Here is a 55,581-nt window from a genome sequence, read left to right as displayed (position 1 = left end):
CAGCGTCACTTCAGTGATAATGCCGAGCGTGCCTTCCGAGCCGACGAGAAGGCGGGTCAGGTCATAGCCGGCCGAGGATTTGCGCGCCCGGCTCGCCGTCTTGACGATGGCGCCGTCGGCCATCACCGCGGTGAGCGCGATGACGTTGTCCTTCATCGTGCCGTAGCGCACGGCATTGGTGCCGGAGGCGCGGGTCGCCGCCATGCCACCGATCGAGGCGTCGGCGCCTGGGTCGATCGGGAAGAACAGGCCCTGGTCGCGCAGATGCTCGTTCAGCTCCTTGCGGGTGACGCCGGCTTCGACCGTGCAGTCGAGATCCTCGGCATGGACGGCAAGGACACGCTTCATCTGCGACATGTCGATGCAGACGCCGCCGAACGGCGCGTTCACATGCCCCTCCAGCGACGTCCCCGTGCCGAAGGCGATGACGGGAACCCCGTGCTTGACGCAGAGTTTCACGATCGAGGCCACCTCTTCGGTGCTCTCAGGATAGACGACCGCGTCCGGCGGCTGGTTGGGAATCCAGGTCAGCGTATGGCCATGCTGCTGCCGAACGGCGAGGCTGGTGACGAGCCGATTGCCGAACAGTGCCGCCAGCTCCCGCGTTATCGCAGCAATGGCTTGCGGCGACGGCGGCAGCTTTGCACTACGAGCAGGGGTGGGCTGAGATGCGGAAGCAGTAGAAGGCATTGTCATGGCTTGAGAACTTCGCCTAGTCTGGAATGGTTCGGCCTATGGAGCAGCGGCTCGTGTTGTTGTCACGCGCCACGCCCGCGCCGGCAAGAGGCGGCAGCGCAGAGCCGCCCACGCATCGACGGGACAAAAGGACGAAAGGAGGCGCCGATGCCGGACAAAATTCGCACGACCGCCCTGTTCTTCGCTCCCTTCGTCTCGTCCCCGATGCGGGTCGAGCCGCAATGGATCGACTATAATGGCCATCTCAACATGGCCTATTACCATGTCCTGTTCGATCGCGCCGTCGACGAGGTCTTCTCACTGGTCGGCCTCAACCAGGACTATGTCGAGACCCGCAAGGCCTCGTTCTTCTCGGCCGAGTGCCATGTGCTCTACAAGCGCGAGCTGACGGCCAGCGACCTGGTGCGCGTCACCGCGCAACTCATCGCCTTCGACGACAAGCGCCTGCACTATTATCTCGAAATGCGCCATGCCAGCGAAGGCTGGCTCGCCGCGACCTCCGAGAATCTGTCCCTGCATGTCGACATGGCGACCCGCAAGGTCACGCCCTTCCCGGCCGACATCCTCGCCAATCTCGCGATCATGAAGGCGGCGCATGCGCAGATGCCGCGCCCGGCCACGGTCGGCCGGATGATCGGCATGCCGGAGAAGAGTGCGATCACGCTCAGTGCACCGGCCGAGGATCAGGAAGCGAAGCGCGAGGCGGAGACACGGCACTAGCCCTTCTAGCGCTGCGGATAGATCGTCTCGCCGCGCTTGAGCATCTCGACGAAGGCCGCGATCTTCTTCCTTCTCCCGGCTTCCGTCTTGAGATTGTGGACGCGAAACGCCAGGGCAAAGCGGTTCTGTCCGCTCAGCTTCGACAGCATCTCCCGGGCCAGGGGTTCCGCGTCGATCGCAGCCTGGAGATCGTCGGGGATCTTCAGATTTCTGCCGGCGCCATAGGCGCGCGCCCATCGGCCATCGGCTTTCGCGGCATCGACCTGCATCAGGCCGTGCCTGGTCATGCGCCCCTCCGTGATCAGGCGGGCGACGTTGTCGACATTGATCTGGCTCCAGATGCTTCTGGCGCCCCTCGGAGTGTAACGCTGCAGAAAGCTGCGCTCGTCGAGGCCCTTCCTGACGCCGTCGATCCAGCCCCAGCAAAGCACGACATCGATCGCCTCCTTGGGCGTGATCGATCGCAGGCCGGACGAGAGCTTGTGGATCTTGATCCAGACTTCGTCCGCCTGGTCATGGTGCTCGCCAAGCCAGTCGTAGAAGCGCGAGGCATCCTCGAATTCCCGGACCTTTTCAGGATTGACCTCAACCGGCGCCATCACCGCTCCAAAATTCTCAGACTGACCGGAAGGCCGAATACCCCTTTAGATGTCAAAGTGGCTCGCTCATGTCAGCACTCCTGCTCCCGCAGGATCAAGCGTCGGATCGCCTTCTACAAGACGTCGAGACCACCGGGCCGAGGCCAGCCAATTACTCGTCGTCGTCCGGTATCTTAAGGACGTGGCCGCAGGCCTTGCAGTGCACGGCATCGGGTTCGTGGCGCTGCAGCGCGCATTGCGGACAGGGAAAGGTCACCTTGTGCGGCCGGAACACGGCCTGCGCCAGCCGCACGAACAGCGAGATGCCGATGATCATCACCACGATAGAGGTCATCTTGCCGGCGATGCCCGGCAGGGTGATGTCGCCGAAACCGGTCGTCGTCACCGTCGCGACGGTGAAATAGAGCGCCTCGACATAGCCCTCCAGCCCGGGCCGGCTCATGAAGAAGAAGGTGTAGACGAAGCCGCTGACGACGAAGAGGAAGGTCGCAAGGTTGACCAGAGCCTTGGCGACGTCCTCCCAATCGCGATAGCGCGTCTGGCGCAACTGCGCCCACACCAGGCCGCGCTGCGACAGCGACCAGAGCCGGAGGATGCGCAGGAAGCCGAAATTCTCCAGCCATTGCGGCGCCAGCAGGGTCGCCAGGATGAAGAGGTCGAGCAGCATGGTGGGCTGACGCAGCAGCCGCAGCATGTTCGAGGAGGCGAGGAAGCGCGCCGCGATCTCGGCGGCGACGATGATGGCGACCGCATAGTCGAGCCAGAGGAATTCCGGCCGGTCGCGCAGCAGCGGCGTCGCGATGAAGAAGCCGATGATCAGGAGGTCGACGATCAGCGTCGCGACCTGGAAGCGCAGCGCCGCCGGGCTCCGCCCGTGATAGAGCTGCCGAAGCCGATCGCGCAACGAAGGACGTCCGTCGCTGCTCTCTTCGCGGTCGGCGGTCTCACTCATCCTGCTGGCGTAGCAGTGCAGCAGCGGCAGCGTCCAGCCCCGGCGATCACGCCGGCCTGATCGCCACGGCCTGCACCGAATAGCCGCCGAAGAGCCGCGTGGAGCCACCGATGACGCCGGTCTCGGCACAGAGCTCGATCACCACCGCGTCGAGATCCTTGCGCGGGGTGACGTGGAACAGCGCCAGCCAGCGGTTCAGTACAGCCCTGAACGGCGCGGGCAGATGCGCCTGGTCGCCGAAGTCGACGATGTGCAGCGAGCCACCTGGCGCGACGACGCGCATCGCCTGCGCGAGCGCCTCGCGCCAGGGCGGAATCATCGAAAGTGCATAGGAGATCACCACCCGCTCGAAGCCGGCACGGCCGAACAGCGCCTGCGGGTCGAAACTGGTCGCGTCGGCCTGTGCCAGCGTGATCCGGTCGGCAAGTCCGGCCTTGACGACTTGCTCGCGCGCCGTGCGCAGCATCTCTTCGGAAACGTCGAGCCCATAGCAGCGCGCCTGCGGGTAGCGCCGGGCGATCTTGATCAGGTTGCGCCCGGTGCCGCAGCCGATCTCCAGCACGGTCCCGCCCGGGGGCGGCTTCAGCCCGGCGATCAGCCCGTCGCGGCCGAGCAGATAGAATTTACGGGTCGCGTCGTAGATGTGCCGCTGGAAGCGGTACATCCGGTCCATCAGTCCGGCGGCGTTCGGCAAGGCAACAGCTTGGAAGGCTTTCTCGTGGTTGCCGGCAGGCGCTGGCCCTCCCCCCGCTTGCGGTGGGGAGGGTTGGGTGGGGGGCAGCGCCGCTTGGTGAAAGTTGGAAGAAGGCCCGAGCCCCGCTTTCCGTCCCCCCATCCCTAACCCTTCCCCACCGCAAGCGGGGGGAAGGGGACGCGCTTCTCCATCGTGCGGCCGCCCGGCGGCGTCCTGCCTGCCCTTGACCGCACTCACGCGGCCGCTCCGCGGACATAAAGATGGAAGGCGCCGTAGATCGAGGAGCGGTCGCGCGCGCCGAGCTCGCGGCTGCGCGTCTCATCGTAATGCCATTGCGACAGGATCGCCTCCGGGACCCGGCCGGGCAGCAAGCGCTCGTCGGCGGCGGTGCGGAAGATCACGCGCGCGCCCGGCGCGGCGCTGCGGGTGACCTGTGTCCACAGCGCCGTCAGTTCGCCATCATTCATCCAGTCCTGCGCATCGAGCAGCACGAAGCCGTTGCAGCTCTCGGCCGGCTGTTGTTCGAGGAAGGCGGTGATCGCGCTCTGATGATAGGCGACTCTAGCTGCGCGCGCCCGCACCGTCTCGAAATTGCCTTGCTCCAGATAGGGCGGCACAGCCGCGTCCGGCTCCGGCCCGTAGCCACGCCCGAAGGCCTGCCAGGCGAAATAGTTGGTCTTCAGGTCGAAGCCGCAAGCGAGCCGTTCCAGCCGATGGCGCAGCACCGCGCGGATGCCGGCATCGTCATCGGCGGCGAGCGCCTTGTACTGCGCCGGCGGAATGCCGAGCCCGTAGAGCGAGGCCGGCTGGCGCACCAGCCAGCGCACCAGCTTCTTGTCGAAGACCGGCGCCAGATGCCGGTCGAACAGCGCCCGCTGCTCGTCCATCGTCGTCGCCTGCAGCATGACCCTGGGGTCACAGCCGAGACGGCGCGCCAAGAAGTGCCCGGTGCCGATGAAGCGGCCGAGCAGGCCGTAACGGTAGAAATTGCGGGCGAAAAGTTCGATCCGGCGGCGGCCGACGAGGTTGCGCCCGTCCCAATAGGCCCGGCTGACCGCATCGAGCCGCGGCGCGATCAATTGGTCATAGGTCTCGACATTGGCCTTCGACTGCGCCTGCCCGAAGAAGCGGCGGAAAATCGCGTGATCGTCGATCTCGCGCAGGGCCGCGAGCTTGAGATGCCCGAGCGCGATATGGGCGCCGTTGAGGTCGATCGCGCTGATCTTGGCAGGATTGGCGGTGAGGTAGGAGAGGATGTTGCAGGAGCCCGAGGCGATGGCGACGAGATGGTCGTCCGGCTGCAGTGCCAGCGCCTCCATGTCGACGACCGGGTCTTCCCAGATCTGCGGATAGACCAGGCCGGAGAAGGCGAGCGTGAACATTCGCTCCAGCAGGCCGGCGCGCGAGAGCGGCTTGCTGCGATGGACGGCAGTGGTCAGGCCGAGGTTCGTGGTGCGCTTCACCGCGCGGATCGTCTGCGTCACGAGGCCCTCGTTTTGCGCCCGTTGCGATGGCGAGCCGACTAGAGGAGTCGCGTGACGGTTGGGTGACGCGGCTGGCCGGCGGAGAAGAGGCTGGTCGCGACAGAACGCAAACGTGAAACAGGCCGCGTTGCGTGAGGCTGAAATCAGGAAGACAAATCCCCATATCTCGCGCGACAATCCCGACAAGACAGCGCGGAAAGGAGCCTCGCATGGGCCTGATGGACATGTTCGCCAAGGGTGGGAACGACACCGGCAAGCCGGAGCGCGAATTCCCCTTCCAGCTCAGCGATGCTGAGTGGCGCGAGAAGCTGACGCCCGAGCAGTACCGGGTCCTGCGTGGCCATGGCACCGAGCGGGCCGGCTCCTGCGCGCTGAACTTCGAGAAGCGCGCCGGCACCTTCTCCTGTGTCGGCTGCGGCCAGAAGCTGTTCCGGTCGCACAAGAAGTTCGAGAGCGGCACCGGCTGGCCAAGCTTCGACCAGCCGCTGGAAGGCGCGGTCGAAGAGAGCGTCGACCACAGCTTCGGCATGCGCCGGGTCGAGGTCCACTGCGCCAATTGCGGCGGCCATCTCGGCCACGTCTTCCCCGACGGCCCGCCGCCCTCCGGCCTGCGCTACTGCATCAACGGCGTGGCGATGGATTTCGAGGCGGAAGCGGGGTGAGGCTCGCCCCGGGAAAGTAAGGCGCGAGGAACCCTTCTCCCGAGTGGGAGAAGGGCAGGGATGAGGGCCTGCCCTATCCGCAGAAGGCACAACGGAGCCGTCGCGGTCCAATAATCAGCGGCGGTCCCTCACCCCTGCCCCTCTCCCATCCGGGAGAGGGGTTCCCCGCGCTCTCCCTTCAAACCTCCGGCAGCGCCCGCCGCGCCAGCGTCGCCGCATCGACCGCCAGCGGCAGGTCGCCGAAATGGCCGGACCAATGACCGCCGAGGCGCGTCGCGACGAAGGCGTCGGCAACCGCGTGCGGCGCATGGCGGATCAGCAGAGCGCCCTGCAGCATCAGCGCCAGCCGCTCGGTCAGCAGGCGCGCCTGGCCCTCATGGCGGATGAGCTCGTGCAGGTCGTTGTCCAGCGCCTGCAATGCCGCATCGTAGCGCCGGTCCTGGCCGGAGACGGCGTGGAACTCGGCGCGCAAAGCCTGCAACGAGCCCGGTTCGCGCTCGAGCGAGCGCAGCACGTCGAGGCAGATGACGTTGCCCGAGCCTTCCCAGACCGAGTTGAGCGGCGCCTCGCGATAATGCCGCGCCATCGGATTTTCCTCGATGAAGCCGTTGCCGCCATGGCATTCCAGCGCCTCGACCACGACCGCGGGCGTGCGCTTCGCCACCCAGTACTTCGCCAGCGGCGCGCCGATCCGGGCCAGCAGCTTCTCGCTCTCCGACTGCTCCTGCCGATCAACGGCGGCGAAGAGCCGGAAGGCGAGCCAGGCGGCGGCCTCCGCCTCGATGGCGAGGTCGGCGAGGACGTTCTGCATGATCGGCTGGTCGATCAGCTGGCGCTGGAAGGCGGTGCGATGCTGGGCGTGATGGCCGGCGAGCATCACAGCCTGCCGCATCAGCCCGGCCGAGGCAGCCGCGATGTCGAGCCTTGTGTTGTGGTTCATCGACAGGCCGGTACGCAGGCCCCTGCCCGGCTCGCCCAGCATATGGCCGATCGCCCCCCTGAACTCGACCTCCGAGGAGGCGTTCGAGCGGTTGCCGCATTTGTCCTTGAGGCGCTGGATCGCGATGCCGTTGCGCTCGCCATCCGGCCGCCAGCCCGGCACGACGAAGCAGGAGATGCCCTCCTCATTGCGCGCCAGCGTCAGGAAGAGGTCGGAATGCGGCACCGAGAAGAACCATTTCTGCCCGTGCAGCGAATAGGTGCCGTCGCGGTTGTCATAGGCGATGGTCTGGGTCTGGCGCAGATCCGAGCCGCCTTGCGTCTCGGTCATCGCCATGCCGACGGTCGCGCCAGCCTTGTCCGCGGCCGGTCCTTGGCTCTTGTCGTAGGTCTTCGAGGAGATCAGCGCGCCCCACTCGGCCCAGCGCGCCCGGTCCTGCTTCAGCACCGGGATCGCCGAATAGGTCATCGAGATCGGGCAGCAGATGCCGCTCTCGCAGCCATACCAGAGATATTGCAGGGCGGCCCGCGCCACCTGCGCCCCCGGCCCCGGCCGGTTCCAGGCGAGCGCATGCGTCTCCTGGCCGATGGCGCGGGCCATCAGCGCGTGCCAGGCCGGATGGAACTCGATCTGGTCGATCCGGTTGCCGAAGCGGTCATGGCTGCGCAATTCCGGCCCATGCCGGTTGGCAAGCCGCGCCATCTCGATCGTCTCAGCCGCCCCGACCGTGCGGCCCGCCTCGTGTAGCCGCTCATCCGCCCAGCCGGCGTCGAAGGCCGCGATGGCGGCCCTCAGCACCGGGTCGGCGGCATAGGCGTCGTAGTCCTGCAGCGGCGGCACCTGATTGGTGACCTGATGGGCATGCCCCGGCGATGATCCTGCTGACGGCATCGGGCGCTCCTGCAATCTAAACTCCTTCAGCCCTCATCCTGAGGAGCCATTTCGTCAGAAATGGCGTCTCGAAGGATGCTCCAGTCGCCTCCCGAACCCCCTGGACCATCCTTCGAGACGCGGGCTTCGCCCGCTCCTCAGGATGAGGGCTCACGGAGTTTGGCTTGGACCATCCGTTCCTCCACAGCATGATCCAGCAATCGCGCGCGCGACACCCTATATTGACCGCAGAACGAATCACGATCGAGCCGTCAACTTTGTCCGACCACACGACCTCCGCCCCCTTGCCTCGCCCCGGCGGCCTCGCATCGCGCGCGGCGGCGCAGCCGGCGGCCGGCTATCTGCAGGGCCTCAATCCGGAGCAGCGCCTGGCGGTCGAGGCGACGGATGGGCCCGTACTGGTTCTGGCCGGTGCCGGCACCGGCAAGACCCGCGTGCTCACCACCCGCATCGCCCATCTGATCGCGACGGGCCGCGCCTTTCCCTCGCAGATCCTGTCGGTGACCTTCACCAACAAGGCGGCGCGCGAGATGAAGGAGCGTGTCGCCCATCTCGTCGGCCCGGTCGCCGAAGGCATGCCCTGGCTCGGCACTTTCCACTCGATCTCGGCCAAGCTGCTGCGCCGCCATGCCGAGCTGCTCGATTTGCGCTCCGACTTCACCATCCTCGACACCGACGACCAGATCCGCCTGATGAAGCAGGTGATCCAGTTGGAAGGGATCGACGAGAAGCGCTGGCCCGGCCGCATGCTGGCCGGCTTCATCGACTCATGGAAGAACCGCGGCCTTGCGCCCAAGGACGTGCCGCCGGGCGAGGCCGGTGTTTTCGCGTCCGGCAAGGGTGGCAAGCTCTATGCCGCCTATCAGGACCGGCTGAAGACGCTGAACGCCGTCGATTTCGGCGACCTGCTGCTGCACTGCCTGACGCTGTTCCGGACACATCCGGACGTGCTGGCGAGCTATCACGAGCGCTTCCGTTACATCCTCGTCGACGAGTACCAGGACACCAACGTCGCCCAGTATCTCTGGCTGCGTCTGCTCGCTCAGGGCCGGCGCAACATCGCCTGCGTCGGCGACGACGATCAGTCGATCTATGGCTGGCGCGGCGCCGAGGTCGACAACATCCTGCGCTTCGAGCACGATTTTCCGGGCGCGACCGTGGTCCGGCTCGAGCGCAATTATCGTTCGACCGGCCATATCCTCGCCACTGCCTCCAAACTGATTGCTCGAAACGAAGGCCGCCTCGGCAAGACCTTGCGCACCGAGGACGAGCCCGGCGAGAAGGTCACCATCACCGGTGCCTGGGACAGCCAGGAGGAGGCCCGCCTGATCTCCGACGAGGTCGAGGCGATGCAGTCCAAGGGCGAGAACCTCGCCGAGGCCGCCATTCTCGTGCGCATCTCCGCGCAGATGCGCGAGATCGAGGAGCGGCTCATTCATGTCGGTGTGCCCTATCGGGTGATCGGCGGCCCGCGCTTCTACGAGCGCGCTGAGATCCGCGACGCCATGGCCTATCTGCGCTGTGTGGTCTCGCCGACCGACGACCTCGCCTTCGAGCGCATCGTCAACGTGCCCAAGCGCGGGCTGGGCGACGCCACGATCCAGATCCTGCACAATCATGCGCGGGCGACCGGCTTCTCCCTGCTGCAGTCGGCGAGAGCCGTGGTCGAGAGCGACGAGCTCAAGCCCAAGGCCCGCACCTCCTTGCGCGAGCTGGTCGAGGCCTTCGGCCGCTGGTCGGCACGGGCTGAGAGCATGCAGCAAGGCGAGCTCGCCGAGCTGGTGCTTGAGGAATCAGGCTACACCGAGATGTGGCAGAAGGACCGCTCCGCCGACGCCGCCGGCCGGCTGGAGAACCTGAAGGAGCTTGTCCGCTCGCTCGACGAGTTCCCCGATCTGCCGGCCTTCCTCGAGCACGTCTCGCTGGTGATGGACGCCGACAGCGGCGATGGCGGCGCCCGCGTCTCGATCATGACGCTGCACGCCGCCAAGGGGCTGGAATTCGACACCGTCTTCCTGCCCGGCTGGGAGGAAGGGCTGTTCCCGAGCCAGCGCGCCCTCGACGAAAACGGCCGCGCCGGCCTCGAGGAGGAGCGCCGCCTCGCCCATGTCGGCCTGACCCGCGCCCGCAAGCGGCTGAAGCTCTTTTTCGCCTCGAACCGGCGCATCCACGGCCTTTGGCAGTCGAGCCTGCCCTCGCGCTTCATCGACGAATTGCCGGAAGACCATGTCGAGGTCGTCCAGGCCGCCTCGACCTACAGCCAGGGCGGCTATGGCGCCTCGCGTTTCGAGCGCATGGAGAGCTTCGGCTCCTCCTACCAGACGCCGGGCTGGCAGCGGGCGCAGGAAAACAAGGCCAAGTTCAATTCGGGCGGCGGCTCGGGCTTCTCCGACGCCGGCCAGCGCGGCTTCGGCCAGGGGACCGGCTTCGCCAGCCGCCAGCGCGGCCCGATGCTGATCGAGGGCGAGCTGACGGCGAAATCGACCGGCACCTCGGCCTTCGACGCGGGCGCCCGGGTCTTCCACATCAAGTTCGGCCCCGGCTCAGTGGCGAGCGTCGACGGCAACAAGCTGACCGTCGATTTCGACAAGGCCGGCAGGAAAATGGTGCTGGATAGCTTCGTGCAAAAAACCTAGCGATATTTTTGACGGTCATGCAGAAAGCCACAAAAAACATTTTGCATCAGATATTTGCGCTGGAAAAAACACTGCAGAAAAAATACCGGAAGCGAAACCGGAAGGAAAAACAAAAAGAATAAGCAGGTCGCAACAGAGGCGAATTCAGAGCTTCTGTAAATTTTTCTGCGCTGAACCCCTTTCGGCTATTGACGCTCTGCGCTGTGTCGCAGTAAGCAGAAGCGTGCAGTCAGCGCTGGGAGGGAGACCGTGAGCGACAAGCCTAAGGTGATTTCGCCGCCCTATGCGACGTTTGGTTCTTTTCTTGGATTTCTCAATAAACTGCGAGACACCGTCGTTCCGGGGCGAATTGATCCGTCTGTTTTTGGCAACGCCTCCGGCAGCATATCTTACAGTGTAATTGCGGCACTCAAATTTCTTAAACTTATAGATGACGCCGGAATTCCATCCGAGAGATTTACTTCTCTTGTTGAATCATCAGATGACGAAAGAAAATCCCTTCTCAGAGAAGTTATTACTCAAGGATACCCCTCTTTATTCAAAGACAGCGTCAATTTGAGGACTATAACTGCGGGTCAATTCGACGAACACATTAGAAATGAATTTGATGTCCAAGGATCGACGGTCGATAAGATAGCTGCCTTTTTTATATCTGGCGCAAAAATGGCAGAAATTACGCTTTCGCAGCATCTGCTAGCAAGAAAAACGGTTTCTGCTTCCTCCAATAATAAGAAAGCTGCCAAACATAAAAGGCGAGATGAGACCCATCCGCCGAATGAACATGCTGCAACTCAAAATACGAACAACAGCAGCCCGGCCGCCCCTCCGATGAAGTACCATCCTTTTGTTCAGGGGTTGCTGGACGAAATTCCAGAGACTGAAAAATTCTCTGAATGGTCGGTGGAAGATCAAGCCGAGTGGCTCCGCGCCGCAGCGGGGATATTCAAACTGCTTTCGAAGTCCAAGGGACGCATTACTATTTCGATCACCGAAAATGATGGCGGCAGCTGATAATCAGCCACCGCCAAAAAGAGCTCCAGCTTAGCGCGGCATACCTGCCAGGGGACACGCGCGAAGCACGACCCCGGAGAGAAAGGAGAGGCGCGATGTGGCACATCGCCCGGACAACATCGGTAAGCCGCTAGCAGCGGCCCAACCTTTCCTGCCCCTTCCAAAAGGGTAAGGAGCGTCTGCGAGGTGCAGGTCCAAACTGCGCTCCGCAGACGTGCATTTTTTCTACGCCCTGTCTCCGACGTCGTCAAGAAAAGTGCTGATTTCCCGACAACGGTCCATTGCTATTTTGAGTATCAAGAAGCAGCGCAGGGCAATTGGCGCCCCTACCTCTCCTCCCGCTCCCGGAACGCCTTCCGCGCCGCCGAGACCTCGGCGTAGTAGATCTCGGCCCAGCTCCACACCCCGCAGAACGCCGCGCTGAGCTCGCAGCCGAGATCGGTCAGCGTGTAGTCGACATGCGGCGGGATCACCGGGTGGACGGTGCGGACGACCAGCCCGTCGCGCTCCATCTCGCGCAGCGTCTTGGTCAGCATCTTCTGGCTGATGCCGCCGACCGCGCGCCCGACCTCGGTGAAGCGCAGCGTGCCGCGCTCCTCCAGCGCCTCCAGCACCAGCATCGTCCATTTGTCGGCCACCTGCGCGATGACCTGGCGCACCAGCGACTCGACCGCGGGCGACACCGGCGGGATCGCCTCGCTGCGCTTGTGCATCACCGCCATGGCCTCGCGGATCGCATGCATCTGACACTCTCCTTTTGGTGCGTATCGAACTTTCGGGAGCCTTCTTTCCGATGAAGAGTATCGACGCCAGCTGATGGTCCGCAACCAGGAAAGGGATTTGCGATGAACATCACCGGCAACACCATCCTGATCACCGGCGGCGGCTCCGGCATTGGCCGCGCGCTCGCTGAGGCCTTCCACAGGGCCGGCAACCAGGTGATCATTTCAGGCCGGCGCGAGCGGCTGCTCGAGGAGGTGACGACGGCCAATCCGGGAATGGAAGCCCTCGTGCTCGACATCCAGGACAGGGACGATGTCGCTGCCTTCGCCCGGCAGGCGATCGAAAGCTTTCCGGAGCTCAACGTCGTCATCCACAATGCTGGCATCATGCGCAGCGAGGCGGTCGCAGCCGGCGATTTCCTCGGCACGGCCGAGGAGACAATCGGCACCAACCTGCTCGGGCCGATCCGGCTGACCGCCGCCTTGCTGCCGCACCTGCTGGCGCAGCCGCGCTCGGCGATCCTGACCGTCTCCTCCGGCCTTGCCTTCGTGCCGCTGGCGACAACGCCGACCTATAGCGCGACCAAGTCGGCGATCCATGCCTGGTCGATGGCGCTACGCGAGCAGCTGAAGAAGACATCGGTCGAGGTCATCGAGATCGCTCCTCCTTATGTCCAGACCGAACTGCTCGGCCCGCAGCAGGCGGTCGATCCCATGGCGATGCCGCTGCCGGAGTTCACCAGCGAGGTGATGGCGCTGCTCGAAAGCGCCCCGGCCACGGGCGAGATCATCGTCGAGCGCTGCAAGCCGCTGCGCTTCGCCGCCGAAAACGGCCAGGTCGCGGCGGTCTTCGCTCAGCTGAACGCGCAACACGGCTGAGCGCCGGCCGTCATTGCGAGCGTATGCGAAGCAAACCAGGAGGGCTCGCTCGACGGCTCCCTGGATTGCTTCGTCGGCTTCGCCTTCTGCGCAATTGCCGGGTCAATTGCGGCGCCTACTCCGCCTTGTGGCAGCAGATGCAAAGCTTGTTGCCCTCCGGATCGCGGAAATAGGCGCCGTAATAGTCGGGATGATAATGCGGCCTCAGGCCCGGCGGCCCTTCGCAGGACCCGCCATTCGCCAGCGCCGCGGCGTGGCTGCGATCGATCGTCGCCCGGTCGTCAGCGAGGAGCGCGATCATCTGGCCGTTGCCCGTCGTCGCCGGCTCGCCGTCGAAGGGCTTGGTCAGGAAGAAGAATGGTCTTCCGCCATCCTGATGCTGCCACCCGGCCAATTTTCCCGGGTCGAGGAAACGCCGGCGATGGCCGAGCGCCTCGAACAGGTTGGAGTAAAAGTGGAAGGAGCGCTCGAAATCATTCGCGCCGATCGTGACATGCGAGAGTATGGCGGATGTCTCCGGCCCAGGTTGCGCGGCAGCTTAGGCCGCACCGCAAGCTTGCCAAGTCCTCCCGACAACGAATGACAATCCTCATGGGCCCTGCTAATTCCCCGCCATGCGCGAAGGCCTTCTGCCATCGACGGTCGCGACCGTCCTCGAACTTGAAACCAGCGGCGACAAGGCGCGAGCCCTGACCGAGCTGCTCGGCGAGGTCTTCGACCCGACCGAGACCGCAGTCTCCGCGTTCGAGGTCGAGACCGGCGTCACCACGCTCTCGCTCAACGCCCCGTGGAAGGTCGAGATCTATTTCGCGACGCACCCGGACGAGGACGCCGTGCGCGACATGCTGCGCCCGATCGTCGGCGACAGCGTCGATTCCACCCCGTTCACGACCGTCAACCAGAAGGACTGGGTCGCAACCAGCCTCGAAGGCCTGCAGCCCGTGCGGGCCGGCCGCGTCCTCGTCCATGGCTCGCATGATCGCGAAGCGGTGCGCATCAACGATGTCGCCATCGAGATCGCGGCGGCGCTCGCCTTCGGCACCGGCCATCACGGCACCACGGCCGGCTGCCTGCTCGCGCTCGATGCCGAATTGAAGAAGCGCCGGCCGAAGCACGCCATCGATGTCGGCACCGGCACGGGCATTCTGGCGCTGGCGCTCGCCAAGCAGGTCAAGCGCAAGGTCGTCGCCGGCGACATCGATGCGATCGCGGTCGAGGTCTCGGCTCACAATGCCCGGATCAACCACGCGCCGCAGGCGCTCGATCTTTATGTCGCGCCGGGCCTGCGCCACGCCAAGGCGAACCGGCCGCGCCATTTCGACCTGATCTTCGCCAATATCCTGGCCGGCCCGCTGCGCAAGCTCGCGCCCGCGATCGCCCGCGCATTGTCGGACGACGGCACGGTGATCCTTTCGGGGTTGCTGGAGATGGACGTCGCCGGCGTGGTCTCGGCCTATCGCCATCAGGGCGTGGCGCTGGCGCGGCGCACCTCGCGCGAGGGCTGGGCGACTTTGGTCATGAAAAGAGGCGGCGCAGCCACCAGGCCACGCCGCCTCTACTAGGCCCTACGCTTTGAGCAACGGCGACGGGTCTCGCCGCCGTTACCGCTCAGAAGCCGAGATGGCCGTACTTCTCTTCGGCCTGCGCCTGCATGGCGCGGGCATCATGCCAGACGGCCGCAGCGAACTTGGCGGCGTCGACGATCGAGTCATAGGTGTGCTTGATGATGGCGATCATGATCTTGGTTCCTTGTTGGTTGCGCGCGGCGCGGTTCGCGGCCTGCGGCGCTTGACGTTCAGCGGTTGCAGTCAACGATTGAACGGCAGCTCGGCGTCGCTTTTCAGCGTCGTCGCCGGGAAGCCGCCGAGCACCAGCTCGCTCTCGCGCACCAGATAGCTATGGGCGCGCAGCTCACGCATCGCCGAACGGCGACGGCTCTCGATCATCGCGGCATAGAGGCGCTGCCAGAAGCCCTGGCCGGCGGTCTTCTTGTCCGTCGTCTCGGCGCGTGTCGCGGCCGGCAGGACGTCGGTGGAATTCAGCACATAAGTCATAGGGTCTCTCCTCAGATCACGAAGGACAGTCCCGGTCGCTTCCTCGTTCTCTTATGCGACTAAGATGGACCCTCTTCGCACTTGCGAGAAGATACGTTCGCATATGCACAACATGCAAGAAACGCATAACGGAAACAGAAATCCGTTAACGACTGCGCATACCGCATAACCAAGAGGCAATCCGCTCAAATGCGAGCCAATGTGCGCCTGCTTCGAAAGCAGAGGCGAAACGGCAGTTTTGCACTGGCCTTTCAGGGGCACCGAGGCGAGCATGGCTGAAATCCAGCCTCAGAGCCCGACATGACCGAATCGCGATCGAAAGCCGCCTGCCGCTTCCAGTCCTTCTCCGAGCCGAGCGACCCGACGCAGGTCGCGCCGCGTGTCGCGGCACTACGCGCCGCGCTGGCGAAGCAAGGCCTCGACGGCTTCATCATCCCGCGCGCCGACGAGCACCAGGGCGAGTACGTCCCCGCCCATATGGCGCGCCTTGCCTGGCTCACCGGCTTCACCGGCTCGGCCGGCAACGCAATCGTGCTCGCCGACAAGGCAGCCCTGATCGTCGACGGCCGCTACACCATCCAGTCGGCGGCGCAGACCGACACGAGCGTCGTGACACCGACCAAGATGGAGGAGACGCCGCTCGACAAATGGGTCGAGGCCAACCTGCCGGCCGGCGGCAAACTCGGCTACGATCCCTGGCTCCATACCGTCGATGGCGTCGCCAAGCTGGAGAAGGGCACCGCCGCGGCCGGCGGCATGCTCGTCCCGGTCACGCCGAACCCGATCGATGCGCTCTGGAGCGACCGCCCGGCGCCGCCGACCGCCCCAGTCAAGGCGCATCCGGCCGCCTATGCTGGTGAGAGCAGCGCCGACAAGCTCGCTCGTATCCAGAAGGAGCTCGCCAAGGCCAAGGTCGATGCGCTCGTCCTATCGGATCCGCACGCGCTGGCCTGGGCCTTCAACATCCGCGGCGGCGATGTCGAGCACACGCCTCTGCCGCTCGGCTACGCGATCGTGCCGCGCGAAGGCCGGCCGACCGTCTTCCTCGCGCCGGAAAAGATCACCAACGAGGCCGGCGACGCCATCGGCGCGCTCGGCGAGATCGCCCCGCCCCAGGCGCTCGAACAGCAGCTCAAGGCGCTCGGTGCAGCCAAGGCCAAGGTCCGGCTCGATTCCAGCACGGCAGCTTCGGCGCTCGCCACGCTGATCCGGGATGCCGGCGGCACGCCGGACGCCGGCACCGACCCGATTGCCCTGATGAAGGCGAAGAAGAACGAGGCGGAGCTCAACGGCAGCCGGCAGGCGCATTTGCGCGATGGCGCGGCGATCGTCCGCTTCCTGTCCTGGTTGGCGCGCGAGGCGCCCAAGGGCGAGCTGACCGAGATCGACGCTGTCGCCGCGCTGGAAGCCGAGCGGCTGAAGACCGGTGAATTGCGCGACGTCTCCTTCACCACCATCGCCGGCGCCGGCCCGAATGCGGCCCTGCCGCACTACCGCGTCACCGAAGCGAGCAATCGCCGGATCGAGCCCGGCATCTTCCTGGTCGATTCCGGCGGGCAATACGAGGACGGCACCACCGACATCACCCGCACCATGGCGGTCGGCGAGCCAACGGCCGAGATGCGCGACCGCTACACCCGCGTGCTCAAGGGCCATCTTGCGATCTCGCGCGCGGTCTTCCCGAAGGGGACGTCCGGCGCCCAGCTCGACGCCTTCGCCCGCGCCCCGCTCTGGCAGGCCGGGCTCGATTTCGACCATGGCACCGGCCATGGCGTCGGCAGCTACCTCTCGGTGCATGAGGGGCCGCAGCGCCTCTCCAAGCTCGGCACCACGCCGCTCGAGCCGGGCATGATCCTCTCGAACGAGCCCGGCTACTACAAGGAAGGCGCCTACGGCATCCGCATCGAGAACCTGATCATCGTCGAGGAGCGCCAGATCCCCGGAGCCGAGCGCACCATGTACGGCTTCGAGACGGTGACCTGGTGCCCCTATGAGCAGGCGCTGATCGACCTCTCGCTCCTCGATGAGGGCGAACTCGCTTGGATCAACGCCTATCACGCCCAGGTCTGGAGCAACCTCGCCCCGCTGGTCGAGGGCGAGGCGAAGGCCTGGCTGGAGCAGGCGTGCCTGCCGTTGTGAGGAGGACGCACCCCACCCTTCCTGGCAAGGTGACGCGAATATCCGGATGCAGAGTGCGGGGAACCCTTCTCCCGTGTGGGAGAAGGGTAGGGATGAGGGCCTGCCCTATCCACAGAAGGTACGACGGTGCCGTTGAGCTTCAATGAGCGGCGGCGGTCCCTCACCCCTGCCCCTCTCCCATCCGGGAGAGGGGTTCCTCGCGCTCTTTCCTGCAGCCAGTTACCCCCACAGATCCGTAGATAAGTACTTCAACCCGGAATCGCAGATGAGGACGGCAATCGTCTTCCCCGCCTCAGCTCCACGCAGCAGCTGCAACGCCGCAGCGACATTCGCCCCGGCCGAGAAGCCGCCGAAAATCCCCTCATGCCGCGCCAGCAGCCGTGTCATCTCGCGCGCCTCCTCGCCGGTGACCTGCAGGTAACCGTCGACCGACCCATCCTTCAGGAAGGCGAGATCGGCCATCGCATAGCCGCCGCCCTGGATCGGATGGTCTGGCCTGGTGACTGCCTCGCCCGCCGCGGCAGCGGCCCCGGCCGGCTCGACGACATAGCAACGCACAGCCTGGCTGCGCTCTTTCAGCGCCTTGGTCACCCCGGCATAGCTGCCGCCCGAGCCGATGAAATCAACGAAGGCGTCGATGGTCCCGCCGCTCTGCTCCCAAAGCTCCGGCCCGGTCGTGCGGTAATGCGAAAGCCAGTTGCCGTCGCGGTGGAACTGGTCGGCACGGAAGGCGCCGCGCTCCCTGGTGATCCGCTTCGCCTCCTTGTCGACGAGATCGAGATCGCCACCCGAGACCTGTCCCGGCACCGAGCCCGGCAACTGGTCGACCAGCACCACTTCCGCGCCCAGCGCCCGCATCATCCGGGCGCGCTCCTCGGAATTGCCCTTCGACATCACGGCGATGAAAGGATAGCCCCTGATCCCGCAGACGATCGCAAGCCCGGTGCCCATATTGCCCGAGGTGAGCTCGACCACGGTCTGCCCCGGCTTCAGCGTGCCCGACGCTTCCGCCTCCGCGATGATGCCGAGTGCAGCCCGATCCTTCTTCGAGAAGCCGGGATTGAGGTAGTCGAGCTTGGCGAGGATGGTGCCGCTGGCGCCGAGATGACGCGTCAAGCGATCGAGCCGGACAAGCGGTGTGCCGCCGATGGCATCGACGACGGAATCCATCACGGCTCGCATGCGCTTCCTCCCGGCCGGCCTCAGGCCACCATGCGCAAGGCAACCACGGTCGCGACACCGACGGCAACCACGCCGAGCAGCGGCAGACGCGTTGCCGCCAGGCCGCAGACCAATGCTGCGACCGTCTCCGGCCAGCCGGTCGCCAATGCGCTCGGCGCGATCACGGCGATCAGCACAGCTGGCGGAATCGCGTCGAAGGCGGCCTGCGCTCGCAGCGAAAGGTTGAGTCGGCCGACGAGGGCGAGCCCCGCGATGCGGGTGAGATAGGTCACCAGCGCCATGCCGAGGAAGGCGGCGAGATTGATCGGATCGAGGCTCATTCGGCCGGGCTTTCGATGGGTTTCTCGGCGAGATCGCCCGCGGCGATCCAGGCGGCGGCAAGGCCGCAGAGTGCACCTGCCAGCACATGCCAAGGCGGCCCGGCGAGCTTGTAAGCCAGCGCCGAGGCGAGGCCGGCCGCGGCGACGGTCCAGGCGGTGACCCGCCCCTTCCAGAAAGCGGCGGTCAGCGCGATGAACAGCGCGGTGAAGGCGAAGTCGGCGCCGTAGCGCTTCGGGTCGCCGAGGGCAGCGCCGATGATCGCGCCCGTCGTCGAAGTCGTCAGCCAGCCAAGCACGAACGGCACGATCATGGCGAACCAGTAGGCCGGCGTCACCGGATGGGTTCGGGCCCGCTTTTCTGCCAGCGCCCAGTTCTCGTCAGCCATGTAATACAGCCCGCCGAATGTCTGGGCGGTCGAGAAGCCCTTGAGCTTCGGCGCGATCGAGGCGCTCATCAGGATGTGGCGGGCATTGATCAGTGCCGTCGAGAACACCAGCGCGACGATCGGCGCCGGACTTGCCCAGAGCTCCACAGCGGCGAATTGCGCCCCGCCGGCGAAGACGAGCACGCTCATCAGGAAAACTTCGAGCGGCGAGAGCCCCTTGCCGGCCGCGAGCGCGCCGAAGAGCAGGCCGATCGGCACGGCCGCGAGCGCCGCCGGCCAGATGTCATTCAGCCCGGCCCGGGCTTCGTCTTTCCAACTCATGGTCTGTCCATCAGCCGTGATGGGCGGCGCGGAAGACGCCCGGCGTCACGCCGAGCCTCGCCTTGAAGGCGCGGGTCAGATGCGCCTGGTCGCAGAACCCGGTGGCGGCCGCGACCGCGCCGGGGGATTCGCCGCGCCGCAGCCGCTCGCGCGCACGGCGGACGCGGACATCGACGAGATAGGCATGCGGCGTCAGCCCGGTCTCGCGCCGGAAGGCCCGGATCAGATGATGCCGCGGCAGGCCCGAGCGCTGCGTGAGGTCCGCCAGCGACAGGTCTTCGTCATAACGCTGCTCGAGCAGCTCCCTGGCCTGCGCGATCGGCCCACGCTCCCGCCCGACATCGCGCACGGAAAGATCGGCATGGCGCGACAGGCACCAGCCATAGGCGCGCAGCAGGCCTTCCTCGCCGGCGAGCCCATCCCCGCCCTCCTCCAGCGCGCGATGCGCGTCCGAGAACAGGGCCGACCCTTCCGGGTCCTGCACGGTCGGTTCGGGAAAGAAGGGCGTGCCGATCGTCTCGTCGCCGGTGAGCGAGATCGCGACCTCGCGCATCAGCTCGATCGTCGGATAGGTCATCCGGTAGCGATAGCCGCCCTCGCTCGGCGCGCCGTCATGGACGTCGAGCGGATGGTTGAAGACGAGGTCGCCGGTGCGGGCAAAGAGCGTGCGGCCGCGCGCATGCCAGAGCTCGCAACCTTCCAGGATCGTGCCGACCGCGAAGGTCTCGTGGGCGTGCGGCGAATAGGTGTGGGTCGAGAATTTTGCCGACAGGCACTCCAGCCCGGCAAAGCGCGCTGCCGTGAACAGGCGGGCATGCTCCCCCACCTGGAGCGGCATCTCCAGCAATGCATCGCCTTGGCTGATCAGATCCATGGCGCAAGATAGAGCGGAAGCCAGCCTGCGTGTCTTGAAGAAAAGTGATGGCGACGATCACGCCAGCGCGCTTTCCGTTCGGCTGCAGGCAGCCGAACGATGAGAATTCGCGCCAACGCAAGGCCCTTCGCCATTCTGTCGGTCTCAGGGGCTCGGCGGCTCCTTGCCGGCGACAAGCACCAGGAGCGCGCCGGCAAGCGTCGCCACCGCCATATAGCCGATCGGGCCGAGGCCGCCGACATGGTTGACCAGCAGGCCGCCGAGCACCGCGCCGCTGGCGATCGCGACCAGGAAGGCCGCCGTCACGAGCCCGCTCGCCGATTCGGCATGGTCAGCCGCGACCCGCACCATCCAGGTCTGGAAGCCGACCGGCGCGAAGCCGAAGGCGAAGCCCCAGAGCGCCACCGCGATCCCGGCGACGATCGGCGAAGCGCCGAACTGGAGCATGACCAGCGCCAGCACGCCGATCGTCAGCGCGAACGAGACGATCGCGAGCTTGACGCCACGTCCCACGACCGCGCCGCCGGCGAAATTGCCGATGACGTTGCCGACGCCATAGCCGAGCAGGACGAAAGTGATAGCCGTGACGCCCAGCTGCGGAGCCTGTTCGAGAAACGGTCGGATATAGGTGAAGCCGGTGAACTGGCCGGAAATGATGACGAGGACCGAGATCAGCATCAGCCGTATGCTGGGACGCAAGAGCAGCTCGCCCAGCGTGCCGAGCCGCGGCGTCGTCTGCGACGGCAAGGGCGGCATCGTCGTCAGCAGCGCCAGCAGGGCGACGCCGGCCAGGCCGGCTGACAGGCCGAACACCATGCGCCAGCCGATCAGCGCGTCGAGATAGGCGCCGAGCGGCCCACCCCCGATGAAGGCGGCCGAAACGCCGGCCGAGATGAGCGCCAGCGCCCGCGGTATGGACTGCGCCGGGACGAGCCGCAGCGTCAGCGCCGGCGCCATCGACCAGAAGCCGCCGAGGGCGATGCCGAGCAGGAAGCGAGCCGCGAGCAGCATGGCAAAGCCATTGGCCATGGCCGTGACCAGGCTCGACAGCGCCAGGAGCGACAACAGCGTCCAGAGCACCAGGCGCCGGTCGAAGCGGCTGGTGAGGATCGGCGTGAAGATCGCGGCGGCGACGCCGACCAGCGAGGTCACGGTGACGGTCTGCCCGGCGGCGCCGACGCTGATCGAGAGATCGGCAGCGATCGAGGTGAGGACGCTGGCGGGCAAGAACTCGGCGCTGACCAGCGCGAACACACCCATGGAAAGGGCGAAGACCGCCGGCCAGGCAGCCTCGGTCCGCTCCTCGGGCACGCTGCTGACGAGTTCGGGATCGGCTGTGGCTGACAAGGAATTCGACATGGGTCGCTCCAAAGAGGCCGAAGAAGTTCGGACACCGGAGTTAGGCGTGACCGCCTGGAGCTTCCATGCTAGAAAACCCGGCATGCTTGACCAATCGTCCAGAAGATCGGCGCCTGATCCGCTCTCGGAGATGCTGCGCGGCCTGAGGCTCGAAGGCGTCGACTATGCCCGCTACCAGATGACGGCGCCCTGGGGCCTGCTGTTTCCGGCACAGGCTGCGGCGCGCTTCCACTTCATGGCTGAGCGCGGGTGCTGGCTGCGCACGCCGGAGGACGACTGGGTCCGGATCGAGCAGGGCGACGCCGTGCTGATGCCGCGCGGCGCCGAGCATGCGCTCGCCAGCGAGCCCGGCGCCTGCGCGACCCCGCTCGGCAAATGCCAGGTCAAGAGTTTCTGCGGCGAGATCGCCGAAGCCCGCGGCGGCGGTGGTGAGGGCGAAGCGACCCTGTTCTTCAGCGCCAGCCTGAACTTCAACGTCGATGCCCAGCACCCGCTGCTGCGAATGATGCCGGAGCTGATGTGGGTGCATGAGATGGCAGTGCACGAGCCGGCGATTCCGCCGCTGCTCAGCACCATGTCGTGCGAACTTGCCCTTGATCGCGTCGGAGCCGGCGGCATCCTGACCCGCCTCGCCGATGTCGTCGCCGCCGCCCTGATCCGCTCCTGGGTCGAGCGCGGCTGCGGCAACGCGACCGGCTGGGTCGCCGCCGCCCGCGACCCCGATATCGGCCGCGTCCTCGCCGCGATCCACCTCAATCCGAGCGAGGACTGGACGGTCGATGCGCTCGCCAAGGTGATGCACGCCTCGCGCTCCGCCTTCGCCGAGCGCTTCGCCAGCGTCGTCGGCGAAACGCCGGCGCGTTATGTCGCGCAGGTCCGGATGCACCAGGCCAGGCAATGGCTGGAGCGCGACAAGCTCAGGATCACCGCCGTCGCCCGCCGCCTCGGCTACGATTCGGAAGCCTCCTTCAGCCGCGCCTTCAAGCGGGTGATCGGCAAGCCGCCGAGCCATTTCCGCGCCATGGAGCCGCCAGCCCCAGCGGCACGGCCGGTCGACGCCTCCCCTGCCGGTGGGCTTCCCGTCATTGCGAGGAGCGAAGCGACGAAGCAATCCAGGGAGACGTAGAGTGCTGCCGCCCCTGGATTGCTTCGCTGCGCTCGCAACGACGGCCATATTTTGCTGACCTGCTGCTTCCGGCCGCGAGAGACACCGCCAATGACCATGCCCATCCGCCAGCAGCTGATCGAGCGCTTCTTCCGCTATCTCTCGGTCACCAGCCAAAGCGACATCAGGGCGACGACGCTGCCGAGCACGCCGGGACAGCAGCAGCTCGCCGAATTGCTGGCCGACGAATTGCGCGCGCTCGGCCTCGACGACGTCGCCATCGACGACCGCGCCACCGTCACGGCGCGAAAGCGCGGCACCGTGGCGAGTGCGCCGCCGATCGGCTTCATCGCCCATCTCGACACCTTCGATGCCGGCCTGTCGCCAGAGATCCGCCCGCAGCTCCTGCGCTTCGAAGGCGAAGACCTCTGCCTCAACCGCGACCAGGACATCTGGCTGCGGGTCGCCGAGCATCCGCAATTGGGCGACTGGATCGGCTCCGAGATCATCGCCAGCGACGGCACCAGCGTGCTCGGCGCTGACAACAAGGCGGCGATCACGGTGATCATGACCCTGCTCGCCAATCTCGGCCCGCAGGATGCCCATGGCGACATCGTCGTCGCCTTTGTCCCGGACGAGGAGATCGGCCTGCGCGGCGCCAAGGTCCTCGACCTCGCCCGCTTTCCCTGCGATTTCGCCTACACGATCGACTGCTGCGAGCTCGGCGAGGTCGTGATCGAGAATTTCAACGCCGCAGCCGCCGAGATCGCCCTCACCGGCGTCAGCACCCATCCGATGTCGGCCAAGGGCGTGCTGGTGAACCCGGTGCTGATGGCGCAGGACTTCATCAGCCGCTTCGACCGCGCGCAGACGCCGGAGAACACCGAAGGCCGCGAGGGCTATGTCTGGTTCAACGCCATCACCGCCAATGCCAGCGAGGCCAGACTCGGCGCGCTGATCCGCGATTTCGACAGGGCAAGCCTCGAGGCACGCAAGCGCCGCATCGAGGAGGTCGCGAACGAGATCGCCGCGCTTTATCCGACCGGCCGCGTCGAGTGCCGGGTGAGCGACACCTATGGCAACATCCATGACAGTCTCGGCGACGACCACCGCCCGGTCGAATTGCTGTTCGGCGCGCTGGAGGCGCTGCAGATCCGGAAGAAGCAGATCCCGATGCGCGGCGGCACAGACGGCGCGGCGCTCTCCGCGCGCGGCCTGCCGACGCCGAACTTCTTCACCGGCGCCTATAATTTCCACTCGCGCTACGAGTTCCTGCCGGTCCCGGCCTTCGAGAAGTCCTATGAGGTGGCGCGGATGATCTGCACGCTGGCGGCGGAGCGGAGCTAGGCGATCGGTGGCTTATCCCTTCTCCCCTTGCGGGAGAAGGCGCGGGATCCCCTCTCCCGTGTGGGAGAGGGGTAGGGGTGAGGGACCGCCGCTAATCATCTGAATGCAACGGAGCTGTTGCACCTTCTGCGGATAGGGCAGGCCCTCATCCCTGCCCTTCTCCCACACGGGAGAAGGGTTCCCCGCGCCCTTCAGCTCGCAAGGGGCAATTTTCGGCAACGGTGAGCCGGGCTTTGCCCTACCCCCCGACCAGCTCGAACCAGCCAGCCTCGTCGATAACCTTGACGCCGTGCTTGGCGGCATCCTTGAGCTTCGAGCCGGCACCCGGCCCTGCCACGAGCAGATCGGTCTTCGACGAGACCGAGCCGGCGACTTTGGCGCCAAGCCGCTCGGCCATCGCCTTGGCCTCGTCGCGGGTCATGCGTTCGAGCGCGCCGGTGAAGACGACGATCTGGCCGGCGACCGGGCTGGACGAGGCTACCGCCTCCAGCGGTTGCGGCGTGACCTCAGCGAGCAGCCGGGTGAGCATCTGCTGGTTGTGCTCTTCGGCGAAGAACTGCAGCAGCGCTTCGACCACGGTCGGGCCGACACCATCGATCGCATCGAGCGCCGCGCGCTCATGGCTCTCCGGATCGGCCGCAGCGAGGCAGGCTGCCTGCAGGGCCTCGAACGAGCCGTAATGGCGCGCCAGCAGTCGGGCATTGGTCTCGCCGATATGGCGGATGCCGAGCCCGAAGATGAAGCGGTTGAGCGGCGGCTTCCGCCGGTCGTCGATCGCCTCGAACAGCTTCTTGGTGCTGGTCGCGCCGAAGCCTTCCTTGTCCTTGAGCTTCTTGAGGTTCGCAGCATCGCGCTGCGCCAGCGTGAAGATGTCGGCCGGCTCCTTCACCGGCAGATTGGGATCGGCATGGAAGAACTCGATCTGCTTGTCGCCAAGCCCGTCGATATCGAGCGCGTCGCGCGAGACGAAATGCTTCAGCCGCTCGACCGCCTGCGCCGCGCAGATCAGCCCGCCGGTGCAGCGGCGCACCGCATCCTCCTTGCCCGAGCGCGGATTGTGCTCGCGCACCGCATCCGAGCCGCAGACCGGGCAGGTCGTCGGGAAGACGTAAGGCTGCGCGTCGGCCGGGCGTTTGGCGAGATCGACCGCTTCGACGCGCGGGATCACATCGCCGGCACGCTTCACCGTCACCGTGTCGCCGATGCGGATGTCGCTGCCGTCGCGGATCGGCAGCCCCTTCGAATCGAAGCCGCGGATATAGTCCTCGTTGTGCAGCGTCGCATTGGTGACGACGACGCCGCCGACCGTCACCGGCTTCAGCCGCGCCACCGGCGAGAGCGCCCCGGTGCGCCCGACCTGGATGTCGATCGCCTCCAGCAGCGTGGTCGCAAGCTCGGCCGGGAATTTATGCGCGATCGCCCAGCGCGGGGCGCGCGCGACGAAGCCGAGCCGGGCTTGCAGCGCGAGCTCGTCGACCTTGTAGACCACGCCGTCGATATCGTAGCCGAGCGTGGCGCGCTGCGCTTCGATCGACCGGTAATGTGCCAACAGCGCCTCGACGCTTTCGCAGCGCGCCATCAGCGGGTTGGTCCTGAAGCCCCAGCGCGCAAAGGCCTCGACCACGCCGAACTGCGTCGGCCCCGGCAACTCCGGCATCTCGCCCCAGGCATAGGCGAAGAACCGCAGCGGCCGGCTCGCGGTGATCGAGACATCGAGCTGGCGCAGCGAACCCGCCGCCGCGTTGCGCGGATTGGCGAAGAGGGTCTTGCCGGCCGCCTCCTGCCGCGCGTTGATCGCGGCGAAATCGGCATGGCCGAGATAGATCTCGCCGCGCACCTCGGCGATATCAGGCACGTCCTTGCCTTTCAGCCGGTGCGGTATTTCCGAGACGGTGCGGGCGTTGGCCGTGACGTCCTCGCCTTCCTCACCATCGCCGCGGGTCGCGGCACTGACCAGTTCGCCCTTTTCGTAGCGCAACGAGAGCGAGAGCCCGTCGATCTTCGGCTCGGCGGTGAAGGCGATCGGCTGGTCGTCCTTGCGACCGAGGAAAGTCCGCACGCGCGTGACGAAATCGACGATGTCCTCGTCGGCGAAGGCATTGTTGAGCGAGAGCATCGGCACGCGGTGCCGGATCTTGGCGAACTTGCCCGAGGGCTTGGCGCCGACCTTGTCAGAGAGCGCCTCTTCTCCCTTGAGCTCAGGGAAGGCGTTTTCCAGCGCGGCCAGCCGGCGGAACTTCGCGTCGAATGTCGCGTCGTCCATGATCGGCGCGCTGTCGCTGTGATAGGCGGCATTCGCGGCGGCGATCTCGGGCCCGAGCAGGTCGTGCTCGGCCCGGGCGGCTTCGGGCGTCAGATCTTCGACGGGCGTGGGAACAGTATCGGCCATGGCGCAGTTTTAGAGGCTGTCAGTGACCATGGACAAGGCTTGGGCGTCGGCGATTTTGTCCGAGTGCCAGGAGCTTGGTGCGGCCAAGCCTTCCGGCTTGGCCGTGACGAGCGACGCCGCAATCGGGCAAAAGCGCCACGCCGCTGCGCGGTGAGGTGAAACCTCACCCAAGTCTTGTCCATGGTCACTGACAGCCTCTGAGTTCAGGGGAAGTTTCCTGCGAAGCTCCTGTTTCACGATTTGGCTACGCCGATTTGTGGCAGGAGCAGGTCGGGTGTAAGCTTCCCTCGCTGAGAATGGATGCTCGACGCCTCGCAGGTCTTGACCGGAGGATAGCGTCAGGACCGCCAAGGCGAACCGGGCCGAACCGGGAAGAACGCCATGGCCGATACCCATCTCCATCACGATCACGTGGCGGCGAATGATGCTGCACCGCCCGACGCCCTGCCCGTCAGCGAGATCGGCATCGCCGACATCAAGGATGCTCTGAAGCAGGGCTATTCCGACTTCATGGCCCAGCCGAGCCATCTGCTCTTCATCGCCCTGATCTATCCGATCGCCGGCATTCTGCTCGCCCGGCTGACGGTGAGCTACAATATCTTCCCGCTGCTGTTCCCGCTCGCCTCGGGCTTTGCCCTGCTCGGCCCCTTCGCAGCGATCGGCCTCTACGAGATCAGTCGCCGCCGCGAGCTCGGGATGGACACTTCCTGGAAGTACGCCCTCGACGTGCTGCATTCGCCCGGCATCGGCCAGATCGCGCTGCTCGGCGCGCTCCTGACCGGCGCCTTCCTCACCTGGCTCTTCAGCGCCTGGATCATCTATCGCTGGCTGATGGGCGACGTGCCGCTCGATTCCTTCGAGAGCTTCGCCACGCCACTGCTGACCACGGTGAACGGCTGGACGCTGATCATCCTCGGCAACTCGCTCGGCCTGCTCTTCGCGATCGTCGTCTTCTCGATAACCGTGGTTTCCTTCCCGCTGATGCTCGACCGGCATGTCGACATGGCAACGGCAGTCCGCACCTCGGTCGCGGCCGTCGAGAAGAATCCGCGAGTGATGATGTATTGGGGCCTGACCATCACGGCGCTGCTGGTGCTCGGCAGTCTGCCGGTGCTGGTCGGCCTGATCATCGTGATGCCGGTACTCGGCCACGCCAGCTGGCACCTCTACCGCAAGGTCGTGCCGCGGTAGGCATTCCCCTCGCCGGACAAGCGCGGGATCCCCTCTCCCGGATGGGAGAGGGGTAGGGGTGAGGGACCGCCGGTGCAATGGGAAGTGTCGTAGCGCCGCTGCGACCCTGATCGGATAGGGCAGGCCCTCATCCCTGCCCTTCTCCCACACGGGAGAAGGGTTCCCCGCGCGCTTCATCCGGCGCTCCGTATCCCTCAATGCTGGTCGAGCGAGACCTCGCGCGTCAGCCCGCGCCTGACCAGCCCGACCGCGAGCAGGACCGGCAGCGAGGCAATCAGCCCCATTGCCGAGAGCCGGCCCCACAAGGTCTCGTCCTCGTTGATCAGCGTCGCGATGAACGCCGGCAGGGTGAATTTCGATGGCGTCTGGATGAAGAGCAGCGCGAACAGGAACTCGTTCCAGCTCATGATCGCGACGAAGACCGCCGTCGCGACCAGGCCAGGCATTAGCAGCGGCACGACGATCTGAAGCAGCCGCTTCACGAAGCCGGCGCCGTCGAGCATCGCCGCCTCCTCGAACGAATAGGGCACGTCGCGGACGAAGCCGAGCAGCATCCAGATCGCGAAGGGCAGCGCCAGGATCTGGTTGGCGAGGATCAGGCCGAGATGCGTGTCGAGCAGCCCGAGCGCCCGCAGCACCTGGTAGAGCGGGATCGCGAGCGCGATCGGCGGCGCCAGCTTGATCACCAGCACGAAGCCGAGGAAGACGATGTCGAAGCGCTTGGGCAGCTCGAAGCGCGCCAGCGCATAGGCGGCTGGCAGGCCGGCGAGCAGCGAGAGTCCGACCGTGCCGAGCGCCACCACGACGCTGTTGAGCCCGAGCCGCCACATCCCGCTGTCGAGCAGCACACGGTAATGCGCCAGCGTCGGATCCTGCGGCCAGAGCGCGATCGAGGTCGAGACATATTCGGCCGGCGGCTTGAGCGAGGTCGCAACCATCCAGAGCAGCGGGATCATCGAGAGCGCGCAGAGCCCGAAGGCGGCGACGATCCGGATCATCGGCCTGCCCCCTTGAGCAGCGACGCCGCATAGACCACGGCAAGCAACCCGGCGACGACGATCATCACCACGGCAGCCGCCGACGCCAGCCCGATGTCGAAGAAGCGGAAGCCCTGCCGGTAGACGAACATCGAAACCGTCTCGGTCGCCTGCCCCGGCCCGCCGCCGGTCATGGCGTAGACCTTGTCGAACAATTTGAAGCTGTCGACCGAGCGTAAGAGCGCCGCGACGAAGAGATAGGGCGCGAGCAGCGGCAGCGTCATGTCGCGAAAACGCCGCCAAGGACCGGCGCCGTCGACCCGGGCGGCCTCGTAGACGTCCTGCGGGATCAGCCGCAGGCCGGCGAAGATGATCAGGAAGGCGAAGGGCGCGGTCTGCCAGAGATCGACCAGCACGATCGACCAGAGCGCGAGGTTGGGATCGAACAGCCAGGGCACGCCCGGCAGGCCGACGGCGCGCAACAGGTTGTTGAGAAAGCCGAGATCGAAATGGAACCAGGCCCGCCAGATCGCGGTGACCACCATGGTCGAGAGCACAAAGGGTGCGAGCAGCAGGGTCATCACCAGCGTGCGGCCGGGAAAGGCGCGGTCGAGCAGGAGCGCGAGGCCAAGCCCCGCCGCGACCTCGAGCACGGTCGCAACCACGGTGAACACGACGGTGTTGGTCACCGCCTGGCGGAAGAAGCGGCTGTCCCGGAGCTCCTGGAAATTCTCGAGCCCGACGAACTTGGCGTTCTCGAAGCCGTAATCGGTGACGAACAGCGAGAGCGCCAGCGTCCGCCCGAGCGGATAGAGCGTCAGCCCGGCGAAGATCAGGAGCGCCGGCGTCAGCAGGAGCCAGGGCAGCAGGCGGCGGGAAGCGGTCATAAGGTCAATAGCATTGAACTGAGAGAACCCCTCCGCCGTCATCCCGGCCGGAGCGAAGCGGCGAGCCGGGATCCATGCCGGAACGCTTCCGAGAAAGGTTCAGGCATGGGTCCCGGGTCACGCTGCGCGCGCCCGGGACGACCGCGAGAGGTTGATGGCGCAAGATCGCTCAGCGCGACAGCGCGCGGGTGATCTGGGCGTTGGCCTCTGTCAGCGCCTGCTTGGGCTGCATCTGGCCGATCAGCACGAGCTGGAGATAGTCGCCCAGAATGGTCTCGACGCGGGCCCACTGGCTGATGCGCGGGCGGGCCTGCGCGACATTCAGCGCCTCGAGCTGCGCCGGATACCAGCGGTACTTGGCGACGAGGTCCTTGTCGTTGAACAGCGCGGTGAGCGTCGGCGGGTTGCCGGTCTCGAGCGCGATCAGCTTCTGGTTCTCAGACGAGGTGACGAAGCGGATGAAGTCGGCGGCGCGCGCCTTGTTCGGCGAGTCGGCCGGGATGGCGAGCAGCCAGGCGCCCAGCATCGGCGCCGGACCCTTGACCTCGCCCGGCGAGGCGACGACCTCGACCTGGCCCGCGACCTTGGAGGCGCTGCCATCGAGCGTGCCGGCCCAGGACGACCACATCTCGACCGCGATCGCAGCGCGGCCCTGTTGGATGGCGTCACGCAGTTCGGTCGCGTTGTAGGTCTCGACGCCCTTCGGCGCGAGCGCCTTGAACGAGAGGAACTGGGTCAGCGCCTTCTCGGCCGCCGGCGTATCGAGCACGGCCTTGCCGTCGGCGCTCACCACGTCGCCGCCATGCGCCCATAGCACCGGCAGGAAGGAGGTGACGATCGGATTGCCCTTGATGCCGCGGAAGACGAGGCCGGAGATGCCCTGCTCCTTGTCCTGGATCACCTGCGCCGCCTTGACGACGTCGCTCCAGGTCTTGGGCCGCTCGAAGCCGTGCTTGGCGAGCAAGTCCTTGCGATAGGCGAACATGGCGATGTTGCCGACGAAGGGCGCGGCGTAGAGCTTGCCGTCATGGCGCGAGACGTCCAGCGCCGACTTGACGAATTCGCCCGGCAGCCCGCCGACAGTGCCGAGATCGGTGAGCCAGCCGCGCGCCATGAACTCCGGAGCCCAGATGTCGTCGAGCATGGCGACGTCGGTCGCCGCCGTCTTCTCGCGCGCGCCGACGGCGAGGCGCTCATAGAGCGGGCCGCCACCGAGCTCGAGCCGCTCGATCTTCACGTTCGGATTCTTGGCCTGGTAGAGCTCGACCATCTTGGCCAGCGCCGGGGCGAAGCCGGCATCGCGCCCGGCGATCACCAGCCGGTCCTGCGCGGCGGCGGGCAGGCTGAGCCCGGCCAACATCAACACGGCGCCGAGCGCCTTACCAATCGTCCTCATGGCATTCCCCCGTCCGGGTCTCTGCCCGGCCGGGCATTGTGGGAGCGGATGGCTGGCGAGTGCAACAGCTATGCGACGGTTCCGGAACAATCCCGCCATGCGTCGCGTTGCGAGAAGTGCTGCGGCCTGGTCGCACGCACCGTCAGCCGTGCAGATGCGACGGCATCGCAACCGGAGGGGGCTCCACCATGAACAACATCATCTACATCGTCGGTCTGGTCGTCGTCGTTCTGGCGATTCTGTCGTTCCTCGGCCTGCGCTGAGCAGTTGCATCTCGTGCTCGCTCAAGCGGCCCAGCCGCTCGGTTGAGCAGATGACCTCCCGGGCTTCTTTCTTTCGGGTGTGACGTACCGCGCCGATGAAGGGCGCGGGGAACCCTTCTCCCGTGTGGGAGAAGGGCAGGGATGAGGGCCTGCCCTATCCAAAGAGGGCGCAACGGCGCCGTATCGCCCTAACGATCAGCGGCGGTCCCTCACCCCTACCCCTCTCCCATCCGGGAGAGGGGTTCCCCGCGCATGTTCCATCCGTCGTCGTCTACCGAAACACCTCAGCGGTCGTCGCGGCGCGGCTTCTTGCTTCCGAAAGGCTTTTTGCCGGTGAAGGGCTTCTTGGCTCCAAACGGCTTTTTCTCGCCGAAGCTCTTGCCGGCAGGCCGTGCATCGCCGGCGGCAGGGCGCTCACCGCCATGCGGCGCGCCGAAAGGCTTCTTGCCACCCTTGAACTTGCCGGCGAACGGCTTGCCGCCGTGCTCAGCCTTTTTGTCGAAGGGCCGTTCGGGCCGCAGGATCGCGGTCTCCTCATAGGCCGGCTCGCGGTCGCGCCGCGTCGGATCATAGGGCTTGGCGCCGAACGGCTTGCCCTTGCCTTCATAGGGCTTGCGCGCCGGGGCGGACGAACGCTCGTCGCGCTGGTCGCGAGCCGGATAGGGCGCACGCGGCGCGTGGCTCGCCTTCTCGGCGAAGGGCTTGGCTGGGCGGCGCTCGTCCTCGCCCGTCATCGGCTCGATGATGATCTTGTCGCGGTCGACCGCCTTGGCGAGTTGCGCGAAGCGCTCCGCGACCTCGGCATCGATCTCGACCTTGGTCTCCTTGTCGAAGATACGGATCGCGCCGACCTCGTCGCGCGTGATCTTGCCGCGCCGGCACAGCATCGGCAGGAGCTGGCGCGGGTCGGCGCCGTCCTTGCGGCCGATATTCAGGCGGAACCAGACGGTATCGCCGCGCGGACCCGACCTCTCGCGGCGCTCCGGCCGCTCGGCCCCGCCATGCTCGCGCGGCCTTGCATAATCCTCGGCGCTGCGCACCGGGCGACGTTCGTCGCGACCGAAGTTGGGATCACCGACCTCTTCGGCCGCGGGCAGGCGCGAGCGATAGACCCGCACCAGCGCCGCCGCGATCTCCTGCGTCGAGCGCCCCGCAAGCAGGGCCGCGACCATCGGCGCATCGTCCTCGCTCGCCTCGCCGGAGAGCAAGGGATCGCTCAGCAGGCGCTGCTCGTCGAGCACGCGGATCTCGTCCTGCGTCGGCGGGCCGGCCCAGCTCACCTCGATCTTGGCCTCGGAGATCAGCATCTCCGCCTTGCGCCGGCGCGAGGCCGGCACCAGCAGCACGCTCGTGCCCTTGTTGCCGGCGCGCCCGGTACGACCCGAGCGATGCTGCATCACCTCGGGATCGTTCGGCAGCTCGGCATGGATGACCAGCGTCAGGCCCGGCAGGTCGATGCCGCGCGCCGCGACGTCGGTCGCGACGCAGACGCGTGCCCTGCCGTCGCGCAAGGCCTGCAGCGCCGAATTGCGCTCGCTCTGGCTGAGCTCGCCCGAGAGCGCCACGGCCGAGAAGCCGCGCTCCAGCAGGATCGCCTCGAGATGGCGCACCGCGTTGCGGGTGTTGCAGAACACCAGCGCGGTCGGCGAATCGTGGAAGCGCAGCAGGTTGACGACCGCGAGCTCGGCTTCCTTCGGGAAGACGCGGATGGCGCGGTATTCGATATCGGCATGGCCGCGCTCGCCGCCAGCGACCTCGATGCGCAGGGCATCGCGCTGATAGCTCCGCGCCAGGGCGATGATCGCCTTCGGCAGCGTCGCCGAGAACAGAAGGCTGCGGCGCTCTGCCGGCGCGGACTTCAGGATGAATTCGAGATCGTCGCGAAAGCCGAGATCGAGCATCTCGTCGGCCTCGTCGAGCACGACCGCCCGCAGGCCCGAAACGTCGAGGCGGCGACGTTCGATATGGTCGCGCAGACGGCCGGGCGTGCCGACGACGATATGCGCGCCCTCGTCGAGCAGGGCCGCTTCGCGGCGCGGGTCCATGCCGCCGACGCAGGAGATCACGCGGGCATTGGTCTGCTTGTAGAGCCAGCCGAGCTCGCGCTGGACCTGAAGGGCGAGCTCGCGCGTTGGCGCGACGATCAGCGCCAGCGGCCGTTCGGCCCGCGGCAGCGCTTCGGCCTCGCCGAGCAGGTCGGCGCCGATGGCGAGGCCATAGGCCACGGTCTTGCCAGAGCCGGTCTGCGACGAGACCAGGAGATCGCGGCCGGCGGCGGCTCCTTCCAGCACGGCAGTCTGGACGGGCGTCGGCTCATTGTAATTGCGGTCGGCGAGCGCACGCGCGAGCGGCGCGCTCGTGGAAATGAAGGACATTGATGTCAGGCCTTAGGTTGCAACCGGCGGGCTGGCGGCATGCAGATCGAGGGGCGGCGCCGGATGCGGCGCGCGCAGTTGCTGCCGCACATAAAGCAGATCGCGCAAAAAGGAAATGGAGCAGCCATCCGTTCCGGCGTGTGGAGCCGGATATCGGCCATGCTGCCCGCTCCGTTGCCCGCACCGCTGGCCTCGTGATCTAAGCGGATCGCATTTGATCGGAGACCAGCGGACATGAACGGGACGTGGCGGCGGTTCGGCTCATACGACGTGCTCGCGTTGCATGACGGTATCTTCGAGGCGCCGCTGGACGTCCTGATCCATGCGGGCGGCCAGGCCGCCCGTGACGAAGCTGTGGCGCGCTGGGGCAGGCCGAAGATCAGCATCCCGGTCAATTGCTTCGCCTTGAAGGATGCCGACGGGATCACCCTCATCGATGCCGGCACGGGTCCTTCCTGGGGCGAGGCGATGGGTCATGCGCCCGCTGCCATGGTGAGCACCGGAATTGCCCCCGAGCAGGTCGAACGTGTCTTGATCACGCATCTGCACGGCGACCATGCGCTCGGCCTGTTCGACCGCGAGCGCGCCCGTTTCGCCAATGCCGAGATCATCGTGCCCGAAGCCGACCTCGCCTTCTTCGGCGAGGAGGCCAATCGCGCGCAGACGCCGCCGAACAGGCAGGGCGGCTTTGCCGTCGCCGCTGCGGTGAAGAAGCACTATGGCGACCGCATCCGCCCCGCCGCAGCCGGCACCGTTCGGCCCGGCATCAGCCTGATCCCGCTCCCCGGCCACACCTTCGGCCATAGCGGCTATCTGATCGAAGGCGAGGAGAGCCTCCTGCTCTGGGGCGATGCGCTGCATCTGTCCGACCTGCAGGCCTCGGATCCCGATGTCGGCCTGGTCTATGATTTCGACGCCGCCACCGCCGTCGCCTCCCGCCGCGCCATCCTCGAACGCGCCGCGCGCGAAAACTGGCTCGTGTCGGGCGGCCATGTCGAAGGCTTCAGGCGCGTCGTCGAGAACGGCTCGGGATACGAACTGATCCCGGCCTGATCGGCGCTCAGGCGAACATGGAACCACACCCGTCTTTCCGGGGCAGGCCGATAGGCCTGAGCCCGGAACCCAGAACCGATGCCATCTCCGGGAGCGCGCGTCGATCACAGCGCCATCATCACGACCGGCATCGGTTCTGGGTTCCGGGCCCTTCGCTGCGCGAAGTCCCGGAAAGACGTTCTGCTTCCCACCCTACGCGGAACCATCATCGTCATCCTGGGCGAGCAAAGCTCGGCCCGGAATCCATCGTAGAGCTCCGGCGCCTTACGATGGATCCCGGAGCTGCGCGGCTTCGCCGCTTGTCCAGGATGACGGCGTGGTTCCGAGTAAAATCCGCGGTCTCTAGCCGCGCATCCCGGCAGCATCGAGCAGTTTGCCGGCCGCCGCCCTTGCCTCCTCGGTGATCAAGGCGCCGGCGAGCATGCGGGCGATCTCCTCGCGCCGGGTGCCAGCTTCCAGCGCCGAGACGCGCGTGACGGTGCGCTCGTCCGCCCCCTCCCCGCCCTGGGCCGACTTCGCGATCAGGAAATGCTGCCCGGCCTTGGCCGCGACCTGCGGCGCATGCGTCACCGAGACGACCTGCACCCGCGCCGCGAGCCGCGCCAGCCGCTCGCCGATCGCATCGGCCACCGCGCCGCCGACACCTGTGTCGATCTCGTCGAAAACCAGAGTAGGAGCCGAGCCGCGCTCGGCCAGCACCACCTTCAGCGCCAGCATGAAGCGCGAGAGCTCGCCGCCCGAAGCGACCTTCATCATCGGCCCCGGCCGCGTGCCGGGATTGGTCTCGACCCAGAACTCGACGCGGTCGAAACCCTCCGGCCCGCGCGCATCGGGATCGCTGTCGATCTGTGTGATGAACCGGGCGCGCTCCAGCTTGAGCGGCGGCAGTTCCGCCTTGACCGCAGCGTCGAGCGCCAAAGCTGCCCGGATTCGCCCGGCCGAGAGCGTGGTTGCCAGCGCGACATAGGCCGCTTCCGCCTCGGCGAGTTCGGCCTCCAGGCGCTTGAGCGAGCCTTCGCTCTCATCGAGCGCGGCAAGGTCTGCCGCCATGGTCTCGGCCAGCGCCGGCAGCGCATCGACGGGGACATCGAACTTGCGGGCAGCGGCGCGCAGTGCGAACAGCCGCTCCTCGACACGCTCCAGCACGCGCGGATCAAATTCGGCGGCGCGTACCGCCGCCTGCAGGGTCTCGCCCGCCTCCTCGAGCGCGACCACCGCCGTGGTCAGCGCCGCGATCGAGGGATCGACGAGCTCCGGCGCCTGGGCGGCGCGCCGCTCCAGTCGGCGCAGCACGCCCGACAAGGCTGAAACCGGCGAAGCGGTGCCGCCGACCGCCTCATAGGCTTCGATGATGTCGCGGGCGACCTTCTCGGCGGCCATCATGCCCTGGCGCTGGCTCGCGAGAGCCTCTTCCTCGCCAGGCCCGGGCGCGAGCTTGCCGAGCTCGGCCACAGCATGGCGCAGGAAGTCCGCCTCCTTGCGCGCCGTCTCGACCCGCATGCGCTGGCTCTGCAGGGCCTGGCGCGCTTTCTTCAGCGTCTCGCTGGCACGCACGACCTCGGCCGCCTGCTCGGCGAGTTCGCCGAAGCCGTCGAGGATGGTGCGATGCTGGGCCGGATCGGTGAGCGCCCGGTCGTCGTGCTGGCCATGGATCTCGACCAGCGCCGCGCCGATCATCCGCAGGATCTGCACGCTGACCGGCTGGTCATTGACGAAGGCACGGGTCCGACCATCGGCATATTGCACGCGCCGCAGGATCAGGTCGCCGTCGGTATCGATCTCCTGCGCCTGCGCAAGAGTGCGCGCCGGATGCGACATCGGCAGGTCGAAGACGGCGCTGACCTGCCCTTGCGTCTCGCCATGGCGGACCAACCCGCCGTCACCGCGGGAGCCGAGAGCGAGCGCGAAACCGTCGAGCAGGATCGACTTGCCAGCGCCGGTCTCGCCGGTCAGCACGCTGAGCCCGCCCTCGAAACCCAGGTCGAGCCGGTCGATCAGTACGATGTCGCGGATCGAGAGCTGAGCGAGCATGGCGACTCAGCTCCCTTGTGCCGGCTGCAGATAACCTCGCCGGGACACCAGCAGGCCTTAGAGGCGGCCGAGACCGGTCAACCCGACGACAGCGCGCGTGAAGCCGTTGAAGGCCCGGCTGATATAGGAGCCGCGATCCTCACGCGGCTGCAGGCCGCCGCTCTCCAGCAGGGTGTAGGCGTCCTTATACCACGGGCTGTCCGGGAAGTTGTGGCCGAGCACCGCCGCGGCGGTCTGCGCCTCGTTGGTGATGCCGAGCGCCATATAGGCCTCGGTCAGGCGCATCAGCGCCTCCTCGACATGGCGCGTGGTCTGGTACTTGGTGATGACATCGCGGAAGCGGCCGACAGCGCCGGTATAGTTGCGCTTCTCGAGATAGAAGCGGCCGACATTCATCTCCTTGCCGGCGAGCTGGTCGCGCGCGACCAGCATCTTCTCGCGCACGTCGAGCACGTATTCCGACTTGGGATAGCGGTCGAGCAGCTCCTGCATCGCGCGCAGCGCCTGGTCGGTACGCTCCTGGTCGCGCGTCGCATCCGGGATCTGGTTGTAATAGGACATCGCCAGGATGTACTGCGCATAGGCCGCGTCCGGGCTCGCCGGGTTCTGCGCCAGGAAGCGCTTCGAGGCGGTGATCGCGTCGTCGTACTTGGCCGCCTCGTAATTCGCATAGGCGGCCATGATCAGGCCCTTCTTCGAATAAGGCGAGAACGGCGCCTGCTTGTCGATCTCATCGAACTTCTTGTTCGCGCCCTCGGTGTCGCCGTTCTGGAGACGGGCGAGACCCTCATTGTAGAGCTTGTCGGCAGGAACCTCCGCCACCACCTCGGGCTTGTAGACCTCTGGCCGGTCGAACGGGTTGAGCGCGCTAACCGTGTCGCAGCCGCCGAGCGCAGCAGCGAGGGCAAAAGCCAGCGCGAGGCGCTTGCCGCCGCTGGTCGATTCGCCGGGATTGAATGTCTTCAGCCGCATGACGCTCACTTCATCCGTCCTTGTGACGCCCCTTCGACAAGAGCGCGCGAAATGGCTTAGCGCGCTTTCCGTTCGACCGGAACGGTCGAACGACAAGAATTCGCGCCAACTTAGTGCTGGAGCATGTTCTCATCACAAAAGTGGTTCCCACCTTTGCGGAACATGCTCTAGCTCAGAAGCAGCCTTTTCGCCAAGCGTGACGGGCGCTTCATGCAGTGCGAACGCCGTTTCCAACAGGAAACGGGCGAATGCAAGGCGTAGCGTCGCGTAATACCCCGCTCAGTGCAGGTCGGGCGCAAGCGCGGCAGGCATCGGACCGGCCGCCATCTGCACGGCGTGGTGCCCGTAAACCGGCTGGGCTTCGACGATCGCGTAGTTGGCGCGGTCGGCGAACAGCGCCTCGAGGATCCGGACGTTCATGCGATGACCGCCGCAATAGGAACGGAACTCGCCGAGGATCGGATAACCGGCCAGGGCCAGGTCACCCACCGCGTCGAGGACCTTGTGGCGCACGAACTCGTCGGCGTAGCGCAGGCCTTCCGGATTGATCACCTTGTCGTCGCCGATCGCGACGGTGTTGTCGAGCGAGGCGCCGAGCGCGAAGCCGGCTTTCCAGAGCTGCTCGACGTCGCGCATGAAACCAAAGGTGCGGGCGCCGGAAATCTCGCGGGCATAGGCCTCGGGATCGAGATCGAAGATCTTGCGCTGGCGGCCGATGGCCGGGGTGTCGAAGTCGATCTCGACGTCGAGGCGGAAACCGTTTTCGGACGGAGCGAGCTCGGCGAAAGCGCGACCGTGCTCGATGCGCACCGGGCGCAGAACCTTGAGATAACGACGGGTCGCGCCGAGCGCGACGAGGCCGGTCGACTCGATGGCGGCGACGAACTCGGCGGCGCTGCCGTCCATGATCGGCATTTCCGGGCCGTCGATCTCGATCAGCACGTTGTCGAGGCCGAGGCCAGAGCAGGCCGACATCAGATGCTCGATCGTGGCGACGGAACCCGATGCCTGATCGCCGATCACCGTGCACAGCTCGGTGGCGCTGACCTTGTTGTGGCGGGCGTGGATCAACTGCTCATGGCCGCCTTCGAGGCCCTTGCGCAGGAAGACGACGCCGGAATTGGCAGTGGAAGGCCGCAGGGTCAGGCAGGCAGGAGCCCCGGAATGAACGCCGATGCCTTGCAGGGTCACGGGCGAGCGAAGGGTCGTCTGCCGTTCAGCCATCATACTCTGTATCCGTCTCAAGCGCGCAAATCTCGGGGGCGGCGCCTTGCGGCGCAACCTGTTCGACGATCGACGCGGTTCCCTGAATTGCAGCGAACTCGGGATTAATCCCGAATCCCCTTACCCGGTGATGCGCCGCAAGATACGCGCAGGCGCACTGGCTGCAAAATCACGCTTTCTTTCGCTCTGTAACAACGGTTACGAAGCCAGAAAAACTTAACCATCTGATTGATGTATATGGTTTTTCAGACGTTAAAAAAGGCCCGGCGGAAGGTTCCGCCGGGCCGCTCGTTTAAACCGGTTGAACCGGGCCTGGCAACTCAGTTCGACTGGCGGCGCAGGAAGGCCGGAATCTCGAGCTGGTCTTCTTCCGTGTTGCGCGCCGGAGCTGCGCGGCCGAGCTGGTCGAGCTGCCCCTGGGCCGGGCGGGTGGCCGGCGCCGGCGGACGGCGCATGAACTCGGCATGGGCTGCGCTCGGGCCGGCCGCTGCGACGGGAGGCGCCGGACGCGGAGCCGGAGCCGGAACAGGCGCCACCGGGGTATCAGCGTAATCATCCTCCTTGCGGCCGAAGCCGACCGAGGCGAGGCGCTGCATCAGCGACATGCGCTTCTGCTCGGCCGAAGCCGGCGCGGGAGAAGGCACTGCGCCGCGGCTCTGCGCGATCTGGTGCTGGGCCGGCATCGGCAGGTCCTCGACCCGCGGCATGCGGGTCGGGCGGATGACCGCACGCTCCGGGGCCGGCGGAATGAAGCTGTCCTCGAAATGCGGCACCGATGCTTCGGGAGCCTGAGGTTCGACGACCGGCGCGGCCACCATCGCCGGGCGCGGCTGGGCCGGCTCGATCCGGACATCGGCGGCATAGGCCGCCGGAGCCGGGGCGCGGACCGGTTCCGGCATCATGGTCTCAGCCGCGGGGGCCGGCATCGGCGCCGGAGCAGAGGCGGAGGTGCGGACGTTCGGAACCGCCGAGCGCAGCCGTGCCTCGGCCTTCAGCCGCTCGGCGACCTCGGCGATGCGGGCCTCGGTCGGGTCGAGCTCGCCCTGGGCGCTCATCGGCTTGTCGATGCCGGTGGCGACGACCGAGACGCGCATCGTGCCTTCGAGCGCCTCGTCGAAGGTGGCGCCGACGATGATGTTGGCTTCGGAGTCGACCTCCTCGCGGATGCGGGTGGCGGCCTCGTCGACCTCGTAGAGCTTCATGTCGCGCCCGCCGGTGATCGAGATCAGCAGGCCGCGCGCGCCCTTCATCGAGACATCGTCGAGCAGCGGGTTGTTGATCGCGGCCTGGGCGGCCGAGAGGGCGCGCTTCTCGCCCTGCGCCTCGCCGGTGCCCATCATCGCCTTGCCCATGCCGCGCATCACGGCGCGGACGTCGGCGAAGTCGAGGTTGATCAGGCCGGGACGGACCATCAGGTCGGTGATGCAGGCGACGCCGGAGTAGAGCACCTGGTCGGCCATGCCGAAAGCATCGGCGAAGCCGGTGTTCTCGTTGGCGACACGGAACAGGTTCTGGTTCGGGATCACGATCAGCGTGTCGACCGCTTCGTTGAGCTCGCCGATGCCGGCCTCGGCCATGCGCATCCGGCGCTGGCCCTCGAACTGGAACGGCTTGGTGACGACGCCGACGGTGAGGATGCCCATGTCGCGGGCAACGCGGGCGATCGCGGGAGCCGCGCCCGTGCCGGTGCCGCCGCCCATGCCGGCCGTGATGAAGACCATGTGCGCACCGGCGAGATGATCGCGGATCTCGTCGATCACCTCTTCCGCCGCCGCCCGGCCGACTTCCGGTTGCGAGCCGGCGCCGAGGCCTTCGGTGACCTGGAGGCCCATCTGGATGATGCGCGGGGCGCGGGCGAGTGCGAGCGCCTGCGCGTCGGTGTTGGCGCAGACGAAGTCGACGCCGTCGAGGCCGGCCTCGATCATGTTGTTCACGGCATTGCCGCCGGCGCCACCGACACCGAACACGGTGATCCGGGGCTTCAGTTCCCGGATGTCCGGGGCTTGCAGGTTCATCGCCATGATTGCCTCTTTCACTGTCTTGTCCGGCTCCTGGCGGGCCGTCCCGTCTTCCACGCCAGGGGCCGGAGCCCCGTTCTGTTAAAACTCACCCCGGGTCGCCTCGCCTCTCGGCGTCGCGGCCCGCAACTCTAGAAGCTCTCGCGCAGCCAGCGGCCGACGCGGGAGAAGTAGCCGTCGGTCGCATGGGCGAAGAAGGACGCCCCGGCTCGCGGCTCGAAATGCTCGACATGGGCGACCTGCGGATAGACCAGGAGGCCGACCGCCGCCGCGAAGGACGGGCCTTTGCCCGCCTCGGGCAGACCCTTGATTCCGAGCGGCCGGCCGGTGCGGACCTGGCCCCCGAGCACGCGCCGCGCCACTTCCGGCATGCCGGTGAGCTGGCAGGCACCGCCGGTGAGCACCACGCGGCGCCCGGCCTCGGCCGAGAAGCCCGCCGCCTTTAGCCGGTCGCGCACCAGTTCGAGAATCTCCTCGACGCGCGGCTTGATGATCCGGACCAGATGCGACTTCGACAGATGGTTCGGCATGTCGCGCTCGTCGTCGTCGACCTGCGGCACCGCGATCATGTCTCGTTCGTCGGAGGGGCTGGCGATGGCCGAGCCATGCAGCGTCTTCAGCCGCTCGGCCGCGGAGACCCGGGTCGAGAGCCCGCGCGCCACGTCCATGGTGATGTGATTGCCGCCGACGGCGATCGCGTCGGCATGGGTCAGGTGTCCGCCGGAGAAGACGCCGAGCGAGGTCGTGCCTCCGCCCATGTCGACCACGACGACACCCATCTCAGCCTCGTCATCGACCAGAACGGACAAACCAGCCGCATAGGGGGTCGCGACCACCGCCTCGACCTCGAGATGGCAGCGCTCGACCGCGAGCATGACGTTGCGCGCCGCAGCTGCTTCGGAGGCGACGACGTGCATGTCGACCGAGAGCGAGCCGCCGATCAGCCCGCGCGGGTCGAGCACGCCGGGCGAGCCGTCGAGCGCGTAACCGGTCGGCAGCGCGTGCAGCACCGCCTTGCCCGGGCGGATGGCATGGTTCGCGGCGGCGGCGAGCACGCGCTTGACGTCGGAATCGCCGACCGAGCCGCCGCGCAGATCGACGCTGGCGGCGTAATGCTGCGAGTTCAGGCGTCCGCCGGTCAGGTTCACGATCACCGACTGGACTTCGACCTTGGCCATGCGCTCGGCCGCGTCGACGGCGGCGCGGATGGCGCGCTCGGCGCTTTCGAGATCGATGATCGCCCCGCCCTTCAGGCCGAGCGAGCGCTGATGGCCGATGCCGATGATGCGCGCGACATGGGTGCGCCCGCGCAGCCGCTCGTTCGCCTCGGCCGGATTGAGCTCGGCGATCAGGCAGACGACCTTGCTCGTGCCGATGTCCAGAATCGACAAGGTCGCGCTCTTGCGCGACGACAAGGGCCGCATCCGCGGCGTCAGGCCCTGCGAGGTCAAGCTCATGCCTCGCCGCCCTTCTTCTTCGTCTTGCTCTTGAGCTGCTCGGCCCGCGCGGTCGCGGCTTCTTCGGTCAGGCGCATGGTCACACGATCAGGCTGGCGCATGTCGATGGCGATCAAATCCTTCTCGCTGATCCGGAAGTCCTGCTCGAGGCTGGCCAGGCGCTTCACCGCGGCCCCGGCGCCCTGCTCCGGCAGCCTGATGTCGGCGCCCGTATCGAGCTTGAGATTCCAGCGCCGGCCGGCGACGAGGCTGCCGGCGCGGATGCGCGCGGCGAAGGGTCCGGCCTCGGCGAGCAGCGCGAGATAGTCCTTCGCCTTGAGATTGGCGTCGGCGCCGACGACCAGCGGCAGGTTGGCGAAGCGGCCATCGTCCATCTTGTCGATCACCGTGCCGTCCTGGGCGATCAGGAAAAGCTCGCCCTTGACCTGCCAGAGGGCATAGGGCTCGCGCTCGGTGAGATTGATCGAGATCTCGCCGGGATAGAGCTTGCGGACCGAGGCTTCGCGGATCATCGGCGTGGCCTCGAGCCGCTTGCGGGCTTCATCCGCATCGAAGAAGGCGAGCGATATCTTCGGATCAATGCCGGCCGCGACCAGGACCTCGATCTCGGAAAGCCCGCTCAAGCCCGAAATGGTGATCCGGTCGATGCCAAGCCCGACAGCCCGGGCCAACGCATGCCTGGGCTCGCCATAGGTCTCGCGGAAAGTCTCGTAATGGCCACCCAGGATCGCCCCGGTCGCGCCCGCGAGCGTCAGGAAACCGATCGCCAGCCAGGAGCCGAGGCCGCTCGGCAGCCGCTCGGCCAGCGGCACCGCGACGGCGCTGCGGCGCGAGCCGCGGAACCAGCGGCGCGAGCGCTCGCCGACGAGGAGCTGAGGCCCCGTCACGCGCATCGGCAGGTTGGCGCCGGCAAACACCGGTTCCACCTTCACCGATTTAAGGAGGCGTCCTCCACGATCCATCTGACGAGCTCACCGAAATTCATGCCCGCATGGGCGGCTAATTCGGGCACCAGGCTAGTCTCGGTCATGCCCGGCTGCGTGTTGACTTCCAACCAGACGAGCGTGTCGCTCTCGTCGTCGTAGCGGAAGTCTGAACGGCTGACGCCGCGGCACCCGATTGCTTGATGCGCCGTTAACGCACACTCTTCGATCCGCTGGTAAATATTCGGTAAAATTTGAGCCGGGCAGATGTGGATTGAACCGCCTTTGGCATATTTGGCGTCGTAGTCGTAGAACTCGCCCGTCGCCGCCCGAATCTCCGTTACCCCCAAGGACTTGCCGTCCATCACCGCGCAGGTCAGTTCGCGCCCGGCGATGAAGGTTTCGGCCAGCATGGTCTCGCCGCAGGGCCAGTCCGGCCGGGCGATCTCCTGGGGTGGGTGCTCGCGGCCTTTCTTAACGATCACCACCCCGACAGATGAGCCTTCGTCGATCGGCTTGATCACATAGGGCGGTGGCAGAGGGTGTCGTTTCGCCGCCTCGAAGCGCGAGACGCTGATGCCGTGCGCGACCGGGACGCCGGCTGCCGACACGACCATCTTGGCCTTGTCCTTGCGGATGGCGAGCGCCGAGGCGAGCACGCCGGAATGGGTATAGGGAATGCCGAGGATCTCGAGCATGCCCTGGATGGTGCCGTCCTCGCCGAAGCGGCCATGCAGGGCGTTGAAGACGACTTCGGGCTTCAGCCTGGCCAGGACCTCGGCAACGTCGCGGCCGACCTCGACGCGCGTGACGCGGTAGCCGACGCTTTCGAGCGCCCGGGCACAGGCCGCGCCGCTGCTGAGGCTGACCTCACGCTCGACCGACCACCCGCCCATCAGCACTGCGACATGCTTGCTCATCAAGGTTCCTGACACCGAACTCCTCGGGCCGAACCTGAGCCGACATGGTTAACGACGCGTTAACGAAGCGCCCTGCCGGTTAATGGAAACGCGCCTGTTGCGCGCCAGACTCACTCCCCTTCGCCGGCCGCGACCTTGGCCAGCAGGGCCTTGAGTTGTTCGCGCTCGGACGCGCCGAGCGCAGCGAGCAGCCGCTCCTCCGTCGCCACATGCGAGACCACGAGCCGCTCGATCAGCGCAAATCCTTCCGGCGTCAGCAGGATGCGCAGGCTGCGTCTGTCCTGAGGATCGGCCTGCCTTGCGATCAACCCGCGCTTCTCCAGCCGGTCGAGCCGATTCGTCATCGCCGAAGTCGAGAGCATCATGTCCTTGGCGAGCTCCGACGGCGTCAGCGAACCGCCGCGTTCGCCTTGACGACGCAAGGTCATCAGCACGTCGAAGCCGGCGAAGTCGAGATCTTCGCCAGCGAGGTTACGCCCAACGCCGAGGCGCACCCGCTCGGCCGCCCGCCAGACCGCGCCGCAGACCGCCATCGGGCTCGGGTCGATATCCGGCCGGGCTCGCTGCCATTGCGCAAGGATTGAATCGAGCGGACCGCCCTGCCCCGTTTCGTCAGCTTGACTCATGGAAATCCCGCGCCTAATTATCCTACGTCAAATAATTCGATATCGAATTATAACTTATCGGATTATCCTACGCACATATACCTTCGATGCAAAGGGAGGCCGCCATGGCCGACAACAAGACCCGCATCCTGCTCGCGACGATCCTGGCGCCCGCCCTCTGGGGTTCGACCTATGTCGTCTTCACCCAGACGCTTCCCGTCGAGCATCCGCTGCTGGTCGGGGCATTGCGCGCCTTGCCGGCCGGCATCCTCTTGATGCTGCTCGGCCCCGGCCTGCCGCCGCGCGACAAGCTCCTGCCGCTCGCCGTCATCGGCTTTGCCAATATCGGCCTGTTCTTCGGCATGCTCTTCCTCAGCGCCTCGCGCCTTCCCGGCGGGCTCGCCGCGACGCTCGGCTCGATGCAGCCGCTGCTCGTCGCCTTCCTCGCCTGGCCGCTGCTGCTGCGCCGCCCTCGCCTCGGGCAGGTGCTCGCCGCCCTCGCCGGCACGGTCGGCGTCGGCCTCCTGGTGGTCGACGATACGGTGCAGCTCGACGCGATTGGCGTTGCCGCCGCCCTCGTCGGCGCCGCCTCGATGGCAACCGGAACCGTCCTGATCGAGCGCTGGGGCAAGGTCGGCTCGCCGCTCGCACTGGCCGCCTGGCAGCTCACATTAGGCGGGCTGCTGCTCCTGCCGGTCGCGCTCGTGGTCGAGGGACTGCCGCCCATGCCGACTGTGCGCAACCTCGTCGGATTGAGCTATCTGGTCGTGATCGGCACCGCGTTCGCCTACTGGCTCTGGGTGCGCGGCATCGCCACAATCGGGACGGGCGTCGCCTTCCTCAGCCTGCTCAGCCCGCTGGTCGCGACCTTCCTCGGCGCCGCCCTGCTGGGCGAATGGTTCCACGCCCAGCAATGGCTCGGCATCGCCATCATCTTCGGCTCGACCGTCGCCGGCATCCTGCTGTCGCGGCGCAAGGCGGCTTCGGTAATGGTACCCGCCGCGCTTGACTCACGAATGTATCAAAATTAGATACAACCGTGTGATCGGAGCATGCGATGATCCGCAGTTTTCGCGACAAGCGAACCGAGCTGATTTTCGCTGGCCGCTGCCCGAAGGGATTTCCGCCAGAGATCTTCCCCGCTGCGAGACGGAAGCTGGAAGCGATCAATGCGGCACATCTTCTGTCTGATCTGCAGAGCCCGCCGGGCAACAGATTGCACGCTTTGAGCCGCGACCGATCCGGCCAACACGCAATCCGGATCAACGATCAGTTCCGAATCTGCTTTCGGTGGACGGAGACTGGGCCGGCTGATGTCGAGATCGTCGACTATCATTGAAGGAGGATGTCATGGCGGTCGAGCTGGAGATCGTAACAACGCTGCCGCCGATGCACCCGGGCGAGATGCTTCGGGAAGAGTTTCTGAAACCGCTAGGTCTCTCGCCCGGGCGTGTTGCGCGGGCGTGCGGCATCCCCAGGACCCGTATCGAGCGGATCGCTGCCGAGAAGGTCGGCATCACTGGCGACAGCGCGCTGCGCCTGGGACGCTTCTTCGGAACCTCGCCGGAGTTCTGGATGAATCTGCAATCCCGCTACGAGATCGAGACAGCTCGGATCAGCGCGGCCGATGAGATCGATGCGATCCCGCAGGTCGAACGGGCCGCTTAGATCTGACCGGATTCAGGCGGCAACGCCGAACCGCTTGATCTCCCAGTGCAACTCATAGCCTGAATTGTCCTTGACCCGGCGGCGGACCTCTTCGCCCAGTCCCTCGATATCGGCGGCGGTCGCGCCGCCGGTATTGATCAGGAAGTTGCAGTGCATCTCGGAGACCTGTGCCCCGCCAATGCGCAGGCCGCGGCAACCGGCCGCATCGATCAGTTGCCAGGCCTTGCCGCCGTCCGGATTCTTGAAGGTCGAGCCGCCGGTGCGCTCCTTGATCGGCTGCGCCGCCTCACGCGCCGAGGTCACTCGGTCCATCTCGGCCAGGATCGCGGCCTGATCGCCCGGCCGGCCCTGGAACAATGCCGAGGTGAAGATGATGTCGAGCGGCGCCGTGCTGTTGCGATAGGTGAAGCCCATCTGCGCATGCGAGAAGGTGATGATCTCGCCGGCCCGCGTCACGCCGCGCGCCTCGACCAGCACATCGGTCGTCTCACCGCCATGCGCGCCGGCATTCATCCGCAGCGCCCCGCCGATGCAGCCGGGAATGCCGCGATAGAAGGCGAGCCCGTCGAGCGAGGCGTCGGCCGCGGCGCGCGCCACCTTCACGTCAGGCGCGGCGGTCCCGGCGCGCAGCCGGTCACCATCCTCGCAGGCGATCTCGCCAAAGGCCTTGCCGGCAAGGCGGATGACCACGCCGGGAATGCCGCCATCGCGCACGATCAGGTTCGAGCCGAGCCCGACCACCGTGACAGGAATCTCGGCTGGCAGCTTGCCGAGCAGATAAGCGAGATCGGCCTCGTCGGCCGGGGTGAACAGAAGCTGTGCCGGCCCGCCGACGCGGAACCAGGTCAGCCCCGCCATCGCCTGGTTGGAAAGGAGCCGTCCGCGCAATTCGGGCGCGGCGGCGAGGATGTCGGGGGTGATGTCTTGAAAAGGCATGAGCTTACCCGCGCGTCTCCTTCTCCCCTCGGGGGAGAAGGTGGCCCGGCGAAGCCGGGTCGGATGAGGGTCGCCCGGCGAGGCCGATACGTTCGGCAATCTCGCGCAGGACGAATTCGAGGTTTCCTAGAACGCGCTCGTTCGGAAAGCGCAAGATCAGATAGCCTTCGCGCTGTAGAAAGGCGTCGCGTCGGGCATCATGTGCGCGCGCCTCGTCGGTGGCATGCGGCTCACCATCCAGCTCGACGATCAGCCGGTGCTCGAAACAGCAGAAATCTGCAATGAACGGCCCGATCGCCATCTGGCGCTTGAACTTGAGACCGGCGAAGCGGCGATTGCGAACGGCTTGCCAGAAAGCCAATTCGGAGCGGGTCGGCTGGCGACGCTGGTCGCGGGCGAAGGAGAGCGTGTCGGTCGTGTTCTTGCGCTCCACGACCGGCCCTCATCCGTCAGCGCTTCGCGCTGCCACCTTCTCCCCCGAGGGGAGAAGGAAGAGAAGCCAGCTCGCCCGGCAGCGCGTACGCCCATTGCGTGATGCTGCCCGCCCCGAGGCAGACGACGTAGTCGCCCTGGCCGGCCAGCTCGGCGACCATGCCGGCGAGCTTGTCCGAGGATTCGAGCGGCAGCGTATGGCGATGGCCGCGCGCCTTGATCGCCGCCACCAGCGAGTCGCGGTCCACGCCCGGGATCGGCTGCTCGCCGGCAGCATAGACATCGGCGATGATCACCGAATCCGCATCGTTGAAGCAGGCGGCGAAGTCGGCGAACAGGCTCGACAGGCGGCTATAGCGGTGCGGCTGCATCACCGCGATCACCTTGCCCTTGGTCGAGGCGCGCGCTGCCTTGAGCACGGCGGCGATCTCGACCGGGTGGTGGCCGTAATCGTCGAAGATCAGCGCGCCGTTCCACTCGCCGGTCTTGGTGAAGCGGCGCTTGACCCCGCCAAAGCCGGCAAGCCCGGCACGGATCTGCTCGACCGGCACGCCGAGATCATAGGCGACAGCGATCGCAGCGGTGGCGTTGAGCGCGTTGTGATGACCCGGCATCGGCATCATGAGGTCGCGCACCACCTCCTCGCGGCCGCGCTTGCGGTCGCGGATCAGCAGCGTGAACTTCGACTGGCCGCCGGAGAGGTCGATGTCGAGCAGGCGGAAATCGGCCTGCGGGTTCTCGCCATAGGTGATGACGCGGCGATCCTCGATCTGCCCGACCTGCTCCTGCACGGTCGGATGATCGATGCACATCACGGCGAAGCCATAGAAGGGCAGGTTCTCGACGAAGGCGCGGAAGGCTGCCTTGATCGCGTCGAACGAGCCGAAATGGTCGAGATGCTCGGGGTCGATATTGGTGATGATCGCGACATCGGCCGGCAGCTTCAGGAAGGTGCCGTCGGATTCGTCGGCCTCGACCACCATCCAGTCGCTCTCGCCCATGCGGGCATTGGTGCCGTAGGCGTTGATGATGCCGCCATTGATCACGGTCGGGTCGAGCCCGCCCTTCTCGAGCAGGGTCGCGACCAGCGAGGTCGTCGTCGTCTTGCCATGCGTGCCGGCAATGGCGACGCAGCTCTTCAGCCGCATCAGCTCGGCCAGCATCTCGGCGCGGCGCACCACCGGCAGGCGCTGCTCGCGCGCCGCCATCAGCTCGGGATTGTCGCGCTTGATCGCGGTCGAGACCACGACCACCTCCGCCTCGCCGATGTTCTCGGCCTTATGGCCGACGAAGGTCTTGATACCCTTCTGCGCCAGGCGCTTGACGTTGGCGCCGTCGGAAGCGTCCGAGCCTTGCACCTTGTAGCCGAGATTGTGCAGCACCTCGGCGATGCCGGACATGCCGATGCCGCCGATGCCGACGAAATGGATGGAGCCGAGCTTCGGCGGCAGCTTCATGATTGGATTGCCTCAGGCTGCAAGGGAATACGGAACGGCTATACGCATTGCGCGTAGAACCGCAACCCGGCAGGCGCTTCCCCGCCAGCTTGGCGATTGGCAGTGCCCGGCAGGCCGTTGGCATAATTGACAACAGCGATCATCGATGGCATTTATGCCAACTTGAAAGCGGTGCTGCTTCATCGTGAGAAGCACGTCTTGCCCGATGGGGCGATCATCGAGATGGTGATTTGGCGAGCGCCGGCGCCGATCCCGGGAAGCAGCCATCCCTATAAGTATCGGCTCTATTATGGTCGCGGCGGCGCAAGGATCGTCGGTTTCGACAATGAGCGCGGCAAAGGTGATCACTGCCATCTGGATGGCGTCGAGCAACCTTATGGCTTCGTCACAGTCGAGGAGTTGATGCGGAATTTCCTGGCTGCAGTCTATGAAAGGATGCCGACATGAAACGCGCCGTCATTGCGATCAAACGCGACCAGGACATTCACGCCATCCTAGCCGCAAGCGCCGAGAATTTCGTGAAGGCGTGGCGAAGCGGCCGGGCGAGCGATCCCGTCGCCACCTTCACCTTCGCCTCGCCCGCTCAGCTGTTCTCGGTCATCAGTCCCAAGCGCTGGGAACTGATCGAGACCTTGCAGCGGCTCGGACCGAGCAGCGTCCGGGGTCTCGCCCGTTCGCTCGGCCGCGATGTCAAGCGCGTGCATGAAGACGTCAGCAGCTTGCGTGAGTGGGGCATCATCGAGCGCACAGAAACCGGCAAGGTGTGCGTTCCCTATGACGTGATCCACGCCGACTTCGATTTGCGCGCGGTGGCGTAAAAGCGCTCGATCACTGCTGCCGGGCGGTCTGCAGCACGAGCCGCGCCAGGCGGTCGGCCGCATCCGGTATGCCCGCGCTCTTGGCCGCCTGAGCCATCGCCGTCAAGCGCAACGGCTCGGCGAGCAGCACTGACAGCTCCGCAGCGAGCCGCCGCGGCGAGAAATCGTTCTGCAGGATCATCATCGCCCCGCCTGCCCTGGCGAGCACCCCGGCATTGGCCGCCTGGTCCTGATCGAGCGAGCCCGGCAGCGGCACCAGCAGCGCCGGCCGGCCGATCACCGTGAGCTCGGCGACGGTCGAGGCACCGGAGCGTGCGATCACCAGATGCGCCGCCGCCATCCGCGCCGGCAGATCCTTGAAGAAGGGCGCGATCTCGAACCTGATGCCGAGGGAGGTGTAGATCTTGCGTACCCGCTCGTCGTCTTCGGCCCGCGCCTGCTGGACGATCGACAGGCGGCTGCGTTCCTCCGGCGAAAGCAACTGCATGGCGGGGGGCACGATGTCGGCCATCACCCGCGCGCCCTGGCTGCCGCCGAAGACCAGAAGATTGATCCGCCCGTCCGCGTCTGGATAGGGCGATGCGGCCTCGATCACCGCCGGCCGGACCGGATTGCCGACCTGGGTGCACTTCTGCGCCTGTGCCGGAGTGAGCCCACCGACCTCGGCGAAGCCGGTCGCGATCGCCTTGACCCGGCTGGCGAGGAAGCGATTGGCCCGGCCGATCACCGCGTTCTGCTCGTGCAGGAGTGTCGGCACGCCCATCAGCCCCGCGGCGAAGACCGGCGGCACCGTCGGATAACCGCCGAAGCCGACGACGATGGCAGGCTTCAGCTGCTTGATCGCCTGGCGCGCCGCCAGCCCGCCGCGCAGGAGCACGACGGCTGCCTTCGCCATCGCGACCGGTGACTTGCCCGATGGCGTCGCCGCCGGCACCGCATGGATCGACTCGGCCGGGAAGTTGCCGGCGTATTCGGCGGCGCGCGTATCGGTGATCAGCGCCACCCTGGCGCCCTGGCTGTGCAAGGCATGGCTCAGCGCCTCGGCCGGAAAGAGGTGCCCGCCCGTGCCGCCGGCGGCGAGCACGACGAGCGGCGCCTGCTCTCCTGCGCTCACGAGCTGCGCTCCGGCTTGCCGAAGCTCTCCGCACGCGGCCGCTTGCGGGTCAACGCCAGGAGGAAGCCGGTGCCGAGCGCCAGCGAGATCAGCGAGGAGCCGCCATAGGAGATGAACGGCAAGGTCATGCCCTTGGCCGGCATCATGTGCAGGTTCACCATCATGTTGATCGCCGCCTGGATGCCGAAGAGCAAAGCGAGGCCGGTGACGCCGAGGCGCACGAACGGATCCTCGGCGCGCTGCGCCACGAACAGCGCTCGCAGAACGATGACCGCAAAGAGCAGCACCAGCACCATGCAGACAACGATGCCGAACTCCTCGGCAGTGACCGCGAAGATGAAGTCTGTATGCGCGTCCGGCAGGATGCGTTTCACCGTGCCCTCGCCCGGACCTTTGCCGAACCAGCCGCCCTGGGCGAAGCTCTCCAGCGCGGTATCGACCTGGAAGGTATCGCCCGAGCCCTTGTCCATGAAGCGCTCGATGCGGGCGCGCACATGCGGGACGAGTTCATAGGCGATGAACAGACCGATCGCGCCGATGCCTCCTAACCCCATCACCCAGAACCAGTGCAGGCCGGCGACGAAGAACAGCCCGGCCCAGACCAGAGTGACCAGGATGGTCTGGCCAAAGTCCGGCTGCAGGACCAGGGGCACGATCGTGATCGGCAGCAGCAGGAAAGCGATGATCGTGCCCGGCAGCTCCGGCCGGCGATGGCCTTCGGCAAAAGCCCAGGCAGCGAGCACGACGAAGGCCGGTTTGAGGAATTCGGAGGGTTGGATCGAGCCGAGCGGCCCGAGCGTCAGCCAGCGCTTGGCGCCTTTGACCTCGACGCCGAAATAGAGCGTGCCGACCACGCCGGCGAGCGACAATACGAAGATGACCAGCGCGATCCGGCGCACCTGGCGCGGCGTGAGCAGCGAGGTCGAGAGGAAGATCGCCAGCGCCACCAGCAGATAGACCACCTGGCGGTTGACGAAATGGAAGGTCGACAGGCCCAGGCGCTCGGCGACGGGCGGCCCGCCCGCCATCAGCAGCACCACCCCCGACACCATCAGTGTCACCAGCACCGTCAGGATGACGCGGTCGATCGACCACCACCAGCGGCCGCTCAGGCTGGGTTCTGCGCGCGAGACCATCGTTCCAAGGCTCCGTCGACGAGCGGGCAGATCGAGAGCGCCCGCTCCGGCGAATCACTCTGTCAATGAATGGTTAACCGATTGATTCCGATCATCGGTTTCTCGGTGGATCGAGCGCGTCCCACAACAGGCTGCTTACGCCTCGGGATAAGGCGTGCCGTCCTTGTGCACGAAGCGCCCATCGGCATTGGCGCTCATCATGTCGATGTCGGAACAGGTGGTGAGGTCGTCGGCCTGGCGGCTGCCGACTTCGAGATAGACCGCGACCTTGTCCGACCGGTTGATCATGTGATGACCGTTGCCGCTGTTTTTGGCGAAGGCGGCGCAATCGCCAGCGCGCAGCACGGTCTCGCCTTCGTCCTCGATCAGGACCAGCTCGCCGTCGAGCAGGTAGACGAACTCGTCCTCATGCGAATGCCAATGCCGCTGGCTCGACCAGCCGCCCGGTGGCAGCCGCATCAGGTTGACGCCGAAATCAGTGAGGCCGCCGGCATCACCGAGCCGCTTGCGGATGCGTTCGGCGCAAGGGGCGTCGAAAGGCTTCGGATAACCCGAGCCCTTGCGCTCCGGCACGGCTGCGATGTCGATCTTGGGCATGGGTGTCTCCCGCGTGTCGGGTGCGCCACAGAGACTGCCGCTAGGCCAGCGCCGCGACACGCTCCACCTTGATCTCGTCTTCATGGGCGCGGGCTTCGACGAGATCATGCGCCGCCTGCATCCGCAGCATCGTCTCTGCGCGTACGCCGAAAGCCTTCTCGAACCGGATCGCCATCTCGGCCGACAAGGCGGCCTTGCCGTTCAGGAGATTGCTCCTGGCCTGCCGCGTCACGCCGAATTTCTCGGCAGCGACAGTCACGCTCAAGCCATAAGGCTCGACGATTTCGGTCCGAAGCCACGAGCCAGGATGAACGGCAAAGCTCGGATGAAGCTTGATGGCCATCAGTGATAATCCTCCAGATCGATATCCTCGATCGCGAGAGCCTCGTCAGGCTGTGGCATTCTGATCGGATTATTGGAACGCATCATAGCGCATCAGCGGCGTTGAGCATCCAGTGAATGGACGGGCGCCGCCCCCCTTCCTTCTCCCCTTGCGGGAGAAGGAAGGGTTAGACAGCCTCGAACCCCGGCAGCGCCTTGACCAGCGCCCGGAACGCGTCGCCGCGCACCTCGAAGTTCGGGAACTGATCATAGGAGGCGCAGGCCGGCGAGAGCAGCACCGCGATCTCGCCCTCTCCCTTCTGCGCCAGCGCGGCCTTAGTCGCCGCAGCGACCGCGACATCGAGCGTGCCGCTGCGCTCGTAAGGAACCCGGCCGTCATCGTCGAAAGTCGCGGCGAAGAGATCGCTCGCCGCGCCGATCAGATAGGCGCAGGCGATATTGGGGAAATAGCGCCTGAGCGACGTAATCCCGCCTTCCTTGGCCTTGCCACCGAGGATCCAGAATATCTCGCGGAAGGAGGTCAGCGCCTTCTCGGTCGAGTCGGCATTGGTCGCCTTGGAATCGTTGATGAAGACGACGCGGCCGATGCGGCCGAGCTCTTCCATCCGGTGCTTCAGGCCGGGATAGCTCCTGAAACCAGCGGCGATCTCCTCTGCCGAAAGGCCGAGCGCCGCGCAGGCGGCGAAGGCGGCAGCCGCGTTCTGGGCATTGTGACTGCCGCGTAAGCTACCGATGCCGGCGAGATTGGCGACGACCTTCGGCTTGCCGTCCCTGACCTCGACGATCCGCGTGTCGAGCTGGCCCGCATTGGCGGTGACGCCGGCAAAGACGCCCTCGTCGAGCGGCTGCTCGCCGCTGATCTTCACGAGCGGCTTAGCCTGCGCGGCGCGGCGGCGCGCCATCTGCTTCGAGGGCTCGTCGTCGACGCCGATCACCGCGATGTCGGAGGCTGCGACCAGCCGCTCCTTGATCACGCCATACGCCTCGAAAGTGCCGTGCCGGTCGAGGTGGTCCGGCGTCAGGTTCAGCTGGATGCCGACGCTCGGCTTGATCGAGGGCGCAAGATCGATCTGGAAGGTCGAGCACTCGATAACGTGGATGCGGTTGTCCGCCGGCGGCTCCAGCGCCAGCACGGCGGTACCGATATTGCCGCCCATCTGCACGTCGCGGCCGGCTGCCTGCAGAACATGCGCGATCAGCGCCGTGGTGGTCGACTTGCCATTGGTGCCGGTGATGCAGACCACCGGCGCGGCCGGCGCGATCTTCGCCCGCTCCAGGAAGAACAATTCGATGTCGCCGATCACCGGGACATCAGCCGCCTTGGCCTTCTCGACCATCCAGTGCGGCGCGGGATGTGTCAGCGGCACGCCGGGCGAGAGCACGAAGGCGGCAAAGCCCGACCAGTCGGCCGTGGCGAGATCGACGACGGACAGCCCCTCGGCGGCTGCCTTGTCGCGGCTCGCCTGATTATCGTCCCAGCAGGCGACAGCGGCACCGCCAGCGACGAGCGCACGCGCCGTCGCCAGCCCCGAGCCACCGAGGCCGAACAGGGCAAGCGTCTTGCCCGCAAAAACCGTGACGGGGGTCATTCGCTCAACGCAGCTTCAGCGTGGCGAGGCCGACCAGCGCCAGCACCACCGAGATGATCCAGAAGCGGATCACCACCTGCGGCTCGGTCCAGCCCAGCTTCTCGAAATGGTGATGGATCGGCGCCATCAGGAAGACGCGCTTGCCGGTGCGCTTGAACACCGCGACCTGGATGATCACCGAGAGCGCCTCGACCACGAACAGGCCGCCGACGATGGCGAGCACGACCTCGTGCTTGATCGCGACCGCGATGGTGCCGAGCATGCCCCCTAAGCCCAGCGAGCCGGTGTCGCCCATGAAGATCTGCGCCGGCGGCGCATTGAACCAGAGGAAGCCGAGCCCCGCCCCCATCATCGCGCCACAGATCACCGCGAGCTCGCCGACGCCGGGGACATGATGGATCTGCAGGTAGTTGGCGAAGATGGCGTTACCGGCGAGATAGGCGATGAAGCCGAAGGTGCCGGCCGCGATCATCACCGGCACGATGGCGAGCCCGTCGAGCCCGTCGGTCAGGTTCACCGAATTGCCGGCGCCAACCACGACGAAGGCGGTGACCACCGGGAACAGGATACCGAGCGGGATCATCAGCTCTTTCAGGAACGGCATGGCGAAGCCGCTCGCGATCGAGGGCGGGCTGACCTGCATGATCGCGGTGCAGGCGGCGAGCGCGATGACGATCTCCAGGCCGAGGCGCGCCTTGCTGGAGAAGCCCTTGTGCGACTGCTTCGTCACCTTGAGGAAGTCGTCGTAGAAGCCGATCGCGCCATAGGTCGCGGTCACGCCGAGCACGATCCAGACGTAAGGATTGCGCAGATTGCCCCAGAGCAGCGTCGCGACGAA

The 55,581-nt window shown here is 66.5% G+C and carries 54 protein-coding genes (2 of these 54 only partly in view); 17 read left to right on the top strand and 37 right to left on the bottom strand.

The window, feature by feature from the left end; genetic code table 11:
- Positions 1–696 carry the 5' end (the start) of an FAD-binding oxidoreductase gene (locus tag ACSQ24_RS07005; protein ID WP_436093988.1) on the bottom strand. It extends 750 nt beyond the left edge of the window, so 696 of the gene's 1,446 nt are visible here — the first part of the coding sequence; it begins with the start codon at positions 694–696; the stop codon falls past the left edge of the window.
- A 147-nt stretch (positions 697–843) separates the two neighbouring features.
- On the opposite strand from ACSQ24_RS07005, the gene ACSQ24_RS07000 reads away from it, so the two are divergent.
- Positions 844–1,416 (top strand): thioesterase family protein, encoded by a 573-nt coding sequence (locus ACSQ24_RS07000; RefSeq protein WP_436093987.1) that lies wholly within the window; start codon positions 844–846, stop codon positions 1,414–1,416.
- A 5-nt stretch (positions 1,417–1,421) separates the two neighbouring features.
- Here ACSQ24_RS07000 and ACSQ24_RS06995 read toward each other — a convergent pair whose 3' ends face one another.
- From ACSQ24_RS06995 to ACSQ24_RS06980, 4 genes are all read right to left on the bottom strand, one after another.
- A complete protein-coding gene (locus ACSQ24_RS06995; RefSeq protein ID WP_436093986.1) occupies positions 1,422–2,015 on the bottom strand; it encodes a YdeI/OmpD-associated family protein in 594 nt (197 codons plus the stop codon).
- 151 nt (positions 2,016–2,166) lie between these two features.
- Positions 2,167–2,967 (bottom strand): potassium channel family protein, encoded by an 801-nt coding sequence (locus ACSQ24_RS06990; protein ID WP_436093985.1) that lies wholly within the window; start codon positions 2,965–2,967, stop codon positions 2,167–2,169.
- A gap of 46 nt (positions 2,968–3,013) precedes the next feature.
- Entirely contained in the window at positions 3,014–3,631 is a 618-nt protein-coding gene (locus ACSQ24_RS06985) for a class I SAM-dependent methyltransferase (RefSeq protein ID WP_436097838.1), read from the bottom strand.
- A 263-nt stretch (positions 3,632–3,894) separates the two neighbouring features.
- Positions 3,895–5,145 carry a DUF3419 family protein gene (locus ACSQ24_RS06980; RefSeq protein WP_436093984.1) on the bottom strand — a complete coding sequence of 417 codons (1,251 nt, stop codon included), beginning with the start codon at positions 5,143–5,145 and terminating at the stop codon, positions 3,895–3,897.
- 224 nt (positions 5,146–5,369) lie between these two features.
- On the opposite strand from ACSQ24_RS06980, the gene msrB reads away from it, so the two are divergent.
- Positions 5,370–5,807 (top strand): peptide-methionine (R)-S-oxide reductase MsrB, encoded by a 438-nt coding sequence (gene msrB, locus ACSQ24_RS06975; protein WP_436097837.1) that lies wholly within the window; start codon positions 5,370–5,372, stop codon positions 5,805–5,807.
- A gap of 178 nt (positions 5,808–5,985) precedes the next feature.
- Here msrB and ACSQ24_RS06970 read toward each other — a convergent pair whose 3' ends face one another.
- Positions 5,986–7,638 carry an acyl-CoA dehydrogenase family protein gene (locus ACSQ24_RS06970; protein ID WP_436093983.1) on the bottom strand — a complete coding sequence of 551 codons (1,653 nt, stop codon included), beginning with the start codon at positions 7,636–7,638 and terminating at the stop codon, positions 5,986–5,988.
- A gap of 257 nt (positions 7,639–7,895) precedes the next feature.
- Between ACSQ24_RS06970 and ACSQ24_RS06965 the strand changes: the two genes are divergently transcribed.
- Together ACSQ24_RS06965 and ACSQ24_RS06960 are read left to right on the top strand one after the other, a co-directional pair.
- Positions 7,896–10,274: an ATP-dependent helicase gene (locus ACSQ24_RS06965; protein WP_436093982.1), complete on the top strand. Its 2,379-nt coding sequence runs from the start codon at positions 7,896–7,898 to the stop codon at positions 10,272–10,274.
- 249 nt (positions 10,275–10,523) lie between these two features.
- Positions 10,524–11,285 (top strand): DUF5343 domain-containing protein, encoded by a 762-nt coding sequence (locus ACSQ24_RS06960; RefSeq protein ID WP_436093981.1) that lies wholly within the window; start codon positions 10,524–10,526, stop codon positions 11,283–11,285.
- A gap of 326 nt (positions 11,286–11,611) precedes the next feature.
- On the opposite strand, the gene ACSQ24_RS06955 is transcribed toward ACSQ24_RS06960, so the two are convergent.
- Positions 11,612–12,028 (bottom strand): winged helix-turn-helix transcriptional regulator, encoded by a 417-nt coding sequence (locus ACSQ24_RS06955; RefSeq protein WP_436093980.1) that lies wholly within the window; start codon positions 12,026–12,028, stop codon positions 11,612–11,614.
- Positions 12,029–12,130: 102 nt separating this feature from the next.
- On the opposite strand from ACSQ24_RS06955, the gene ACSQ24_RS06950 reads away from it, so the two are divergent.
- Entirely contained in the window at positions 12,131–12,886 is a 756-nt protein-coding gene (locus ACSQ24_RS06950; protein ID WP_436093979.1) for an SDR family oxidoreductase, read from the top strand.
- A 115-nt stretch (positions 12,887–13,001) separates the two neighbouring features.
- Here ACSQ24_RS06950 and ACSQ24_RS06945 read toward each other — a convergent pair whose 3' ends face one another.
- On the bottom strand, positions 13,002–13,391 hold the full coding sequence (locus ACSQ24_RS06945; protein WP_436097836.1) for a VOC family protein: 390 nt from the start codon (positions 13,389–13,391) through the stop codon (positions 13,002–13,004).
- 109 nt (positions 13,392–13,500) lie between these two features.
- On the opposite strand from ACSQ24_RS06945, the gene ACSQ24_RS06940 reads away from it, so the two are divergent.
- Positions 13,501–14,448, top strand: a complete 948-nt coding sequence (locus ACSQ24_RS06940) for a 50S ribosomal protein L11 methyltransferase (RefSeq protein ID WP_436093978.1) — start codon at positions 13,501–13,503, stop codon at positions 14,446–14,448.
- Between the two features lie 46 nt (positions 14,449–14,494).
- Here the strand turns inward: ACSQ24_RS06940 and ACSQ24_RS06935 are convergent, their stop codons facing one another.
- Complete coding sequence (locus ACSQ24_RS06935) at positions 14,495–14,623, bottom strand: hypothetical protein (protein WP_436093977.1); 129 nt, start codon at positions 14,621–14,623, stop codon at positions 14,495–14,497.
- A gap of 71 nt (positions 14,624–14,694) precedes the next feature.
- Positions 14,695–14,940 carry a hypothetical protein gene (locus ACSQ24_RS06930; RefSeq protein ID WP_436093976.1) on the bottom strand — a complete coding sequence of 82 codons (246 nt, stop codon included), beginning with the start codon at positions 14,938–14,940 and terminating at the stop codon, positions 14,695–14,697.
- 300 nt (positions 14,941–15,240) lie between these two features.
- Between ACSQ24_RS06930 and ACSQ24_RS06925 the strand changes: the two genes are divergently transcribed.
- Positions 15,241–17,079, top strand: a complete 1,839-nt coding sequence (locus ACSQ24_RS06925; RefSeq protein ID WP_436093975.1) for an aminopeptidase P family protein — start codon at positions 15,241–15,243, stop codon at positions 17,077–17,079.
- 219 nt (positions 17,080–17,298) lie between these two features.
- Here ACSQ24_RS06925 and ACSQ24_RS06920 read toward each other — a convergent pair whose 3' ends face one another.
- The 5 genes from ACSQ24_RS06920 to ACSQ24_RS06900 all read right to left on the bottom strand — a co-directional run bounded on the left by ACSQ24_RS06920 (position 17,299) and on the right by ACSQ24_RS06900 (position 21,521).
- Entirely contained in the window at positions 17,299–18,261 is a 963-nt protein-coding gene (locus tag ACSQ24_RS06920) for a PLP-dependent cysteine synthase family protein (protein ID WP_436093974.1), read from the bottom strand.
- 20 nt (positions 18,262–18,281) lie between these two features.
- Positions 18,282–18,581 carry an AzlD family protein gene (locus ACSQ24_RS06915; protein ID WP_436093973.1) on the bottom strand — a complete coding sequence of 100 codons (300 nt, stop codon included), beginning with the start codon at positions 18,579–18,581 and terminating at the stop codon, positions 18,282–18,284.
- Positions 18,578–19,288, bottom strand: a complete 711-nt coding sequence (locus ACSQ24_RS06910; RefSeq protein WP_436093972.1) for an AzlC family ABC transporter permease — start codon at positions 19,286–19,288, stop codon at positions 18,578–18,580. The genes ACSQ24_RS06915 and ACSQ24_RS06910 overlap by 4 nt, the downstream gene beginning before the upstream one ends.
- 10 nt (positions 19,289–19,298) lie before the next feature.
- Positions 19,299–20,162 (bottom strand): AraC family ligand binding domain-containing protein, encoded by an 864-nt coding sequence (locus ACSQ24_RS06905; protein ID WP_436093971.1) that lies wholly within the window; start codon positions 20,160–20,162, stop codon positions 19,299–19,301.
- Between the two features lie 144 nt (positions 20,163–20,306).
- Positions 20,307–21,521 carry an MFS transporter gene (locus ACSQ24_RS06900; protein WP_436093970.1) on the bottom strand — a complete coding sequence of 405 codons (1,215 nt, stop codon included), beginning with the start codon at positions 21,519–21,521 and terminating at the stop codon, positions 20,307–20,309.
- Positions 21,522–21,603: 82 nt separating this feature from the next.
- Between ACSQ24_RS06900 and ACSQ24_RS06895 the strand changes: the two genes are divergently transcribed.
- Both ACSQ24_RS06895 and pepT read left to right on the top strand, forming a co-directional pair.
- Positions 21,604–22,647 (top strand): AraC family transcriptional regulator, encoded by a 1,044-nt coding sequence (locus tag ACSQ24_RS06895; RefSeq protein ID WP_436093969.1) that lies wholly within the window; start codon positions 21,604–21,606, stop codon positions 22,645–22,647.
- Between the two features lie 96 nt (positions 22,648–22,743).
- Positions 22,744–23,973 (top strand): peptidase T, encoded by a 1,230-nt coding sequence (gene pepT / locus ACSQ24_RS06890; protein ID WP_436097835.1) that lies wholly within the window; start codon positions 22,744–22,746, stop codon positions 23,971–23,973.
- Between the two features lie 238 nt (positions 23,974–24,211).
- Here pepT and ligA read toward each other — a convergent pair whose 3' ends face one another.
- Positions 24,212–26,362, bottom strand: a complete 2,151-nt coding sequence (ligA, locus tag ACSQ24_RS06885; protein WP_436093968.1) for an NAD-dependent DNA ligase LigA — start codon at positions 26,360–26,362, stop codon at positions 24,212–24,214.
- A 381-nt stretch (positions 26,363–26,743) separates the two neighbouring features.
- Here ligA and ACSQ24_RS06880 point away from each other — a divergent pair, with 381 nt between their 5' ends.
- Positions 26,744–27,553, top strand: a complete 810-nt coding sequence (locus ACSQ24_RS06880) for a DUF2189 domain-containing protein (protein ID WP_436093967.1) — start codon at positions 26,744–26,746, stop codon at positions 27,551–27,553.
- Positions 27,554–27,747: 194 nt separating this feature from the next.
- Here the strand turns inward: ACSQ24_RS06880 and ACSQ24_RS06875 are convergent, their stop codons facing one another.
- The 4 genes from ACSQ24_RS06875 to ACSQ24_RS06860 form a co-directional block, all read right to left on the bottom strand.
- On the bottom strand, positions 27,748–28,551 hold the full coding sequence (locus ACSQ24_RS06875; RefSeq protein ID WP_436093966.1) for a carbohydrate ABC transporter permease: 804 nt from the start codon (positions 28,549–28,551) through the stop codon (positions 27,748–27,750).
- A complete protein-coding gene (locus tag ACSQ24_RS06870) occupies positions 28,548–29,417 on the bottom strand; it encodes a carbohydrate ABC transporter permease (RefSeq protein WP_436093965.1) in 870 nt (289 codons plus the stop codon). Before ACSQ24_RS06870 ends, ACSQ24_RS06875 begins: the two co-directional genes overlap by 4 nt.
- 169 nt (positions 29,418–29,586) lie before the next feature.
- Positions 29,587–30,813, bottom strand: coding sequence for an ABC transporter substrate-binding protein (locus ACSQ24_RS06865; protein WP_436093964.1), 1,227 nt, complete (start codon positions 30,811–30,813; stop codon positions 29,587–29,589).
- Between the two features lie 547 nt (positions 30,814–31,360).
- A complete protein-coding gene (locus tag ACSQ24_RS06860) occupies positions 31,361–33,451 on the bottom strand; it encodes a DEAD/DEAH box helicase (protein ID WP_436093963.1) in 2,091 nt (696 codons plus the stop codon).
- A gap of 39 nt (positions 33,452–33,490) precedes the next feature.
- Here ACSQ24_RS06860 and ACSQ24_RS06855 point away from each other — a divergent pair, with 39 nt between their 5' ends.
- A complete protein-coding gene (locus ACSQ24_RS06855; RefSeq protein WP_436093962.1) occupies positions 33,491–33,649 on the top strand; it encodes a hypothetical protein in 159 nt (52 codons plus the stop codon).
- Between the two features lie 36 nt (positions 33,650–33,685).
- Positions 33,686–34,504 (top strand): AidB family quorum-quenching N-acyl homoserine lactonase, encoded by an 819-nt coding sequence (gene aidB / locus ACSQ24_RS06850; protein ID WP_436093961.1) that lies wholly within the window; start codon positions 33,686–33,688, stop codon positions 34,502–34,504.
- Positions 34,505–34,846: 342 nt separating this feature from the next.
- On the opposite strand, the gene recN is transcribed toward aidB, so the two are convergent.
- The 8 genes from recN to ACSQ24_RS06810 all read right to left on the bottom strand — a co-directional run bounded on the left by recN (position 34,847) and on the right by ACSQ24_RS06810 (position 44,675).
- Positions 34,847–36,535 carry a DNA repair protein RecN gene (gene recN / locus ACSQ24_RS06845; protein WP_436093960.1) on the bottom strand — a complete coding sequence of 563 codons (1,689 nt, stop codon included), beginning with the start codon at positions 36,533–36,535 and terminating at the stop codon, positions 34,847–34,849.
- 57 nt (positions 36,536–36,592) lie between these two features.
- Entirely contained in the window at positions 36,593–37,507 is a 915-nt protein-coding gene (locus tag ACSQ24_RS06840; protein ID WP_436093959.1) for an outer membrane protein assembly factor BamD, read from the bottom strand.
- A gap of 279 nt (positions 37,508–37,786) precedes the next feature.
- Positions 37,787–38,734, bottom strand: coding sequence for a UDP-3-O-acyl-N-acetylglucosamine deacetylase (lpxC, locus tag ACSQ24_RS06835; RefSeq protein WP_436093958.1), 948 nt, complete (start codon positions 38,732–38,734; stop codon positions 37,787–37,789).
- Positions 38,735–39,051: 317 nt separating this feature from the next.
- Positions 39,052–40,752 (bottom strand): cell division protein FtsZ, encoded by a 1,701-nt coding sequence (gene ftsZ / locus ACSQ24_RS06830; RefSeq protein WP_436093957.1) that lies wholly within the window; start codon positions 40,750–40,752, stop codon positions 39,052–39,054.
- Between the two features lie 128 nt (positions 40,753–40,880).
- Positions 40,881–42,206 carry a cell division protein FtsA gene (gene ftsA / locus ACSQ24_RS06825; RefSeq protein WP_126109668.1) on the bottom strand — a complete coding sequence of 442 codons (1,326 nt, stop codon included), beginning with the start codon at positions 42,204–42,206 and terminating at the stop codon, positions 40,881–40,883.
- Complete coding sequence (locus tag ACSQ24_RS06820; RefSeq protein WP_436093956.1) at positions 42,203–43,132, bottom strand: cell division protein FtsQ/DivIB; 930 nt, start codon at positions 43,130–43,132, stop codon at positions 42,203–42,205. The genes ftsA and ACSQ24_RS06820 overlap by 4 nt, the downstream gene beginning before the upstream one ends.
- A gap of 2 nt (positions 43,133–43,134) precedes the next feature.
- Positions 43,135–44,049 (bottom strand): D-alanine--D-alanine ligase, encoded by a 915-nt coding sequence (locus ACSQ24_RS06815; RefSeq protein ID WP_284170986.1) that lies wholly within the window; start codon positions 44,047–44,049, stop codon positions 43,135–43,137.
- Positions 44,050–44,159: 110 nt separating this feature from the next.
- Positions 44,160–44,675, bottom strand: a complete 516-nt coding sequence (locus ACSQ24_RS06810; protein ID WP_436093955.1) for a MarR family winged helix-turn-helix transcriptional regulator — start codon at positions 44,673–44,675, stop codon at positions 44,160–44,162.
- Between the two features lie 104 nt (positions 44,676–44,779).
- Between ACSQ24_RS06810 and ACSQ24_RS06805 the strand changes: the two genes are divergently transcribed.
- Genes ACSQ24_RS06805 through ACSQ24_RS06795 form a run of 3 tightly spaced genes read left to right on the top strand, consistent with a single transcriptional unit; the run spans position 44,780 to position 46,322 of the window.
- Positions 44,780–45,685 (top strand): DMT family transporter, encoded by a 906-nt coding sequence (locus ACSQ24_RS06805; RefSeq protein WP_436093954.1) that lies wholly within the window; start codon positions 44,780–44,782, stop codon positions 45,683–45,685.
- Positions 45,686–45,711: 26 nt separating this feature from the next.
- Positions 45,712–45,993: a type II toxin-antitoxin system RelE/ParE family toxin gene (locus ACSQ24_RS06800; protein ID WP_436093953.1), complete on the top strand. Its 282-nt coding sequence runs from the start codon at positions 45,712–45,714 to the stop codon at positions 45,991–45,993.
- An 11-nt stretch (positions 45,994–46,004) separates the two neighbouring features.
- A complete protein-coding gene (locus ACSQ24_RS06795) occupies positions 46,005–46,322 on the top strand; it encodes a HigA family addiction module antitoxin (protein WP_436093952.1) in 318 nt (105 codons plus the stop codon).
- Between the two features lie 12 nt (positions 46,323–46,334).
- On the opposite strand, the gene murB is transcribed toward ACSQ24_RS06795, so the two are convergent.
- Genes murB through murC form a run of 3 tightly spaced genes read right to left on the bottom strand, consistent with a single transcriptional unit; the run spans position 46,335 to position 49,147 of the window.
- Positions 46,335–47,258, bottom strand: a complete 924-nt coding sequence (murB, locus tag ACSQ24_RS06790) for a UDP-N-acetylmuramate dehydrogenase (RefSeq protein WP_436093951.1) — start codon at positions 47,256–47,258, stop codon at positions 46,335–46,337.
- A gap of 4 nt (positions 47,259–47,262) precedes the next feature.
- Complete coding sequence (locus ACSQ24_RS06785; protein ID WP_436093950.1) at positions 47,263–47,691, bottom strand: endonuclease domain-containing protein; 429 nt, start codon at positions 47,689–47,691, stop codon at positions 47,263–47,265.
- Between the two features lie 16 nt (positions 47,692–47,707).
- Complete coding sequence (gene murC / locus ACSQ24_RS06780; RefSeq protein WP_436093949.1) at positions 47,708–49,147, bottom strand: UDP-N-acetylmuramate--L-alanine ligase; 1,440 nt, start codon at positions 49,145–49,147, stop codon at positions 47,708–47,710.
- Between the two features lie 126 nt (positions 49,148–49,273).
- Between murC and ACSQ24_RS06775 the strand changes: the two genes are divergently transcribed.
- The gene (locus ACSQ24_RS06775) at positions 49,274–49,594 is read left to right on the top strand and encodes a toxin-antitoxin system TumE family protein (protein WP_436093948.1); all 321 of its coding nucleotides are present in this window, start codon (positions 49,274–49,276) and stop codon (positions 49,592–49,594) included.
- Positions 49,591–49,965 carry an HVO_A0114 family putative DNA-binding protein gene (locus tag ACSQ24_RS06770; protein WP_436093947.1) on the top strand — a complete coding sequence of 125 codons (375 nt, stop codon included), beginning with the start codon at positions 49,591–49,593 and terminating at the stop codon, positions 49,963–49,965. Before ACSQ24_RS06775 ends, ACSQ24_RS06770 begins: the two co-directional genes overlap by 4 nt.
- A 10-nt stretch (positions 49,966–49,975) precedes the next feature.
- Here ACSQ24_RS06770 and murG read toward each other — a convergent pair whose 3' ends face one another.
- The 6 genes from murG to mraY all read right to left on the bottom strand — a co-directional run.
- On the bottom strand, positions 49,976–51,079 hold the full coding sequence (gene murG / locus ACSQ24_RS06765; RefSeq protein ID WP_436093946.1) for an undecaprenyldiphospho-muramoylpentapeptide beta-N-acetylglucosaminyltransferase: 1,104 nt from the start codon (positions 51,077–51,079) through the stop codon (positions 49,976–49,978).
- Entirely contained in the window at positions 51,076–52,215 is a 1,140-nt protein-coding gene (locus ACSQ24_RS06760) for an FtsW/RodA/SpoVE family cell cycle protein (RefSeq protein ID WP_436093945.1), read from the bottom strand. Before ACSQ24_RS06760 ends, murG begins: the two co-directional genes overlap by 4 nt.
- Before the next feature lie 135 nt (positions 52,216–52,350).
- A complete protein-coding gene (locus ACSQ24_RS06755; RefSeq protein ID WP_436093944.1) occupies positions 52,351–52,812 on the bottom strand; it encodes a cupin domain-containing protein in 462 nt (153 codons plus the stop codon).
- A gap of 40 nt (positions 52,813–52,852) precedes the next feature.
- Entirely contained in the window at positions 52,853–53,155 is a 303-nt protein-coding gene (locus ACSQ24_RS06750) for a HigA family addiction module antitoxin (protein ID WP_436093943.1), read from the bottom strand.
- Between the two features lie 166 nt (positions 53,156–53,321).
- Entirely contained in the window at positions 53,322–54,743 is a 1,422-nt protein-coding gene (gene murD, locus ACSQ24_RS06745; RefSeq protein ID WP_436093942.1) for a UDP-N-acetylmuramoyl-L-alanine--D-glutamate ligase, read from the bottom strand.
- 4 nt (positions 54,744–54,747) lie between these two features.
- Positions 54,748–55,581 carry the 3' portion of a phospho-N-acetylmuramoyl-pentapeptide-transferase gene (gene mraY, locus ACSQ24_RS06740; RefSeq protein WP_436093941.1) on the bottom strand. It continues 249 nt past the right edge of the window, so the window shows 834 of its 1,083 coding nt (coding positions 250–1,083); its start codon lies off the right edge, out of view; the stop codon is at positions 54,748–54,750.

This window comes from Allobosea sp. LjRoot237 (assembly GCF_964253285.1).
GTDB lineage: Bacteria > Pseudomonadota > Alphaproteobacteria > Rhizobiales > Beijerinckiaceae > Allobosea.
The sequence above is the reverse complement of the archived record's forward strand: the minus strand, read 5'-3'. Positions and strand labels throughout refer to the sequence as shown.

Coding starts and splice junctions, on each gene's coding strand:
- ACSQ24_RS07000 (WP_436093987.1), top strand. CDS start 844: ATGCCGGACAAAATTCGCACGACCGCCCTGTTCTTCGCTCCCTTCGTC.
- ACSQ24_RS06995 (WP_436093986.1), bottom strand. CDS start 2,015: ATGGCGCCGGTTGAGGTCAATCCTGAAAAGGTCCGGGAATTCGAGGAT.
- ACSQ24_RS06990 (WP_436093985.1), bottom strand. CDS start 2,967: ATGAGTGAGACCGCCGACCGCGAAGAGAGCAGCGACGGACGTCCTTCG.
- ACSQ24_RS06985 (WP_436097838.1), bottom strand. CDS start 3,631: ATGTACCGCTTCCAGCGGCACATCTACGACGCGACCCGTAAATTCTAT.
- msrB (WP_436097837.1), top strand. CDS start 5,370: ATGTTCGCCAAGGGTGGGAACGACACCGGCAAGCCGGAGCGCGAATTC.
- ACSQ24_RS06970 (WP_436093983.1), bottom strand. CDS start 7,638: ATGCCGTCAGCAGGATCATCGCCGGGGCATGCCCATCAGGTCACCAAT.
- ACSQ24_RS06955 (WP_436093980.1), bottom strand. CDS start 12,028: ATGCATGCGATCCGCGAGGCCATGGCGGTGATGCACAAGCGCAGCGAG.
- ACSQ24_RS06950 (WP_436093979.1), top strand. CDS start 12,131: ATGAACATCACCGGCAACACCATCCTGATCACCGGCGGCGGCTCCGGC.
- ACSQ24_RS06940 (WP_436093978.1), top strand. CDS start 13,501: ATGCGCGAAGGCCTTCTGCCATCGACGGTCGCGACCGTCCTCGAACTT.
- ACSQ24_RS06935 (WP_436093977.1), bottom strand. CDS start 14,623: ATGATCGCCATCATCAAGCACACCTATGACTCGATCGTCGACGCCGCC.
- ACSQ24_RS06930 (WP_436093976.1), bottom strand. CDS start 14,940: ATGACTTATGTGCTGAATTCCACCGACGTCCTGCCGGCCGCGACACGC.
- ACSQ24_RS06925 (WP_436093975.1), top strand. CDS start 15,241: ATGACCGAATCGCGATCGAAAGCCGCCTGCCGCTTCCAGTCCTTCTCC.
- ACSQ24_RS06920 (WP_436093974.1), bottom strand. CDS start 18,261: ATGCGAGCCGTGATGGATTCCGTCGTCGATGCCATCGGCGGCACACCG.
- ACSQ24_RS06915 (WP_436093973.1), bottom strand. CDS start 18,581: ATGAGCCTCGATCCGATCAATCTCGCCGCCTTCCTCGGCATGGCGCTG.
- ACSQ24_RS06910 (WP_436093972.1), bottom strand. CDS start 19,288: ATGAGTTGGAAAGACGAAGCCCGGGCCGGGCTGAATGACATCTGGCCG.
- ACSQ24_RS06905 (WP_436093971.1), bottom strand. CDS start 20,162: ATGGATCTGATCAGCCAAGGCGATGCATTGCTGGAGATGCCGCTCCAG.
- ACSQ24_RS06900 (WP_436093970.1), bottom strand. CDS start 21,521: ATGTCGAATTCCTTGTCAGCCACAGCCGATCCCGAACTCGTCAGCAGC.
- ACSQ24_RS06895 (WP_436093969.1), top strand. CDS start 21,604: ATGCTTGACCAATCGTCCAGAAGATCGGCGCCTGATCCGCTCTCGGAG.
- pepT (WP_436097835.1), top strand. CDS start 22,744: ATGCCCATCCGCCAGCAGCTGATCGAGCGCTTCTTCCGCTATCTCTCG.
- ligA (WP_436093968.1), bottom strand. CDS start 26,362: ATGGCCGATACTGTTCCCACGCCCGTCGAAGATCTGACGCCCGAAGCC.
- ACSQ24_RS06880 (WP_436093967.1), top strand. CDS start 26,744: ATGGCCGATACCCATCTCCATCACGATCACGTGGCGGCGAATGATGCT.
- ACSQ24_RS06875 (WP_436093966.1), bottom strand. CDS start 28,551: ATGATCCGGATCGTCGCCGCCTTCGGGCTCTGCGCGCTCTCGATGATC.
- ACSQ24_RS06870 (WP_436093965.1), bottom strand. CDS start 29,417: ATGACCGCTTCCCGCCGCCTGCTGCCCTGGCTCCTGCTGACGCCGGCG.
- ACSQ24_RS06865 (WP_436093964.1), bottom strand. CDS start 30,813: ATGAGGACGATTGGTAAGGCGCTCGGCGCCGTGTTGATGTTGGCCGGG.
- ACSQ24_RS06860 (WP_436093963.1), bottom strand. CDS start 33,451: ATGTCCTTCATTTCCACGAGCGCGCCGCTCGCGCGTGCGCTCGCCGAC.
- ACSQ24_RS06855 (WP_436093962.1), top strand. CDS start 33,491: ATGCAGATCGAGGGGCGGCGCCGGATGCGGCGCGCGCAGTTGCTGCCG.
- aidB (WP_436093961.1), top strand. CDS start 33,686: ATGAACGGGACGTGGCGGCGGTTCGGCTCATACGACGTGCTCGCGTTG.
- recN (WP_436093960.1), bottom strand. CDS start 36,535: ATGCTCGCTCAGCTCTCGATCCGCGACATCGTACTGATCGACCGGCTC.
- ACSQ24_RS06840 (WP_436093959.1), bottom strand. CDS start 37,507: ATGCGGCTGAAGACATTCAATCCCGGCGAATCGACCAGCGGCGGCAAG.
- lpxC (WP_436093958.1), bottom strand. CDS start 38,734: ATGATGGCTGAACGGCAGACGACCCTTCGCTCGCCCGTGACCCTGCAA.
- ftsZ (WP_436093957.1), bottom strand. CDS start 40,752: ATGGCGATGAACCTGCAAGCCCCGGACATCCGGGAACTGAAGCCCCGG.
- ftsA (WP_126109668.1), bottom strand. CDS start 42,206: ATGAGCTTGACCTCGCAGGGCCTGACGCCGCGGATGCGGCCCTTGTCG.
- ACSQ24_RS06815 (WP_284170986.1), bottom strand. CDS start 44,049: ATGAGCAAGCATGTCGCAGTGCTGATGGGCGGGTGGTCGGTCGAGCGT.
- ACSQ24_RS06810 (WP_436093955.1), bottom strand. CDS start 44,675: ATGAGTCAAGCTGACGAAACGGGGCAGGGCGGTCCGCTCGATTCAATC.
- ACSQ24_RS06805 (WP_436093954.1), top strand. CDS start 44,780: ATGGCCGACAACAAGACCCGCATCCTGCTCGCGACGATCCTGGCGCCC.
- ACSQ24_RS06800 (WP_436093953.1), top strand. CDS start 45,712: ATGATCCGCAGTTTTCGCGACAAGCGAACCGAGCTGATTTTCGCTGGC.
- ACSQ24_RS06795 (WP_436093952.1), top strand. CDS start 46,005: ATGGCGGTCGAGCTGGAGATCGTAACAACGCTGCCGCCGATGCACCCG.
- murB (WP_436093951.1), bottom strand. CDS start 47,258: ATGCCTTTTCAAGACATCACCCCCGACATCCTCGCCGCCGCGCCCGAA.
- murC (WP_436093949.1), bottom strand. CDS start 49,147: ATGAAGCTGCCGCCGAAGCTCGGCTCCATCCATTTCGTCGGCATCGGC.
- ACSQ24_RS06770 (WP_436093947.1), top strand. CDS start 49,591: ATGAAACGCGCCGTCATTGCGATCAAACGCGACCAGGACATTCACGCC.
- ACSQ24_RS06760 (WP_436093945.1), bottom strand. CDS start 52,215: ATGGTCTCGCGCGCAGAACCCAGCCTGAGCGGCCGCTGGTGGTGGTCG.
- ACSQ24_RS06755 (WP_436093944.1), bottom strand. CDS start 52,812: ATGCCCAAGATCGACATCGCAGCCGTGCCGGAGCGCAAGGGCTCGGGT.
- ACSQ24_RS06750 (WP_436093943.1), bottom strand. CDS start 53,155: ATGGCCATCAAGCTTCATCCGAGCTTTGCCGTTCATCCTGGCTCGTGG.
- murD (WP_436093942.1), bottom strand. CDS start 54,743: ATGACCCCCGTCACGGTTTTTGCGGGCAAGACGCTTGCCCTGTTCGGC.